The sequence below is a fragment of the Sphingopyxis sp. genome (genome assembly GCF_016463645.1).
Lineage (GTDB): Bacteria > Pseudomonadota > Alphaproteobacteria > Sphingomonadales > Sphingomonadaceae > Sphingopyxis.
The window spans coordinates 6,516-64,186 of the sequence record NZ_JAEMQX010000009.1; the positions used below are offsets into that span (position 1 = coordinate 6,516).

Consider the following 57,671-nt stretch of genomic DNA (forward strand, 5'->3'; position numbering starts at 1 on the left):
GCCAGAAATTCTGCGCCATGCCGCAGAGCATGGTCATGATGCTCCAGACCGTGATCGACCAGACGATGATCTTTTGCCGGTTACCGCGATCGGCGAGCCAGGCGATCGGGAGGCCGACCGTGACGTAGAAGACCGCAAAGGCCAGTCCTGTGAGCAGGCCGAGCATGGTATCGGACACACCGAACTCGGCCTTGATCGGCTCAAGCAGGACGCCGATGACGTTGCGGTCGGCATAGTTGGAGGTGCCGGTCAGGAAGAGGACGAAGAGAAAGGTCCGGCGCTGGCCGGGTCCATAAAGCTGCCAGGAAGCCTTGGCTTCGGGCACGTCCGCACCCATTGGCGATGCAACGCTTGTCATGCTCATCATCACCTCTCCGCGACGACTCCGGGTTGGCCCACACATTCTTGACGCGACCGGCCGGGTTCAACGAGTATCGGCAAGGATCGACACATTCAATACATAAATGCATTTTTATTTGGGCCGCATTTTAGTCAGGATTTTGATATGCTTGCCGCACCGCAGGCAGGCCGGATGTTGCGAGCGCCGCGAGGGAGCGCATCGGAAAGCCTTGCCATATCGCGCCGAGAGTGAAACATACAGATACGCATTCAATGCGAGCTGCGCGAAACGGCCCGGCCGGCGCAATCGTCATATGGGAGGAACAGATCATGACGCTTTCGCCTGTCGAGAATTTCGGTGCCGCACTGCGTGTGATCGACGATGCCTGGACCCTGTCTTCGGCCAACAGCTTTCTCGGCGAAAACAAGGTGCCGCCCGCGCGGCTGCCCGACATCGGGATGGCCGCCGTCGCCGAGCGCGCGGCGACGGGACGCGCTCTGCTCGACCGCATCGCCGCGATCGATGTCGAGAGCCTGCCGCACGACCTGCCCCTGACGCTTGAAATCGCGCGGCGTACCGCCGAGCGCTGGTCGCGCGAGGAGGGCTGGTACTGGCTCGCCTTCGATCCGCTGGGCGCCGGTTTCTACGCGATGTTCGCGCCCACCGCCTATTGCGCCGGCTTTTTCCTGAATTCGTTCCGCGCGCCGCTCCAGGCCTATCCGTTCCTGACGCCGGGCGACGGCGATCGCTACACGGCACTGGTGCGCGATTATGGCCGGATCGTCCGGCAGATGCTCGAGCGGACCGAGGGCCAGGCCGAGCGCGGGATCCATATGCCCCGCGTGCAACTCGAACAGGCGGTGCCACTGATCGAGAATTTCCGCGCGGCCGCCGCGGCGACGTTGACGCCCGACCGGGACCGACTCGGCGCGGTCGACGCCGACCGGCTCCTCGCGCAGGTCGAACGGGCGATCGCCGAGGATGTGATCCCCGCGTTCGATGCGTTCGCCGCTTTTCTGAAGCGGGATGATTATGCCGCGAAAGCCCCCGAGAGCGTCGGTCTCTCGCAATATCCGGGCGGCGCGGAGCTGTATGCCGCGCTCGTCCCGCTACATACCACGCTCGACCTGTCGCCTGACGAGGTTCATGCCACCGGCCTCGCGCGCATGGCCGACATTCAGGCGCAGATGCGCGCGCTTCTCGACGAGGTCGGGTTTGAAGGAAGCCCGGCCGAATATCTCCGGCGGCTGAAGGACGATCCGAAGTGGCGCGCATCGGGGGCCGAAGCGGTGGGCGCGGTGTTCGAACGCTATATCGACCGCATCGCGCCGCACATCGACGCGACATTCAACTTCAAGCCAAAAGCCGACCATGGCGTCGCCGCGCTGCCAGAGGCACTCACCGCGTCGATGACTTTCGGCTATTACAGCCCGCCGACCCCCACCGACGCGCTCGGCCGTTATAATTTCAATGCACCGAATCTGTCGCAGGGGCCGCTCAATCATATCGGCGCGCTCAACTATCACGAACTCGTCCCTGGTCATCACTTCCACCTCGCGACACAGGACGAGAACGAGACGCTGCACCCGCTGCGCCGCAAGTCCTTCATCAATGCGTTCAACGAGGGTTGGGCCGAATATGCCGCGACGCTCGCGGGCGAAATGGGCATGTATCCCGAACCCGAGGAACGCTTCGGGCGGCTGATGATGGACGCCTTCCTGACGAGCCGCCTCGTGGTCGACACGGGTATGAACGCATTCGGCTGGCCACTCGAAAAGGCGCGCGACTATATGCGCGAAAACGCCTTCATGCCCGAAACCGAAATCCGGTCGGAAACCTTACGCTACTCATGCGATATTCCAGGGCAGGCGCTCGCCTACAAGCTGGGCGATACCGTCATTCATAATGCGCGCGAAAAGATGCGCGCCGCACTGGGCAACCGTTTCGACATTCGCGATTTTCATGACGCCGTCCTGAAACCTGGGGCGCTGCCGCTTCCGATGGTCGAACGACAGGTAGACGAACAGACGCAGCGCATCGCAGCAAGCTGAGCGCTACGAGCAACTGCATTTTCGTGCATCGCTGATTCGCGTCCCCGAAACCGAATCAACTGCAATAAACTTGTAAAAAACGCGGTTGCAATCGCTCCAACAATAGTGAACAGTACTGCATGAAATAGCGACTCAAGTCGCAGGGGAACGAATCCATCGTCAGGGAGATTCACGATGCAGCGGAAATGGGTTATTTTCACCTCTTGCGCGGCGATCGCGCTCGCGATGCCTCAACTGGCGGCGGCGCAGGACAGCGCGCCGGGTTCCAACATGGTCGACGGCAACGAAATCATCGTGACCGCGAGCAAGCGTGCCGAGAAGCTGCAGGATGTGCCGGCCGCGATCACCGCGGTGACGTCCGAGAAGATCGACACGCTCGGCATTCGCGATTTCCGCGACTATGCAACGCTCGTTCCGGGGCTCAGCCAGCGCGACAACGGTGCGCCCGGCGTCGGCTCGATCATCTTGCGCGGCCTCAATTCGGGCCCGCAGCAGGTCACCAACACCACCGCAGTCTACATCGACGAAACGCCATTCTCCGCGAGCGGCTTCGTGTCCGCCGGCGGCCTGCTGACACCCTCGCCCGAACTCGCCGAAGTCGAGCGAATCGAGGTTCTGAAAGGGCCGCAAGGGACACTCTACGGCGCGAGCAGCCTTGGCGGCCTGATCCGCATCGTGACCAGGAAACCTGATGCGACGCGCTTCTCCGGCCTCGCGTCGGCCGAGGTATCGACGACCGCGCATGGCGAGATGGGATTCATGGTCCGCGGTTCGATCAATGCGCCGATCATCAGGGATCAGCTGGCGATCACCGCGACCGGCTATTACCGCCGCGCCGGTGGCTTCGCCGACAATGTCCGTACCGGATCGGAAGACGTCAACCGCGCGAACCTCTATGGCGGCCGCGTCGCACTGCGCTATACGCCGACGACCGATTTCACCTTCGATATCAGCGGTATCTACCAGAATATCGACAGCGGCGGTTATGCCGTCGAGACGCTCGTCCCCGGGACATTCCAGCCGGCGTTCGGCCACTATAAATATTCGAACTTCGACGACTTCGGGTCGGAGATCAAATATCGCATCGCAAACGCCAATGCCGAATATCGCGTCGGCATCGGCACCTTCACCGCCTCGGGCAGCTACGCGCGCTACAAGACGCGTATCGAGACCGATGCGACCGCGACCTATATCCCTGTCGCGCGCGCCGTGCTCGGCCCGCTGTCGCAGGACCTGTTCGGCGCTCCGATCGACACGATTTTGCCCGCCAACGCCAACGCGCGCTTCTATGCCTCGCCGAACATGGAGAAATGGACCGGCGAAGTACGCTTCGCTTCGGATCGTCTGGGGCCGGTCGAATTCATGGTCGGCGGCTTCTACACCGACGAAGACAATGTCTATTATACCACCGTCTTTGCACATGATGCCGAGGGCGCGCTTCGCGCCGCGCCGTTCGATCAGCTCGTCAAGGCGACGACGACCTCGCGCTACAAGGAACTCGCGGGTTTCGGCAACCTGACCTTCTATTTCACCGATACGCTCGATATTCAGGGCGGCCTGCGTTACGCGCACAACAAGCAGGTGGCGGGGACCGGCGGCCCCGGCGGGATCACCTACTACCTGCCGCGCGTTCCGCGCACGTTCGACTTCAGCGACAATTCGATGAGCTATCTCGCGACGCTCCGCTGGCGCCCGACCCGCAACTTCAGCGCCTTCGTCCGCGCGGCGAGCGGCTATCGCCCCGGCGGCCCGCAGACCAATCCCGCCCCGCCGCCGGGCGCGCAGACCTTCGTGCGCCCCGACACGGTGTGGAACTATGAGGCCGGTATCAAGGGCTCGGCGCTCGACGGCGCACTGTCGTTCGACATTTCGGCCTTCCGCATCGACTGGAAGGATATCCAGATCAATTCGCTGTTCAACGGTATCGTCCTGCAGGGCAACGGCGCGAGCGCGAGGGTCGACGGGATCGAAATGCAACTGACGGCGCGCCCGTCGGACCTGCTGACGATCAGCGGAACGATGGGGCACACCAACGCGAGACTCAGGTCGATCGACCCGGGCGCTTCGTCGGCGACGGGCGCGCGCGCGGGCGACAAGCTTCCGTTGACGCCGGCGTGGACGACCTCGCTGATCGTCGACCATCGTCTGCTTCTCGGCAGCACGGTGGAAGGGAATGTCGGCGCGACGCTGCGTTTCCAGTCGGACATGCCGGCGACCTTCCCGGCGCTCGACCCGTCGTCGCAGAACAAGCTGCCCGAAGTGACGACGCTCGATCTGCGCGCGAGCGTGACCTTCGACGAGCGCTTCACCGTGCAGCTGCGCGCCGACAATCTGTTCGACAAGATCGGCTATACCAACGTCGGTACCGACGGCGGCTTCGTCATCCGCCCGCGCACGGTGACGCTCGGCGCTTCGACGAAATTCTGATCGCCCCGCGGGCGGCGGCTTTCCGGAGCCGCCGCCCGCTTATCCATTTCCTGCGCGAGGCATCGTCATGACCATCACAATCCTGGAAAACGCCCGCGTCTTCGACGGGGTCGGCGCCGATTGCCCGACCGGCATGTCGATCGCGGTCGAGAAGGGGGTTATCCGCGAAGTATCGGACAACGCGATCGCAGCCTCCGACGCGCGCCGCATCGATCTCGGCGGGCGGACGCTGATGCCCGGCCTGATCGACCTTCATATCCACGCCTATGCCTCCGACGTGAATTTTCAGCGCGTCGATGCGATGGGATCCGCCTATCGCACCGCGCATGCGGTGCGCATGCTCGGCCATGCGCTCGATTGCGGCTTCACCACCGTACGCGATATCGGCGGCGGCGACTGGCCGCTCGCGCGCGCGCTGGAGGACGGCCTGGTGCGCGGCCCTCGCTTCTTCTATGCCGGCCGCGTCGTCTCGATGACCGGCGGGCACGGCGACATGCGTCCGATGAGTTTGGAGGGGCATGGCCACGACCATGGCTTTTGCCAGTGTGGCCAAGCGAACAGCATTACCATCGTCGCCGACGGGGTCGACGCCTGTATCGCCGCCGTCCGCGAGGAATTCCGCCGCGGCGCGCACACGATCAAGATCATGGGATCGGGCGGCGTGTCATCGCCCACCGACCCGATCTGGATGAACCAGTATCGCGAGGACGAGGTTCGCGCGATCGTCAATGAATGCGTCGAACGGCGCAGCTATGCCTCGGCGCATTGCCATCCCGACAGCGCGATCCGGCGCTGCGTCGAATTCGGCGTGCGCTGCATCGAGCATGGCACGCTGATCAGCGACGAGACAGCGGCCTTCGTCGCCGAGCAGGGCGCTTTCGTCGTGCCGACGATGGCGATCATCTTCGCGCTGCGCGAACTCGGCCCCTCGCTCGGCTTCCCACCCGAGAGCCAGGAAAAGCTCGACATCGTGTTCGACGAGGCGCTCTCGGGCATGGACCGGATGCGCAGCGCCGGGGTCAGGATCGGCTTCGGAACCGACCTGCTCGGCGAAACCTATACGCGCGAGTGTACCGAGTTCGATATCCGCAGCGAGGTCTTCACCCCGCTCGAGATCCTGCGCCAGGCGACGTCGATCGGCGCCGAGGTGCTGCAGATGCAGGGCAAGCTCGGCTGCGTCGCAGCCGATGCCTTTGCCGACCTGATCGTCGTCGACGGCGATCCGCTGGCGGACATCGGCCTGCTGGCGCAGGACGGTCGCGCGTTACCGCTGATCATGCGCGGCGGCGAAATCGTCAGGAACAGCCTCTAGGACTTTCGGCTTCAGGCCGTTCCCGCCCGGACCAGATCACCCGGCAGCGAACGGATCGCCGCCCAGAAGTGCAGCGCCGCCCAAATGCCGGCGAGCCCCGAAATCGCCAGCGCAATGCTGAGCGACTGCGACGGATCGGCGATCCGCAGTGCGATCAGGTCGGACGCGAGACCGATCAACTGCGGTGCGATCGCGAGATTGGCGATGTTCGCGGTGAACAGTAGCACCGCGACGGTCACGCCGCGCATGTCGGGGCGGACGAGATTCTGGAGCAGCGCCAGCGTCGGCCCGACATAGACGTTGGCGAAGGGGATGAAGAGCCAGAGCAGCAGCAACGCCGTTTCGGAATCGCTGACAAGGTGCGCGAGCACGCCCGGAATCGTGATCAGCAACGTCACCCAGGCGAGGAAATGGCATTGCCATTTCGGCGCCATGCGCGCGAGCTTGAAGGTGATCAGCGTCGCCGCGACCAGCGCCGCCCCGCCGCCGAGCCCGCTCATCATCCCGACCTCGAACCCCGCATCGCCGACGCTGAAGCCGTGCGAGCGCGCGAGAAAGGCCGGGGTCCACCAGATGAGCCCCATGCCCGAGAAGGTCGCGATGGTCGCGCCGGCGACGACGTGGATAAGCGCGCGCTGGGACCGGATGAAGGTCAGCGCCTCGCGCAGGCTCGGCGTCCCTTCCTTCAGCGCCGCAACGTCGTTCGCGCCGCGGCGCGGCTCGCGCACCGTGAGCATCAGGAGGAGCAGCGGGATGCTCGCGAAGGCGAAGACGACCAGGCCATGGCGCCAGCCGAATTTCTCCGCAAGCATCCCGCCGCCAATCCCGCCGATCGCCGAGCCGAGCGCGATGCCGAGCGTGAAGATCGACATGGCGACGATGCGCTGTGACGGCCTGAAATAATCGGCGAGGATCGAGTGCGACGGCGGCGTGCCGCCCGCCTCCCCCACCCCGACGCCGACACGTGCGAGGAGCAATTGCCAGAAATTCTGCGCCATGCCGCAAAGGGCGGTGAACAGCGACCAGATCGTCAGCGCCCACATGATCATGTTGCGGCGGTTGACGCGATCCGCCAGCGCCCCGAGCGGCAATCCCGCGGCGGTATAGAAGATCGCGAGCGCCACGCCGGTCAGGAAGCCGACCGACGCATCGCTCAGCTGGAATTCGGCCTTGATCGGCTCGATCAGCGTCGACAGGACGAAGCGGTCGGCGATGTTCATTGCATAGACGAGCGTGACGACCGCAAGCGCCCAATAGGCGCGCCGGTCGCGTTTTGTCGCCGGGTCGGCCGACGGCCCTGCCTCGTCAAAATTCCGCATATCGAATCGCCTCCCCGATCGCCCGCCGATTCACGCGCGGGCTCGATCGGCATTTTAATACACTATCGTATGTTTGCAATATCGGGACTTGAACCTTCCCTTCCCTCCCACCATCCCTTGAAAGAAGAATGATGTTTCGGTCAAATCATCGGTTGCAACGCGCGAAATTTTATAAGACAGCTATGTATTAATGATGAGACCCGTCCAAACGGGAGCAACGGATGATCGGCGCCGGTTGCGCAGCCACGAGAGGAAGAGGGAGCCCCATGAACATTGATCGACGCACCGCAGTAACCGCATTAGCGGCAACGACCGCCATGACCGCCGCCTCTACTTTGGGGGGCTTCGCATCGAGGGCTATGGCCGCAACGAAAGGACGCATCGACTTGTCACCGAAGAACTGGCCCGCCGGCGAATGTGCCCGCTTCATGACGGCGCAGGGCGTCGACCGCACCACTGCGGGGTCGGCGAAAGGCAGGAAGGGCGCGGTCACCGTCGCCTATGGCGCGTTCGCCGCACGCGCGGGGCTCGAAGCGCTCAAGCAGGGCGGCAATGCCATCGACGCGGCGATGACGACCGCGCTGGCGCAGGTCGCGCTGACCATGGGCGCGCCGATCAGCTATTTCGGGATCATGTCGCTCGTCTATTATGACGCGAAGACGGGCAAGACCCACACGATGAACGCCGAGTGGAACACGGTGGCGGGCGAGACCGAGCCGCTCACCATCCCGGGCGCGATCGATTTTTCGAGCACCGAAGCGCTCCAGGGCAAGGGAGAACCGAGCGGGCGCACCGCGCTCGTCGGGGGCTTCATGAAGGGGGTCGAGGCGGCGCACAAGCGCTTCGGGAAACTGCCCTTCGCCAGCCTGTTCGACCCGGCAATCCATATCGCTGAAGAAGGCATGCCGGTGAGCGAGATGCTCGACGGCATCTTCAAGTTCCGCGACCGCGACATCCGCCGCCTGCCCGAGACGAAGGCGACGCTCGTGAAGCCCGACGGCAGCGCGTACAAGACGGGCGACATCTTCAAGCAGCCCAAGCTCGCCGCGACGCTCCGCGCAGTCGCGGCGGAGGGTGCCGGTTACATGTATGGCGGCGCATGGGGCGAGAAACTGGTCGCGGCGGTGCGGGCCGATGGCGGCAAGATGACGATCGACGACCTCAAGAATTACGAGGTCATCTGGGCCGACCCGCTCGTCGCCGAACTCCGCCGCGGTTATTCGCTGCAGACCAATCCCGCCCCGAATTTCGGCGGCTTCTCGATCATAGAAGCGCAGAACCTCGCCGACGCGGCGGGACTGTGCGGCGGCGAGCATTGGACGAAATCGGCCGAGCAACTGAAGAAGGCGCTCGAGATCACGCAGCTCTTCGGCATTTCGATGTTCCCGAAGGAAGCGCAGGCGGCGATCTATCCGGGCATCGATTTCAGCGAAGCCTCGCGCGTTTCGAAGGGCCATGCCGCAGCGCTGTGGGAGCAGATCGAAGGGGGCAAGACCTTCACCAAATGGAAGCGCACAACGCCGATGCATTCGGACGACGTCGTCGCAGTCGATGCCGAAGGAAACATGGCCGCGATCACCCATTCGATCAATTGCGTGAACTGGGGCAAGACGGGCATCTTCGTCGACGGCATATCGATCGGCGATCCGGCCTCTTTCCAGCAGGCCGCGATTGCACAGGTGAAACCGGGTGCGCGCCTCCCCGCCCCCACCGAGACGGGCATATTGTTCAAGGACGGCGTTCCTGTGCTCGCCTTCGCATCGATGGGCGCGGGGCTCCACCAACGCACTTTCCAGGGGCTGCTCAACGTCACCTGCTTCAACATGGACGTCGAGGAGGCGATCAACACCCCCGACTTCTTCATGCCCTCGACCGATCCCAAGAGCGGCGAGACCACGCTGGTGGTCCCCGAGGGGCGTTTCGACCACAAGCTTCTCGACGACACCGGCTACGCCTGGTGCGAAATGCCGCTGTCCGAGGCGCGGCTCGGCGGCGAAGGCAAATGGGTCGCGATCAGCCGCAGTCCGAAGACGGGCGAACTTCACGCCGCATCGCACAACCGCAACAACAGCGACGCCGTGGCTTTCTGATCCCGGAAATGGGATGACGTCCGCGCCCCTTCCGCCCGCTGAAACCATGCATATATGCATGGCGACTTTGTAGTTCCGCAAAAATGTGACATGAGCGGAGCGAGGGGCGGCAAATTGCGATCGCCCGCCAGCAGTAGGAAAGTCGATGCAATGGTAGGACGGACGCCCAAGAACACGGTCCAGGACTGGATCGAGGCGGCCCAGCGCACGTTGGTCGATGAAGGGATTGCGGGGCTGAAGGTCGATCGCCTCGCCAACCGGCTGGGCGTGACGCGCGGCGGTTTCTATCATAATTTCAAGGACCGCGACGAGTTCTTCGACCAGATCATCGCGCATTGGGAAGCGACCTGCCGCTTCCTGCCCGAAGAGGCTCCTCCGCCCAAGCCCGGCGATGCCGTCGAATGGCTCGACCGCATGATCGCGCGGCTGATCGAATCCGACGGCTACGACTATCATTTCGACCTGGCCGTGCGCGAATGGGCGCGCGCCGACAAGCGCGCCGAGTGGGCCGTCGAGCGCGCCGACCGCGAGCGGCTGGAAGTCCTGCAACGCTTCTTCGAAGCGATCGGATATGACGACGAGCATGCCGCGATCCGGGCACGCGTCTTTTACTATCACCAGATCGGCTATTACGCGATCGGCGTCCGTCAGAGCATTCCCGAGCGCCGCAAGAATGCGCAGCTCTACATCGACATTCTCTGCGGCGAGGAAGCCCTGTCTGCGGCGCGAGCGGCGGCGAAGGCCCGCAAGCCCAAGGCGGCCTGACGCCGATCGCCGCTACAGGCTGGCCGCCGCCGCCATATCGGCGCGCGCGGTTCGTGCCGCCATCAGGAAAGCGACGCCCCCCGCGACAAAGCTCGTCGTGCTGATCAGCAGGGCATAGCGCAGACCCAGGTTGCCATAGGCCGCGCTGAAATGGTCGCTCATCGCACCAACGAGCAGCGGCCCGATGCTCTGGCCGACAAGGTTGACACAGAGCATGAAGAAGGCGGCGCCGATCGCGCGCAATTTCGATCCCGAAAGCGCCTGGACGATCGCATAGGTCGGGCTGATCCACAACGAGCCGATCAACGCCGAGGGCCACACCATCGCCAGCGCGGTGTCGTAATTTTCGGTGGTAAGCTGGACGATGTTCAGCGGGATCGACGCGAACAGGCTGATCGCCAGAAACCAGTATGGCGCACGCGCATCCTTGCGGCCCAACCAGTCGGCCAGAAAACCACCCGCGAAAACCGCGATGATCGCCGCGGGGCCGATGATCGCCGAATAGTCCAGCCCGACCGTCGCGGCGTCGCGGCCGAAATATCGCATCAGATAGGCGGGGGTCCACGCCGACGAACCGAAGGCGCCGATGCTGAAGACCGAGACGCCGGCGCAGATCCAGACATAGGCGGGGCGGCGCAGCAGCACGCCGAGCGCCGCGCGCGCCGGCAGGACGGGATTCGCTGCCGAAATCGACGCCCGGCGCGACTCGCGCACCGTGAGCGCGAAGATCAGCGCGAGGATCACGCCCGGAATTGCCGCCGCGAAGAAGGCCCAGCGCCAACCATGATGCTGGGCGATATAACCGCCTCCCACGAAGGCGGCCGAGGTGCCGATCGCGCCTGCGACCCCGATCGCCGCGAGCGCGGTTGCGCGCCATTTGTCGCTGAACGTTTCGGCGACGATCGCATGCGTCGTCGGCGCCCCACCGGACTCGCCGATACCGACGCCGAAGCGCGCGAAGAGCATCGTCCAGAAGCCCGTCGCCATCCCGCACATTCCGGTCATCACTGACCAGATCGCCGCGGCACCACCGAGCACGCGCACGCGAAAGCCGCGGTCGGCGTAGGAAGCAACCGGGATCGACGCGATCGAATAAACGAGCGCGAAGGCCAACCCCGACAACAGCCCGACCTGCGCATCGCTGAGCGCAAGATCACGCTTCAGATCCTCGACGAGGATGCCGATCAGAAAGCGGTCATAGTAGTTGAGCGCCGAAATCAGGCAGAGGATGAAGAGGATATAGCCCGCGCGCGCCTTGGAAACGCCGGCTTGGGCCGGAATGCCCAGTTCGGCCGACGCCTCGCTCAACGTCGCGCTCATGCCGCGATCCTGGCATCCGCCTTTCGTTCTTCCAGCCAGTCGTCGATCGTCTGTTCGAGGACCGGCAGGCTCACCGCACCCGCCGACGCGAGCGCATCGTTGAACGCGCGAATGTCGAAACGGGGCCCCAGAGCCGCTTCGGCGCGCGCGCGCAGTTCGCGGAATTTGAGGTTGCCGAGCTGATAGCCCAGCGCCTGCCCCGGCAATCCGACATAACGATCGACCTCGGCCTCGATCGTCTCGATCGGCATCGCCATATTCTCGCGAAAATAATCGATCGCCTGCGACCGCGTCCAGCGTTTGACGTGCAGCCCGGTATCGACGACGAGGCGTATGGCGCGCCACATTTCCATCTCGAGCCGCCCGTAGCGCTTCTCGGGCGTGTCATAGAGACCCATGTCCTCGCCCAGCCCCTCGCTGTAGAGCGCCCAGCCTTCGAGGCACGCCGAATAGTGCAGCGCGCCGTGGCGGCGGAACGCCGGCAGGTCCGTGAGTTCCTGGATCAGCGCGAGGTGCATCAAATGCCCCGGCCACGCTTCGTGCAGCGCGATCGGCAGGTGCATGTAGCGCGGCAGCTTCGACGGGATCGAGGTGATCCAGTGCACCCCCGCCGCGCTGTTGTCGGCGGGATTGGGCTGCGCATAGGCGGGCGGCATCGCCGCAGCGATCGCCTCGGGAATGCTCTTCACACCATAGGTCGCGCGCGGGATGCGGCCGAAAAATTCGGGGATGCGCGCGTCGATGCGTTTCGAGAGGATCTCGATTTCCTGCCGCAGCGCCTCGCCGCTTTCGAGAAGCTGGCTGTTGTCGCCCTGTAGCTGCCGCTTGAACCCCGCGAGGTCGCCCGCAAAGCCGCCGTCGGCCGCCACAGCCTCCATCTCGCCGGTTATCCGCTCGACTTCAGCGAGGCCGATCGCGTGAATCTGCTCGGGCGGCAGGTCGATCGTCGTATATTGACGGATCAGGAAGCGATAATGACCCTCGCCGCCGACATCGCCGACGCAATCGAGCGCGTCGCGCGCGACCGGAAGCAGAACCTTCTCGAGAAAGAGCGCATAATTCATCAGCGCCGGCACGACGGTGTTCGCGACCATGGTCCGTCCCTCCTCGACGATGTCGACGAATGCCGCGCCGCGCGTCGCGAGCACCTTGAGCGGGCCGAAGAAGCCATTGGCTTCCACGTCGACCGACGCCTGTCCCTTGACCACGCCGATCGCGCGTTCGACGACGAGCTTCGGATAGCGGATCCCGCGCTCGCGGCCTTCGGTCAGCGATTGCTGCACGCCTTCGAGTGCCGCCGGTACCTTGGCAAGGCGGTCGATATAGCGGCGCGCCTCTTCGAGCGTGGCGATGCTCGTCATCGATGCCCAGCTCGCAAGCCCGAATTCGGGGCCGAGCGGATAGATGCTGGGACGCAAATGCCCCTGCTGCGCGACGAGATCGACGATCTGCGCAAGTTCGCCGCGGAGAAGCGACAAGGTCGCGCGCTCGGTCTGCGACAAGGCGCCCGCCTCGATCTCGGCAAGCTCGCCGAGCGCGCCCGATGCCCAGGCGGCGCGGCGCTCATGATCGTCGGGCGCATCGCGCAGCAGCAGGTCGCTGCGCGGCTGCGCTCCCGACAGGATCGCTTCGGTCGGAAACTCGTCGCACCGGAAATCCCAATAGCGTTGGGCAAGCGCGTCGAGAGCAAGGCTGGGAGACGTCATGCTGTTCACTCCTTGATGCCGTCGGCGACGGCGCAGCGGCGCGGATCGGCAACCGCAGTGAGGGTGTCCGAGGCTTCGTCGCGCGCGATCACGGAGAAGCTCCCCATGTGGAAATCATAGCCCGACAGCCCGCCGACCCGGACGCCGAGCTTGTGCAGGTCCTGAACAACGCCGGGCGCCAGACGATCCTCGATCGCGACGAGCTGCCCGTCGGTCATCGGCAGCATGCGCGGCGCGTCGACCGCGGCATAGGGATCGAGCTTGAAGTCGAGCAGATAGGCGAGCACCTGCGGCAATGTGCAATGGATATTGCCCGGTGAACCGGCCGAAAAAACCGGCTTGCCGTCCTTCAGCACCAGCGTGTTGCCGATGATGCAGCGCGCCTTCGCGCCCTTGATCAGCACGGTGTCCATCGGGCTCTGCAGCGCGCCGAAGGTCGAATGGCTGCCGACCATCGGGATGCCGCCGACGACCTGCCCCGGAATGCCCGAGCCCTGCAGCGTGTCCATGAACTGGCACCAATTGCCGTCGGCATCGACCACCGCAATCTCGCAGCTGCCGCTCGGCTGCTTTTCCTCATGATGGACGAGCCGCGGCTTGCCCGAGGGGCCCGCGATCGCCGCCATCATGTCGCCTGCGCCGCCGGGGCCGTCGCCCGACAGACGGATATGATCGGTCATGTCGACCTTGGGCCGCGAACCCCGGATCAGCTTCGCGAGATGCTTGTGATAATCGTCGTCGAGCACCTCGACGCGCGGTACGTCATAGACATGGTCGTCGCGCGCATATTCCCAGTGGCGCTGGCCCTGACGCAGCGCATGGCCCATCGCCCAGATATGCTCGGCCGATCCCGGCGCCATGTCGCGGATGCCGAGATGTTTGAGCACGCCGAGCGCGACGCTCGAGAAAAAGCCCTGCGCCTGCGGCGGCCCGAGAAACAGGATTTCATATTCATTGTAGGGGAAGCGCAGCGGCTCGACCCAGCGCGGCGGCGTCTCGGTCATATGATCGAGCGTCACCTTCCAGCCGAGATCATTGCCCTTGGCGACAAATTTCTCGGCCCAAGGCCCGGTGATCATATGGTCGGGACCATTGTCGCGGACGCCGCGCAGCGTCTCGGCCATTCCCGGCGGCGTGAAGACATCGCCGACATTCGGGAAATAGCCGCTTGGCTGATAGAAATCGCGGCCCTCGGGGAAATAGGTGATGAACTTCTCGCCATAGATGTTCACGCCATATTCGAAGGTCGAAACCTCGTGCCCGGTCTCGGCCCAGCGCACCGCATCGGCGCAAAGGTCGGCCCAGTCCTTCGTCGCGAACCTGGCGTGGATTTCCTTCAGCCCGGGCATGAAGCCCGGAATGATCGCCGATGGCGGCGAGGTCGAATAGCTGCCGAGGCCGGGCGGCACCGGCCTGAACGGCGGCAGGCCCGAGGGATGGCCGCCGAGGCTGTCGAGCTGATGAATCTTGCCCGTCTTCGCTTCATAATAGAGCATGGTGACGAGACCGGCGTGGTTGGTCATGAACGGCTCGACCGCCGCCTGCACCATCGCGCCCGCAATCACCGCGTCGGCCGCGTTGCCGCCGCTGTTCAGCACCTTCATGATCGTCTCGGTGACGATCGCGCTGTCGGTCGTCACGGCCGCCTTCAATCCCGTCACCGGCACCTTCGGTCCCGGGTTCACGATATAACTTGAAAGGTCGGCCATAAGTCTCTCCTTTGATTATGATTCCGGTTCCGTGTCAGAGCACGACGGTCTTGTTCCCATTCTGGAAGATGCGGTGTTCGGCGTACCAGCGGACCGCGCGCGACAGCACCGACGCCTCGATCTCGCAGCCGATCGCGACCATTTCGTCCGCGGTAGTGCGGTGACTCACGCGGCGAACATCCTGTTCGATGATCGGGCCTTCATCGAGGTCGGCGGTGACGAAATGCGCCGTCGCCCCGATAATCTTGACCCCGCGTCCGTGCGCCTGGTGATAGGGCTTCGCGCCCTTGAAGCTCGGCAGGAAGCTGTGGTGAATATTGATGCACCGCCCCGCCAGCGCTTCCGAGAAACTGTCCGACAGTATCTGCATATAGCGCGCAAGCACGGTGAGCTCGGCGCCGCTTTCCCCGATGATCGACAGGAAGCGCGCCTCCTGCGCCTCCTTCCCTTCGCTCATCGGCAGGTGGTGATAGGCAAGCCCGTGCCACTCGGCGGTCTTGCGCATCGTCTCATGGTTCGACACCACGCCGACGATGTCGATCGGCAGCTGGCCGATTTCCTTCTTGTGGATGATGTCGATCAGGCAATGGCCGAATTTCGATACCGCGAGCAGCACCGGCGTGCGGCGCGCTAGATCGTGCAATTCCCATTCGAGCGCCAGTTCGCTGGCGACCGGTTCGACGACCTTTGCAAGTTCGTCGCGTCCGATGGGGCTCGTCAGCGCCATGCGCAGGAAAAAGCCGCCGGTATCGTCATCACCATAGACCTCGGCCTCGCGAATGTCGCACCCGCGCGCCGCCAATGTCGGCGCAACCGCCGCCATGATCCCCGGCCTGTCGGGCGCGCGGAATTTCAGAACGAGGTCGGACGTCGTCATACATTGTCTCCCGATATGGTCGCGCCGAGCATCCGCGCGGCATAGCCCGCCATCGACTGATCGAAGATCAGCCGGAAACAGGGCTGGCCGGCGCGGTCGGGCCGGCGGCTGATGAAAAATCCGGTGTCCGAAAAGGTCGAGCGCCGGGCGGCGCCGACGGGCATGGCCTCGTCGCCGAAATCGAGCGGGCAATGCGTTGCGAGCGCCGAAGCGGCCTTCGGACCGCTCAGTTCGAAGGTCGCACGGGCGTGCGTGATATCGACCATCAGCCCAAGATTGCCAGCGGCTTCGGCGCAATGTGTCCGGACGCGTTCGACATCGGCTTCGTTGCCCGTCACGAGCCATTCGCCGGGCGCGAGCCACGCGATGGCAACCGGGCCCGGCTCGACCTCGCCGAGGACCGGCGGCGGCGCGATGCCGAGGGCCGTCTCGAACCAGACATCGGGGTCCGCCGCCAGGATCTGCAGCTTGGCAATGCCGAGATGCGGTTCGGCCGCAAGCCGCACACCGGCTCCCTCGATCAGCAGGTCGTTCGCGGCGGCCAGCGCCAGCGTGATTGCGCCTGTATCAGCCATCGAGCTTTTCTCCCGCAGGATCATAGAAGCGCGGATCGACGATGCGTGCCGGGCGCCCCTTGCCCAGATCCCAGACCTGCACTGTCTCGCCGATCCGCGCGGTACCGCGTTCGATCAGCGCCATCGCGAGCGGGCGGCCGAGCGTCGGCGACTGGACCGACGAGGTGACCCAACCCTGCGTCGCGCCGATACCTTTTGTCTCCGACGCCAATATGTGCGCGCCGCATTCGAAGGCGCCGCCGGTATCGAGCGTTTCGAGGCCGACGAGCTGGCGGCGATCGACGCGCCGCCCTTCGGGCGTCATCGTCGAGCGGCGACCGATAAAATCGTCGGGCTTCTTCGCAACCGCGCCGCCGAAACCGACATCCTGGGGCATCGTCGTGCCGTCGGTGTCCGACCCCACGTGCAGGAACCCCTTTTCGATGCGCAGCGCCATCAGCGCCTCGACCCCGAAGGGCACAATGTCGTGCGGCGCGCCCGCCTGAATCATCGCGTCCCACAGCGCGCGGCCGTAATTCCACGGCACCGAGATTTCGTAAGATAGTTCACCCGAGAAGCTGACGCGCTGGATACGCGCGGGAACGCCGCCGACCAGCCCTTCGCGATAGGCCATGTGCGGGAAAGCGTCGCGCGACAGGTCGATCTCGGTGCCGATCGCTTCGAGCACCGCGCGCGCCTTCGGCCCCGCGACATTCATCACCGCCCAGCCGGTCGTCACATTCTCGACGAGCACCTTGAGGTCGGTCCATTCGCACTGGAGCCATTCCTGCAGAGTGTCGGCGATCGCCGCGGCATGGCCGCTCGTCGTACCGACGAGATAATGATCCTCGGCGATCTTGGCGAACACGCCATCGTCATAGATGATGCCATGTTCGCTGAGCATCAGCCCGTAGCGGCAACGTCCGACCTTCAGATTGCGGACACCGTTCACATAGACGCGCTGGAGGAACTCGGCGGCGTCGGGGCCCTTGACCTCGATCTTGCCGAGCGGCGAGGCGTCGAACAGCCCGACCTGCCCGCGCACTGCGAGCACTTCGCGCGCGACCGCTACATGCTCGTCCTCGCCGGCGCGCGGGAAACAGGCGGGCCGCAGCCACGAGCCGTAATTCTCCATCTTCGCGCCCGCCGCGAGCGCCGATGCATGCGCCGCCGACTGCGCGATCGGCATCAGATTTTCGCCGACCGCGCGCCCCGCGAAACCGCCGATCGTCACCGGATCGAAGGGCGGACGGAATTTGGTCGTGCCGATCGCCTGCGGCGCCTTGCCGAGCAGGTTCGACAGCATATGGATGCCGGTGACATTCGACGTCTTGCCCTGATCCGACGCCATGCCGAGGGTGGTATAGCGCTTGAGGTGTTCGACCGAGCGGAAATTCTCGCGCGCGGCGATCTGCACGTCGCCCGCGGTCACGTCGTTCTGGAAATCGACCCACGCCGTGCCCGCGCGCGCATCGCCGTCGGCGAAATGCAGCGTCGGGCCGACCGAGGCCGGAAGCGGCGCCGCGACCGCATCGTCCTGTCCCGCCGCGCGGCCGCTCGCGATGGCAGCGTCGAGATCGAAGATGCCCGCCGCCGCGCCGACATTGACCGCCGCCTGCACCGACTTGCTCGGCAGGAAGGCTTCGAGCGACGAATTGAACGCCAACGATCCGCCCGACTGCGAATGGAGATGCACCGCGGGGTTCCAGCCGTTCGACATCAGGACGATGTCGCAGGCGATCGACTCACTGGCCTTGCCATCGGCGACAGCGGCGACGACGACTCCGCCAACGCGGCGTCGGCCCTTCGCCTTGACCGGCGCGCTGTCCATGATCGTCCGGATCCCGCGTGCCGCCGCGCCCGCGATCGCGTCGCCTCCCCTTGCCCGGCTGTCAACGATCGCGGCGATCCCGACCCCGGCATCATGGAGCGCGAAGGCGGCCTGATAGGCGCTGTCATTGTTCGTCGCGACGACGATGCGGCGTCCCGGCGCGACGCCATAGCGCAGCGCATAGGTCTGCGCTGCGGAGGCCAGCATCACGCCCGGCAGGTCGTTGCGGGCGAAAGCCATCGGCCGCTCGAACGCGCCGGTCGCGAGGATGGCGCGCTTCGCGCGGACCTTCCACAGGCGCTGACGCGGACCGCTGCGCTGATGCGGCGGCAAATGATCGGTCATACGCTCGCACAAGCCGACAAGCTGGTGATCGTAGAAACCGAACGCCATCGTCCGGTTCATCACCGTCACATTGGGCATGCCCGACAGCGCGGCGAGCATCCGGTCGCGCCAAGCGATTGCGGTCAGCCCCTCGATCTCGGACGGCTCCGCAAGCAAACCGCCGCCGAGTTCGGCGTCGGCCTCGACCAACAGCACCTTCTCACCACCCTTTGCCGCTACGATAGCAGCAGCAAGCCCCGCGGCACCCGACCCGACAACCATGATGTCGGTATGCGCGAAACGGTGATCGTAGCTGTCGGGGTCCACACCTTCAGGCGCGTTGCCAAGGCCCGCCGCCTTGCGGATCGCGGGCTCGAACCAGTGCCAGTTCGGCCACATGAAGGTCTTGTAATAGAAGGCGGCGGGAATGAAGCGCTTGAACATGCTGTTCGCCGCGAGCAGGTCGAACTCGGCGCTCGGCTTCGCGTTGACCGGGTTCGCGACCAGCCCTTCGTAAAGCTCGATCTGCGTCGCCTTGACGTTGGGAACCGCGACCGCGCCCGTTTCGAGCTGGACGATCGCGTTCGGCTCTTCGAGCCCCGCCGCGAGCAGCCCGCGCGGGCGGTGATATTTGAAGCTGCGGCCGACGATCGAGACGCCGTTCGCCATCAGCGCCGAGGCAAGCGTATCGCCCGGATGGCCGTGCAGCGTCCGCCCCGCCCATGTGAAGGATATCCGCGCGCCGCGATCGACGCGGCCGGCCGCCTTCAGGCGCCAGCCGCTCATATGACGCCTCCTGCAACCGCGCCGGGCGCCGCCTCGCTCACCGCGCTCTCGCCCGCTTCGGGACAGGCCTCGCCCATCTTGTAGGTGACACGGAACCGATGCGTCACTGTATCGCGCGCGGCGTTGAACCAGCGGCGGCATCCCGCCGCGTGGAACCAGCGTTCGCGATGCTCGCCCTTGGGATTTTCGCGATTGTAGAGATAGTCGGCCCATTCGGCGTCCGACACTTCGGTGTGCGGTCCCGGCCGCTGGATATGGCTCTCGCCGCCGCAGCGGAATTCGATTTCCGCGCGCGGGCCGCAAAAGGGGCAATCGATCAGCAACATTCCTTGAATTTCCCCCTAGTGCGCGATGCCCGAGGCCGAGGCCTCGTCGATCAGCGCGCCGGTCGTGAAGCGCTCGATGCCGAAGGCGTCGGCAAGCGGGTGCGACCGTCCCGTCGCCATGACGTGCGCGAGACACCAACCACCCGCCGGGATCGCCTTGAACCCGCCCGTCCCCCAGCCGCAGTTGATGTAGAGCCCGCCCACCGCGGTCGGGCCGATGATCGGAGTCGAGTCATGGACGACATCGACGATCCCCGCCCATTGACGCAGGAAGCGCATACGCGAAAATTGCGGGAAAAGTTCGAGCACTCCCGCCGCGGCACGCTCCATCCACGGCAGATTGCCCCGCTGTGCATAGGAGAGATAGAGATCGAGCCCCGCACCGAGGACGAGCTCGCCCTTGTCCGACTGGCTGAGATAGGTGCCCGTCGCGGGCGAAAGAATCACGGTGTCGAGACACGGTTTCACCGGCTCCGACACGAAGGCCTGGAGCGCGTAGGAACTGACCGGGAGCCGCAGCCCCGCCTTCGCCGCGAGCACCGAGCTGTGCCCCGCGACCGCCATGCCCACGCGATCGGAGCGCATCGTGCCGTGGCTCGTTTCGACCCCGCGCACCTGCCCGCCCTCGATCAGGAAGTCCTGCACTTCACAATTCTGGATGATGTCGACGCCGAGCGCCGACGCCGCGCGGGCATAGCCCCACGCGACCGCATCGTGCCGCGCCGACCCGCCGCGCGGCTGGTTGACGCCGCCGAGGATCGGAAAGCGCGGGTCGGGATTGAGCCCCGGAATATGCGCGTAAACGCTCGGCCCGTCGTGGAACTCGGCATCGATACCGTTGAGCAGCATCGCGTTCGCCGAGCGCCGCGCCATTTCGAGCCCGTGCCGGTCGTGCGCAAGCGTCCACATCCCGCGCTGCGAGAACATGATGTTGTAATTGAGCTCGTCGCTCAGCTTCTCGTAGAGCTGGACCGAAAATTCGTAGAAGGCTGCCGATTCCGGGAAAAAATAATTCGAGCGGATAATCGTCGTGTTGCGGCCGGTATTTCCGCCGCCGATCCAGCCGCGCTCGATCAGCGCGACATTGGTGAGGCCGTGATTCTTCGCAAGATAATAGGCTGTCGCAAGCCCATGCCCGCCGCCGCCGATGACGATCGCGTCATAACGCGTCTTCGGCGCCGGATCGCGCCACGCCGGCTCCCAGCCACGCTGACCGTTCAATCCTTCGCGCAAAAGCGACAGCGCCGAATAGCGTCTCGTCAAGACTCACCTTCCTCTCGCCTTTTAGATGCACATATGTATGCAAATGCGCAATAGGGATTTTGAACGAGCACCTCAAACGGACTCATTATCGAAAACGCAGCAAAGTCCGCGAGACACGCAATATATTACAATCAGTTATTCGCGTCTTCGCGCACAGGCCGCGCAATCGACACCGAAGGCGTGACGGCGTACAGCTGTGCACCACACGACCGATTCTGGCGGCCCCGCCGCCGGGGGCTGTTTCCCGTCGCGCCATCCCCGTCGCGACATTCAGGGCGCTCCGGCGGACCGGCCCCTCACTTCCCTCGCGCTCCAAACCCGAATAATTGTCCGCTACGGACGGCCGACGAGCGGTCCTCCTCGCGGCGCGCCTTACCGCGCCTTATCCACCCCTTCCATTTTCTAACGTCCGCACACACTTTTATTTTATTCATATATGCATATATTATTCGCGGCCGGCCCCTTTTTCGCCGTCGCCGGTACAGCAAGGGAGGAAATCATGGTCGCGCGCATCATCGACGGAAAACAGCGGGCGGCTGTCTTGCGCCGCGATATCGCGATCGGCGTCGGGCATCTCCGCGACGAGACCGGAATCACGCCAAAGCTGGCCACAATTCTGGTCGGCAACGACCCGGCCAGCGCGATCTACGTCCGCCGCAAGGCAGAGCAGGCCGCGGCGGTCGGGATGCAAACCGAGAGCCACCGGCTTTGCGAAACGATTGCGCAGGCCGAATTGCTGTCCCTGATCGACGCGCTCAATCGCGACGGGGCGGTGCACGGGATATTGGTCCAGCTACCGCTCCCGCAGCATATCGACAAGGCGGCCGTTCTGCGCGCAATCGACCCCGCCAAGGATGTCGATGGCTTCCATCCGATCAACGTCGGCCTGCTCGCAAGCGATGACCACGCGGCGCTGGACCGCATCATTCCCTGCACTCCAATGGGATGTATGATGTTGCTGGTTGACGAGCTCGGATCGCTTGAAGGCCTGAACGCCGTCGTTGTCGGCTGCTCAAACATCGTAGGCCGGCCGATGGCACAATTACTCCTGCAAGCCCGCTGCACCGTGTCGATCGCGCATATCCATACGCGCAACCTTCCCGATCTCGTGGCCGCAGCGGATATATTGGTGAGCGCCGCCGGCGCGCCGGGGTTGATCAAGGGAGCCTGGGTCAAGGCCGGCGCGATCGTCATCGACGTCGGTATCAATCATGTACCGAACGACGACGGCCACGGGTCACGGATCGTCGGGGACGTCTGCTTCGACGAAGCGAAGGAGCGCGCGTCGGCCATCACGCCTGTGCCGGGAGGCGTCGGGCCGATGACGATCGCATGCCTGCTCGAAAATACGCTGCGCGCGGCGAGCGCCCTTCAGGCGCGCGACCTCCCGAATTCCGAAACGAGAAAAAAAGGAACGCCGCAATTTGCGTGATAGCCCGCAAAGCGCCGGCAAAATAAATGCATATATGAATGCCTTAGCGATATCGGGCGCAAAGCCGCCCCATCCGGCCGATAAGCTTCACCGCGAAAATTACACTCATTGCTCCAAAGGCGCACGACGCTCGTCAATTCGCTCCGACCGCCGATCGGCATCAACCGCGGAAAATCGCGCCTATTAAAAATGATTTTATTTAAGTTGTCATATAACTGATTAATGTGTACACCCGATGACGGACAGCGCTTCAGGTGCTGACGCGGGAGATGGGCGCATGAGGCAGAGCGACGTTAACGCTATGCATGATGATCGGCTGACGCTGGGCAAGCGGCGACCATCGCTGGTTGACGCCACTTGCGAACATATCCGCGCCAGCATCTTGTCGGGCACGCACAAGCCCGGCGCACAGCTCCCGACCGAAGCCGAATTCGTCGATTTGCTCGGCGTGAGCCGGACCGTGGTTCGTGAGGCGATCGCCCGACTCGCGGCAGCGGGATTGGTCGAGGCCCGACAGGGAAAGGGCCTGTTCGTCAGCGAAACCGCGCGCTACCAGGCTTTTCAGATCACGCGCGACGAGATAGAAAATCTCGGCGACGTCATCCAGCTGCTCGAGCTCAGGCTCTGCGTTGAAACCGAGATGGCCGCACTGGCCGCCGAACGCCGCACCGAAGCCGATCTGATGAGCATGCGTCAGCAGCTCGAAGTTCTCGGCGCGGCGGCGATCGGCCTCGAGGATTCGGTGAAGGCCGACGTCGAATTCCACAACGTCATCGCCCGGGCGAGCAAGAACAGCTATTACGCCAAACTCATAGACTTTCTGGGTGTCCGCCTCGTCCCTCCACGCTCGCTCTATCTGCGGCAGGGCCAGAGCTATATCGGCGCAAGCTACAAGGACGTGATCGGCGCTGAGCATGAGGCGATCCTCGACGCCATCGTCCGCGGCGACCCCGACGCCGCACGCGCCGCCGCGAGAACACATATGAGCGGCAGCCTCAAACGGCACCGCGAACTCCACGACTACATATCGGTCAACAGTCCGACGGGCTGAAATCACACCATCAGTACAGACCTGAAGGGGAACCCAGGCACCGAATTGAGTCCGGCAGAATAATAAGATCAATCCGTCAACTTGTACGATATCTTATAGGGAGAGATCCATTGAAGGTCAGTCTTCGTGCCTCTGTGGCGCTAATCGCACTCACAACCGGTATACCCGCAGCGCTTGCGCAAACCGCGCCGGCCACCGATCCCGCTGCCGGCCAGGCTGCCACCGATCCGGCCGCAAGCGACGGACAGGATGCATCCGGCGACATCGTGGTCACCGGTATCCGGCAAAGCCTTGCCCGCGCTGCGGAGATCAAGCGCGAGTCGACCGCCGTGGTCGATTCGATCGTCGCCGAGGATATCGGCAAGCTGCCCGACCTTACGACGGCGTCCGCGCTCCAGCGCGTCCCCGGCGTGCAGGTCGTCGTCGGCGGCAACAACGAGATCGTCGGCGCGCGCATCCGCGGCCTCGACGACATCATCACCACGCTCAACGGGCGCGAGATTTTCACCGGCGTCGGCCGCGGCTTCTCGTTTCAGGACCTGCCAGCCGAAGCGCTTGCGGGCGTCGATGTCTACAAGTCCAATTCGGCCGAGCGGCTCGAGGGCGGCGTGGCGGGCGGCGTCAACATGCGCCTGCGCCGCGCGCTCGACTTCAAGGAACTGACGATCGCCGGCAGCGCGCGCGCGACCTATCTGCAGGAGGCGGGTTCGAAGAACACGATCAATCCGGCGCTGAGCATGCTCGTCGCCAACCGCTGGGACGCGGGCGAAGGCGAGATCGCGGCGATGGTCGGCATTTCCTATCAGCGCAACAAATATGCCCGGCCGATCGCCTGGAACGACTGGACACGCGCCACGAGCGCGGGGCCCGCAGGCTCGCCCCAGAACCTGCACTCGCCCACCGGTTTCGCCGCCGCCATCGAGTTCGGCAAATATGAACGCCCGCAGGCGAATTTCTCGCTCGAATGGGCGCCCGATACCGACACCAAAATTTATGTCGAGGGCCTGTTTGCGGGCTATCGCGGCGATGTCTTCCAGGCGCGCCCGACCTTCCGCGCCTTTACCGGCACGTCGTTCGAGGCGACCGCCGGCGACACCTGCGAGGATTTCGCTGTCGGCCCCGACGGCTATTATTCGGGCAATGTGCAGAGCCCGACCAACCCGACGGGGACCGGCACGATCCGGGAGTTGTGCAACGCCACTGGCTATACCGCGCGCAACCTCGAATATTATACCGCGACCGTCGCCAACAAGGCACGCACCGACATCTATGTGATCGCCACCGGCTTCAACAAGGAGATCGGCGCGCTCAGCTGGAACACCGACATCTCCTATGAATCCTCGATCAACCGGAACAACAGCTTTCGCGTCGATATCGGCAAGCGCATCGCCGAACTGGTTCAGGTCAGGGACGACAATCACGAGGTCAGCGCGACGATGCCGGGCAACCCCATGAACGACCCCGCCGGCCTCGCTTTCGCCAATGGCATGACCGAAGACATCAACCGCAGCCGCGGCACCTTGTGGTCGGTGATGAGCGACGCCAAATATGATTTCGACGGCGGGTTCCTCGACTATGTCCAGGCAGGCGTTCGCGTTGCGCGGCGCAAGGCCGGGTTCGAGCAGTATCTGGGCGGTCCGCCGGCCCCCGGCGGTTCGTTCGCGACGCCGCTGGCCACCGCCGGCCTTCCCGACGATATCCTTTCGCAGGCCCCCGGCGTCCCGCAGATGAACGATGGCGCATCCTTCCTGCAGATCGACCCCCGCTATCTGACGCAGGAATCGATCAAGCGGCAGCTGAGGACGCTGTATCGCATCTCGCCCGACACGCCGGCCTTCGACCCGACGCGCGACTATGACGCGCAGGAAAAAAGCTATGCCGGCTTTCTCCAGGCAGGCTACGAATTCTCGCTGGGCGACACGATTTCGGTCGACGGAATGGTCGGTGCCCGCCTGACCCGCACCGACCGCAACATCGCCGGTTCGGGCCGCGTGACCGATCCCGCGACGGGCACCTCGCGCATCGAACTTGTCCGGCGCTCGACCAGCGACACCGATCTTCTGCCCAACGCCAGCGCGCGCATCCGGTTCGGCGGCGGTCTCCAGTCGCGCTTCAACTATTCGAAGACGCTTTCGCGGCCGAGCTTCGGCCAGCTCAATCCGGGCCTCAGCTATGTCGTGTCCTACGTCAACACGATCCAGAACTCGGGATCGGGCGGCAATCCCGACCTCCGGCCGCAAAAGGCAGACAGCTTCGATGCGTCGCTCGAATATTATTTCGGCCGCAGCAACTATGTGTCGGTGGTCGGCTTCTATCGCGACATCACCGATCGCATCATCAACGGGACCGAGGTGCGGACGATCGACGGCCTGCAATATGTGATCTCGACCCCCCGCAATCTGGGGTCCGCCAAGATCAAGGGCGTCGAAGTCGGCGGCCAGCTGTTCCTCGATTTCCTCCCCGAAGGTCTCGACGGCGCGGGCGTGATCGGAAACTTCACGGTCATCGACAGCGAGGTGACGACACCCGGCGACCGGCTTCAGGGGCTGCCGCTGCTCGGCGTGTCCAAATATAATTACAACATCGGCCTGATCTACGAGAAATACGGCATTTCGGCGCGGATGATCTACACCTACCGCTCCCGCTATTTCGACGGCGACATCACCAACGGCCTCTCGCTCCGGCCGGTTTCGATTCCTGTGGGTCTCAACGGCATCCGCGCCGCCGGTCGGCTCGACTTCGGCCTCAATTACGATGTGACGCCGAACATCACGGTCAGCCTCGCCGGCACGAACATTACCGGCCAGAAAACGCGCAACTTCGAATCGCGCGAGGATTTCGTCCGCGAGGTACGGAACGACGACACGACCTACTCGCTCGGGGTCCGCTTCAACTTCTGAGCCCCGACGATGATGACAGAACAAGACAGGAGGATGATTTGAACAGGAAACGGATGCTCGCGGCGCTGGGGCTGGCGACGATTTTGACGGCCGGCAGCTTCGCACTGCCCGGGGTGGCGCATGCGCAGGCCGCGGCGACCGTTCTCAACCAGCCGGCGAAGGCTCTTCCCGGCGATGTGCGCGCCACCCGCACGCAGGGCTCGGTGACCATCGACTGGCCGTCGGCGCAAAATGAGCGCGCGCAGCTCGTCCTGTCGCTCGACCCGGGCAAACCGCTGATCCGGACGGTGGCCATTGCCGGCAAGGCGGTCCTCGGCGGGGTCGATCCCGCCGGCGTGGTCACCGTCGGCACGCGCGACCTCAAGCAGGGCTGGACAGTCTTCTTCGACAATCCGCGGACGCGGCCGTTCGAGAGCTTCCCGCTTACGCTTGCCCGTAACAACATCACCGTGCGTGCGGAGGGCGGGAACACAAAGGTGATCGTCGGCGGCGCGGCGGCCGGACCGTTCTCGGGCACCTATGAATTCACCATCTATCCGGGCTCGCGACTGGTCCGCGCGGCGATGGTGATGTCGACCGCGCGCGAGGCCACCGCCTATACTTTCGACGCCGGGCTCGGGGTCGCGTCCTCGGCAGCCTTGCCGTGGCGCTCGATCGCCTTCACCGACACCAGCGATGCGATGGTGCGCAGGGAAGGCGATGCGTCACGGAGGCCCGCGGTGTCCCCCAAGGTGCGCGCGCGGATGATCGTCGCGGAAGGTCCGTCGGGCGGTTCGCTCGGCATCGTCCCGCCGCCGCATCAATTCTATTACCCGCTCGACTATGCCAACAACGACAATTCGGCGTGGTACGGCAACGATTATCGCAACCTTGCCGGCCGCACGAGCTTCGGCGTCCGCCAGACGCTCGAGGGCGACCGGCGCTATGTGCCGTGGGTCAACGCCCCCCCGGGCACGATGCAGGACATGGGCGTGTTCCTCCTGCCCGACAGCGGCGACGCGGCGAGCGTCACCAAGGCCGCGCTCGCCTATACCCGCGGCGACCGCTTCAAGGCGCTCGACGGGCATCGCACCTTCACCAGCCACTATCATGTCGAGCACACCGAAGCCTTTCTGAACACGCAGCGCTTCCAGCAATCGACCGGCGTGCCCGACGGGCTTGAGGTCCCGGCGTTCGTCAGGCGCTTCAAGGACATGAACGTCGAAATCGTCCATCTGGCCGAGCTCCACCTCGGACGCGAGGCGCTGGATCGCGCCGGTGACCGGCTGACCCTGCTCAAGACGATGCACGCGGAAACCGCGCGGCTGTCGGACGACAAGCTGCTGCTGCTGCCGGGCGAGGAGCCCAATGTCCATCTCGGCGGACACTGGATCAGCTTTTTCCCCAAGCCCGTCTATTGGACGCTCGATCGCAAGGAGGGACAGCCCTTCGTCGAGAACGATCCCAAGCTGGGCAAAATCTATCATGTCGGATCGCAGGAGGACGTCCTGAAGCTGATGCAGGACGAGAAGGGCCTGATGTGGACCGCGCACCCGCGGATCAAGGGGTCCTATGGTTTCCCCGACAAGCACAAGGACACGCCGTTCTTCAAGAGCGACCGCTTCCTCGGCGGAGCGTGGAAGAACATGCCGTCGGACTATTCGCTGCCGCGCCTCGGCACGCGCGTGCTCGACACGCTCGACGATATGAACAACTGGGCGGCGACGCCGTCCGAGCGCAAGTTCGCCCCCGGAGAGGTCGACGTGTTCCAGCTCTCCGACGAGAGCGAACTCTACGCCCACATGAACATCAACTATCTCCGCCTCGACGGACCGTTGCCGCGCTATACGGATGGCTGGCAGAGCGTGCTCGACGCGCTGCGCGGCGGCCGCTTCTTCACCACCACCGGCGAGGTGCTGATCCCCGAATTTTCGATCGACGGGGCGAAGAGTGGTGAAGAAGCCGCGTTCGGACGGAATGCGGTGGTGCGCGCAAAGGTCGAATGGACCTTCCCGCTCGCCTATGCCGAGATCGTCAGCGGCGACGGCAGCAAGGTCTATCGCGATCGCATCGACCTGACCGGAGCAGCCCCCTTCGGCACCCGGACGATCGAGAAGCGTGTCAACCTCAGCGGCCGCAAATGGGCGCGTATCGAGGTGTGGGACGTCGCGACGAACGGCGCCTATACTCCGCCCGTATTTCCGAAAACGAAGTAACCTCCCCTGCCCATGCGGTCGTCGGCGCTGCGCGCTCCGGCGGCCGCATGGGGCCTTTTTACCATGCCGTCGGACGGGCCATTCGACCGGCTCAGCGCCGCGGCGGCGCCAGATAGACCGAATGATCGAGTTCCCCTTCCCACCGCGCGACCGTCGTCGCGACGGTCAGGTTCGCGCTGGCGCTTGGAACGGTGCGGGTCATGTCGAGCAGGCGATCGAACGGCAGGACGAAGCCGACGATCAGCGCCGTCTGCTCGGGCGCGACGCCGACAGCGGATAGCACGGCCGCGAGCATGAAGAGCGACGCCGACGGTACCGGCGCGGTGCCGAAAGCGGCGAGCGCGCCGGTCAGCAGGACGATCGCGAGAACGCCTGCGTCGATCGGCACGCCGAATGCCTGGAGGCTGAAGATGCCGAGTAGCCCGACATACATCGCGGTGCCGTCCTTGCCGATACTCGCGCCGAGCGGCAGCACGGTCGAATAGACGCTGGACGATATGCCGAGATTCTTGCCCGCGACGGTCATCGCAACGGGCAGCGTCGCCGAGGAGGAAGCGGTCGAGAAGGCGATCACCAGCGCGTCGATAATGCCGCGAAAGAAGGGAAACACCGGCAGCCGTGCGAGAAGCCGCAGGATCAGGCTGTGCACGAGGACGATCTGTATGAGCGATCCCACGACCACCGCAAGCGCAAGCCATCCGATATTGACGAAGACCGCGGCGCCATTGGCGGCGACGGCATTGGCGATCAGCGCGAAGACTCCGATCGGCGTCGCTTCCATCACCAGCCCGACGATCTTGAGCAGCACCGCCGACAGCGATTGCAGCAAGCCCGCAAAGGGCTTGCCCGGCTCGCCCGCGAGCACGGTGCCGACGCCGACGAGGATCGCGACGAAGATCAGCGCGAGCATGTCACCCTTCGCCAGCGCGTCGACGATGTTGAGCGGGATGATCCCCACGAGCTGATCGTAAAGCGGTACCGCGTCGCCGAGCGCCTTGGGCACCGCGTCGCCTACGGGGACGCCCACCCCGGGGCGGATGAGCATCGCGACCGCCATTCCGACCGAAACCGCTATGGCAGTCGTCAGCGCGAACAGCCCGACGGTCCGTCCGCCGAGCGGCCCCAGCCGCTTCGGATCGGCGAGCGACGTGATGCCGGCGGCGATGGTGACGAGCACGATCGGCGCGACGAGCATGCGGATCGCGCGGACGAACAGGTCGCCGAGAACCGCAATCTTCGGCGCGGCTTCGGGCCATATCAGCGCCAGCGCCAGCCCCGCGACCAGCCCGCCGAGCACGCGTTTCCATAGCGGTATCGCGAACCATTTACGCATGATCGCGAAAGCCTTCGCGAATGAACACGACCAACGAGGAAACCGCTCCGCCTGTTATCCCCGGCCAGCCTGTGCGCCCGCCTGCTGCATCCTGCATATCGATTGCGCCCTTCCCCATAACCACTTGCTATATATCGTCGATCACCTGCGCGACGACCTTCAGGAAATCGGTCGCGAGCGCGGTCGGCGGCCGGTTGTGCAGATACATGGCATAGAGGTCGAAGGTCACGGGCGGGGTCAGCGGACGGATCGCGAGCCCCGGCGCGAGCGCCGCCTGCGCGGTGAAGCTGTCGACAACCGTGAGTCCGACGCCCGCGCGGACGAGCGCGGTCGCGATATAGAAAGTCCGCGCAGACATCGCATGGTCGAACTCCAGCCCGAGCCGGCGCTGCTCCTCAATGAACATCTGGCCGATCGGGCCGCTCGCGGCGACGCTGATGAAATGATGCTCGCGCAGATTCGCGAGCGCGAGCCGCGGGGGAGCATCGGGTATCTCGGCCTCACGGTACAGGACGACCAGTTCACCCTCGCCCAGCCAGCGGCTGCCGATCGGCGCGTTCTGCGGCACCTCGACCGCGATCGCGACGTCGGTCTCGCGCTCGTGCAGCTTGCGGACGAGATCGTCGTGATGGACGGTCTGCAAATCGAAATTCACATTGGGGTGATCGCGCAGGAAGCGTGCCACCGCCTCCGGCAAGACCCCCAGCGCCAGCGAGGGCAGCGCGGAAATGCGCAGCATCATACCCGAACCGCGCCGGAGGTTGCGCGCGCCTTCGCGCAGCGCATGGACGCGATCCTGGATTTCGCGCACCTCCTCGAACAGCGCATGCGCGTCTTCGGTCGCGACGAGGCGACCGTTGGCGCGTTCGAACAGCGGAAAGCCCAGAATCGATTCCGCATGACGCAGCGTTTTCGACACCGACGGCTGCGAAATATTGAGCGCGCGCGCCGCCGCGCTGACCGATCCGTTGGTATAGACGGCGTAGAAAATCTCGATGTGGCGCAGGTTCATGATGGCCATCGTGACCGGCGTCCCGCCGCGCGGCAAGTCAATTTGCTGGCCACGCTCCTGCCCTGCCTATCTGCAGCCCGTTCCGACGGCTTTCCGCGGCAGCGGGCGTCCGCCCGCCAATCCGGTCACTTCGCCGTTTTCGATGGCGAGCGATCCGTTGACGACGACGAAGCGCATTCCTGTCGAAAAGAGCGCCGGGCGGGCATAGTCGGCGCGCGGCGCGAATTTCGCGGGATCGAACGCGATCACGTCGGCGAAGGCGCCGGCCTTGAGCTCGCCGCGTCCTTCCAGCCCGAACATGCGCGCCGTCGTCGTCGTACTTTGCTTGATGAAGGTCGCGAGGTCGAGGACGCCCTTGTCCTTGACATAGGTCGCATATTTGCGCGCGTAGGACGCGTAATAACGCGGATGCCCCTGCGAAGCGTCCGAACTGGTGACGACCCACGGGCGTGTCATGAAGGCGGCGATGTCCGCCTCGTCCTGATTGAAGGAGGCAACACCCGCCTCGCGCTGTTTCAGGACCATGATCGCCGCGTCGACCGGATCGATGCCGCGGTCCTTTGCGACCTGTTCGAGCGTCTTGCCCTCGAACGCAGCGGGGCCAGAGGTGATCAGCAGCGATGCGGGGCCGCCGCGACGGCGAAGGTTATCCACAATTTCGGGCCGCATGCGCGCCATCGCCGCGCTGTCGTCGAAGCGGCCCACCATCGCCGCGCGGCCGCCGTCCTGCGCCCAGCGCGGAAGCAGCGCCGCCGAGAGCCCGGTACCCGACGCCGACCAGGGATATTGGTCGGCATGGACGATCTGGCCCGCCTTCTGCGCCGCCTCGATCAGTGCGATGATCGCGGGCGCCTGTCCGTGGACGTCGACGCCAAGCGCCTTGATATGCGCTATGTGGACCGGCATGCGGGCGTCGCGTCCGACAGCCAGCGCTTCCTCGACGGCGCCCTTCAGCCCGATGGTGTAGCTCGACTCGTCGCGAATATGGCTGTCATAGATTCCGCCCCGCACCGCCGCAACTTTCGCCAACGCGACAACCTCCTCGCGCTTCGCGAAGCTCTGCGGCGCATAGAAAAGTCCCGTCGAGAGGCCGAGCGCGCCGTCGCACATCGCCTTGTCGAGCAGCGCGGTCATCCGTCCGAGTTCGGCGGGCGTCGGCGCGCGATCGGCGCCGCCGATCACCTTCGCCCGCACTGCGCCAAGGCCGACATAGGCGGCAAAATTGATACCATAATCGCGCGACGACTGGCCGAGTCCCTCATCATCGCCGCCCGCGCCGGCATCGACGACGCCGAAGCTGCGCGCAATATCGGGGCTGCCGCCGCCATCGACACCGATGAAGGCCGTCGTAACGCCCTGCGTCAGGAACGGCAGGACAAGCCGCGTCGCGGGATTCTTCGACGCAAGCGCATCGTTCACATGCGCATGCGGATCGATGAAGCCGGGGGCGACGATCAGTCCCGTCGCATCGATCGTCTTCGTCGCGGCGCCGGGCGCCTTCGGTCCGACATAGACGATCCGGTCGCCGCGGATCGCGACATCGCCGCGAAAGGGGGCCGCATCTCCGGTGTAGACCGTCCCGCCGCGGATCAGGAGGTCGGCGACGCCCCGCGGTTCCACCACCCCCTGCGCCGATGCGAGCGTCGCCGCAGCCAGAAGCGCAATCGTTGCCGTCGTGAACTTGATATACCGGATCATTGCGACACCCCGTTTTTGCCGTTTATCAAAGACGCTATGTCGTCCCCCAAAAGCCTGCGGCCGGCGGCGTCAAGATGCCGCGTGTGCCCTCGACCCCGCCCTCGCGATCGACAGCGAGCCAGAGCGGCCCGTCGAGATCGACGAAGGCCGACCGCGCCGCAACGATCAGGGCCGGCGCGATCGACAGCGAGGAGGAGATCATGCAGCCGGTCATCACGCCGAGCCCTGCGGCTTCGGCGGCCTCCGCGAGCGCGAGCGCGCCGGTCAGGCCGCCGGTCTTGTCGAGCTTGATGTTGATGACCTGATATTTGCTCGCGAGCGCGGCGACGTCGCCCGCGACATGCGCCGATTCATCGGCGGCGATGGGAATGAGCGGCTCAAGGCCTTCGAGCGCATCATCCTCGCCTGCAGGCAGTGGCTGTTCGAGCAGGTCGATACGCAGCTCGGCGAGCAGCGGCTGCAGCCGTTCAACCTCGGCGATCGTCCAGCTCTCGTTGGGGTCGACGATGATCCGCGGGTTAGGCGCCGCATCGCGCACGACGCGAATCTGCGCCTCGGGATCGGTGCGGTCGACCTTGATCTTGATCAGCGGAACATCGGCGAGGGCGCGCGCCGCTCCCGCCATTGCCGACAGCGCGTCGAGGCCGACCGTCATGGCGGTGGGAGTGGGCGCGATATCGGGCCGGCCGAGGCGGTCGGCGACGCCGCGTCCCGACAATTTGCTTTCGAGATCCCACAAGGCGCAATCGACGGCGTTGCGCGCCGCGCCGGCGGGCATGAGCGCGAGCAATTCCTCGCGTGTCGCCCCGTCGGCGATCGCGCCGCGCGCGTTTGCGATATCATCGAGCGCGCCCGCGATACTCTCGCCGTAACGGAGATAGGGCACTCCCTCGCCGCGTCCGGTGGCGCCATCGGCCACGATCTCGACGGTGACCACCTCGGCCACCGTCTTGACACCGCGCGATATGCGGAAAGGCCGGGCTAGCGGGAAAGCGTCGCTTCGTGCGACGATGGTTCGAAGCATTCATTGATCCTGTCGATGATGGGGTCCACGCCGTGCGCAAAGGGATCGGTGCAGGGCAAACCGAGCGCGTCGGCGGTTTCGGCGCACAGACGAAGCGCCTCTTCGGGCGCGAGCTTCGACGTGTTGAGCGCGACGCCGACCGCCTGCACATCCGGACTGGTCAGCCGCGCGACCTGCAGATTGGCCGCCAGCGTCTCCCTGAGCCCCGGCATGCTGTAGTGCGGCAGACCGCGCATGTGCGGACGGACGGGATCGTGGCAGAGCAGCAGCGCATCGGGCTGCGCGCCGTGGAGCAGCCCGGTCGAAACGCCCGCGAAGGACGGATGGAAGAGCGAACCCTGCCCTTCGATCAGATCCCAGCCCCCGTCGCCGCGCGCGGGCGAAATCTGCTCGATCGCGCCCGAAATGAAATCGGCGATCACCGCATCGAGCGGAACGCCGCCGCCGGCGATCAATATGCCTGTCTGTCCCGTAGCGCGAAAATCGGCCTTCATACCGCGTGCACGCATCCCCTTCTCGAGGCACAGCGTCGCGTACATCTTGCCGACCGAACAATCGGTGCCGACGGTCAAAAGGCGCCGGCCCGCGCGCGGCTTGCCATTGCCGATCGGAATGTCGGGGCGCGGATCGCGGACGTCGTGCAGTCGGCGGCCGTGGCGCGCCGCCGCCTCGACCAGCGCGGGCTCGTCGCGCAGGCGGTTGTGCAGGCCGGACGCGATATCGAGTCCGGCCCCGATCGCCGCCAGCGCGTCGCGCACCAGGTCATCGCCCATTTTTCCGCCCGCATTGGCGATACCGAGAACGAGCGTCCTTGCGCCAGCCGCCACCGCCTCGGCAAAGCCCATGCGCGGCAGGCCGAGCGTCAGTTCGCAATCGTCGTGGCGAAACTCGCCGACGCATTCGCCGGGCCTGAACACCGCAAGACCGCGCGACGTCTTGATGCCGACTTCGTCGTTCACACGGCCAAGATAGAGAAGATAGGGGCTGGCGATCATGTAGTGCCTCTCGGATGGGGACGATGTCATCATGGGAGAGTTTGCCCGCCGACGCGTCTTCAAAGACGGAACGGGTCCATAACTGGCGGTTATACGGGATCGACATACTCTTTCGCCGAACTTGACGGACGGTCCCGGCTTGCCGAAGGTCGCGCGCTTGAAGTCGATATGAACAGGATCGGGGCAACGGGTCGATGAGAGGGTTGGTTCGCCGCGGGCGCGCGGCGCCCGAGGGGCGACTGCCGGTGCGGGGCGGAATGCCGATCGGATCAGAGGCCGGCGCGTGACCGCGTCGGCGATCGAAGCGAACGGGATGGCCGCGGCGCCCGGTGCCGATGCGCCGGCCGACACGCACGGCATGCCCGCCAGGCCATCGGCGCGCCGCCTGCTCGCCCTCTATCTGCTGCTCGGTTTCTCGGCGGGCCTGCCTTTCTACATGTTCAACGCGGTGCTGACCCTGCGCCTGTCGCGGCACGGCGTCGACATCGTCATCATCGGCTTCTTCGCGTGGATCGCCCTGCTGCCGACCTTCAAATTCGCGTGGGCGCCGTTGATCGAGCGCTACGACATACCCGGTTTCGCACGCTTCTGGGGGCGGCGCCGCGGGTGGATCATGCTCTCGCAGCTCGGCATCTTTCTCTCGATGGCCGCGATGGCCTTCACCTCGAACGACAAGAGCCTGCCGCTCACCGCGCTGTTCGCGATCCTGCTCGCCTTCTGGACGACGACACTGGAAGTCGCCGCCGACGGATGGCGCATCGAACTCGCGCCGTCGCAGGCCGGGCAGGCCCCGATCGTCGCCGCCAACCTCTGGGGCTATCGCAGCGCGATGGTCGCGGCGGGAAGCGGCGCAATCCTTGTCGCCGCCTGGGCCGACTGGACGGTCGCCTATATGGCGATCGCCGTCGCCGCCTTCCTGCCTTTCCCGATCCTCGCGGCGATGCGACCCGAACGTGAAGGCGCCGAAGGTCGCGCCCGGGCATTGGCCACCGGGACGCTTGCCAGCTTGCTCATCGTGCTCGCGGCGACGATCGTCACCGCCGGACTCGGTTGGGCGCTGCTTTCCACTGCCCAAAGCGCGGGAATTTCGGCAAGGACCAATGTCACACCGGTCGTTCTGGCCCTCGCGCTGTTACCCTTCGTGGTGCTGGCATTGGCGCTGCCTCGCATCCGCCGCCTGCCCGCCGATGCGCTCGGCAGCATGTCGAGCTTCGCCGCGCCCTATGTCGAGCTCTTCTGGCGCTACGGCACGCCCGTGCTGGCGATACTCGCCTTCGTCTCGCTATACCGGATGGGTGACGTGCTCACGCTGACGCTGTCGCACCCGTTGTGGAACGACAGGGGCTACAGCCTGCACCAGATCGGCGTCGCCGACGGCGTCGTTGCCTTGTCGGCGAGCATGGCGGGAGTCGCCTTGGGCGGCTTTCTGTCGACCCGCCTGTCGCTCGGCTGGACGCTCGGCATCGGCGCGGTGACCGCGGCGCTCGGCAACTGGATCTATGTCTGGCTGTGGCACAGCGAGCCATCGGCGTTCATCCTCTATACCTCCGTCGCGGTCGACCAGTTCGGCAACGGGTTCGCGGGAGCGGTCTTCGTCGTCTATCTCTCGATGCTGGTCAGCCCGTCCTGTCCGGGCGCGCAATATGCGTTGCTCTCGGGTTTCGCCTTTCTGCTGCCGCGCCTTCTCGCCGGCGCCTCGGGATCGATGCAGACTGAGATCGGCTATGACGGCTTCTTCCTGCTGTCGGGCGCGCTGAGTTTCGCTGCGATCTTCCTGCTGCCCGTGATCGTGCGCGTGAAAGCCCGCTCGGCATGACGATCCGGCAGGTCTGCGAACAAGGCTTCGCACCGGCGCTGGAAGCGGTCGAAGGCGGCCGCATTCCCGGCGCCGCGCTCGGCGTCGTCAGCGCCGATGGCGAGAGCGCGGTGCGTTTCGCCGGAATGGCCGCACTCGTCCCCGAGCGGGAGGAACTGACCCGCGCTCACTGGTTCGATCTCGCTTCGCTCAGCAAGGTCATCGCAACGACGGTGATGGTCCTGAAACTCGCCGAGCAGGGCCGCCTCGAGCTCGACCGCCCGCTGACCGACGCGATCCCCGATCTTCGCCAATATGACGTCGCGAACGCCGCCGAGCGCAAGCTGACCTTCCGCGACTGCCTGATGCACCGCAGCTTCCTGCCCGCGGTCGAGCCCGTCTATACCTATGGCAGCGATCCCGCGCGCCTGCGCGCCTTCGTCCTGCAACGCGAATGGCGCCACGGCCCACCCGTCTATTCGGACATCAATTTCATCCTGCTCGGGATCGCGGTCGAACGTATCACCGGCGCGCCGCTGCCGGACTGGCCGCTCGGCGAAGGCCTCGGCTTCGGCCCGCCGCCCGGCCCCGCGGTCGCAACCGAACTTTGCAGCTGGCGCGGACGCGTGATGAAGGGCGAGGTGCACGACGAAAACGCCTTCGCGCTCGGCGGCGCGCCCGGTCATGCGGGGATGTTCGGAACCGTCGATGGCGTGCTCGGCTTTGCGCGCGCGATGCTGGCCGGCGAAATCCTGTCACCCGCGATGATGACCGAGGTCCGCACCGCGGGCGACCGCCACCGGACCTGCGGATGGGAACGCGCCTTTGCCGGATGGCACGGCGGCGACGCCTGTTCGGCCGACACGATCGGCCACACGGGCTTCACCGGCACCGGCCTCTGGATCGATTTCGCGCGCGGTCTCGCCTGGACTTTGCTCACCAACCGGGTCCATCCGACCCGCCACGCCGACAGCGGCATCACGACCCTGCGCCCTGCGGTGGGCGAGCGGGTCATTTCAGCCTGGGACGAACGGACATAATATGACGATATCGATTGCACGCTTCGCCCTGGCATCGACCCTCGCGCTGTCGCTTTCGCTGACCGCAGCCCGCGCGCAGACGAGCCCGACGCCCGTCCCGGTGCAGACGACGGTCGAGCAAAAGCTCGCCGAAGGACCGGCGGGCTCGCGCTTCGGGATGCTTGTCACGACGCTCGATGGCGAGGTGCTGGTGTCGATCGCGCCCGACCAGCGCTTCATCCCGGCATCGAATACCAAGATGTTCACGACCGCCATCGCCTATGCCGAGCTGCCTTTGCTCCAGCGGACCGCAAAGGGTACCGGCGTACGGCTCGAACAGACGGGCGCCGCGACGGACGTCGTCCTGCACGGCCGCGGCGACGCGCTGCTGTCGAGCGCCGAAGACTGCAAGGCCGACTGCCTGCAGACGCTCGCCGATGCGGTCGCCGCGAAGACGCGCCATGTCCGCAACATTGTCGGCGACGACAGCTGGTTCCCCGACGAGCGGTGGAGCCCGGGGATGAGCTGGAACAATATCCAGTCGCGCTACGGCACCGGCGTCTCGGCGCTGACCCTCGACGACAATGAGCTGGTGATCAGGCTCACGCCCGGCGCGGTGGGCGCCGCGCCGACGATCGAGGCACCCGGCTATTTCGCGATCGAAAACCGCGTCGCCACCGTCGCCGGGAAAGCAGATGAAATCGAGGCGTTCCGCATGCCGAACAGCGGCGTCCTGCGGCTGACGGGAACGGTCGGCGCCGATGTCGCGCCGATGACGCTGCGCTATGGCATCGACGATCCGGCGCATTATGCCGCGTGGCGCCTCGGCGAACTGCTCCGCGCGCGCGGCGTGCATGTCGACGGCAATGTCGAGGTGCGTCACCGCCCGCTGACCACCGCCGACGATCCCGAAAACCGCAAGGGTGCAGCTGCCACGCTGCCCGTCGAACCCCCGATGCTCGCCGAACTGCCCGCGCCGTCGCTCGCCGAAAATATGGTGCGGATCAACAAGGAGAGCCAGAATCTCCACACCGAACTGATGCTGCGCCGCGTCGCGCGCCACGCGGGCAGCGGTTCGATCGCCGATGGACAGGCGGTGATGCACAGCGTGATGACCGCGGCGGGACTGCCCGCGACCGGCTATCACTTCGCCGACGGGTCGGGCATGTCGAGCTACAACCGCATCAGCCCGCGCGCCGCGGTCAGCCTGCTCGGCTGGATCGCGCGCCAGCCGTGGAGTATGGACTGGCGCGCGACGCTGCCGATCGCCGGACGCGACGGCACGTTGCAGAACCGCTTCAAGGGCACGATCCTCGAAGGCAGGCTGTTCGCCAAGACCGGGTCGCTCAACGCGTCGCGCGCGCTGTCGGGCTACCTCACGACGCGCAGCGGCAAGACCTTGATCTTCTCGGCGCTGGCGAACGACATGCCCGAGGACACCGATGCCCAGGCGACCGCCGCGGTCGACCGCGCGCTCGTCGCGATCGCCGAAGCGCTTTAGCCGGGCGCGAGGATCAGGCGCGCCGCCGCGTGGCGATCGACCGCCGCCTTGCTGAACCATAGCGGCTGCATCTCGCCCGCGATCCATTTGGGATAGAAGTCGCGATAGCGCGGCGAACGCGGATCGGCCGACTGGCCGGGCAACAGCAGGAAACGGCTGTTGTCCCACGCGCCGACGTCGGCGACGAACAGATAGCTGGCGCCATGCGAGACGTCGAAACCGCGCTTGGCATTGAAGCCGCGCGCCATCGGCGTGTTCCAGTCGCCGCCCGAGCGGCCGCCCTCGATCTTCGGAAAGGCCGCGGCGATCGCCGGGTTCGACGACGCCAGCGGATGCGCAATCGTCACACGGTGGAGGTCTCCCCACTTCCAGCCCGCGGGATCGGCACCGCCCAGTTCGACCGCGCGCTTCCAGCCCGCCGCCAGCGCCTTGTCGATCATCGCGTCGCGCGCCGCCAGCGGATCTTCGCCAAGGCGCTTGTCGGGTGCGGTAAGGATACGCAGCATTTCGGAAAGGTTGACCGACGCGATCAGATCCTTCGCCGCCGCCGGAACGATCCGGTCGTAAAAGGCGGTCGAAAGCGCCGCCATCACCATTTCGTAGAGCAGGGTCGCCGCGCTGTCGGCCCTGATCCCGCAATCCCAGCGGCGGAGCAGCGCCGCGGCGCTCGCGGCCTCGGGCGACGGAACGGCAGGCAGCAGCTTGACGATCGCGCGCGCCGGGAGCGACTGGACGTCGTGCTGGAGCGCGATGCTGTCCTCGATCCGGTGCTTCGGCTGGGCGCGCAGCACCTCGGCGCAGCGATCATAGCGGAAGGGATCGCTCCAGCTGAAGCTGATGATCCGCTCGCGATACGGATAGCCCGCCGGCAGATTCATCTGGTTCGCCGACGCGAACCAGCCCTCGGGCGGGTTATAGACATGCGGCATATCCTCGACCGGCAACAGGCCCGTCCAGTCGAAATCGCCGTCGCCGGGCGCGGGCAGCAGCCCGTCATGCTTCGGGCGGCGCGGGGTGAAGCCGATCGTCTGCCAGCCGGTGTTGCCGTCGATATCGGCATAATGGAAATTGGTAGGGGAGACATGCAGCCTGAACGCCTGCCGCAGCGAGGTCCAGTCCTTCGACAGGTTGATCGCGATCATCGCGAAGCGCATGTTCGCGCCTGGCAGCATGCTGACCGTGGCGAAGGCGACCGCGCGTTCGCGCGCCGCGTCCTCGGATACGATCGGGCGGCCATTCGCATAGCGCAGCGTCACTCGCTCGGGCGGAGCGCCCTTGACCGCAATCTCCTCCTCGAAGGTCTCGAACGCTTTCCATTCGCCCTTGTGCCAATAGCGGCCGGAATCGTCCTTCTTCGTTCGCAGGATGAACAGGTCGGTCTGGTCAATATGAAAATTGGTACGGCCGAAGGCGAAGCGATCGGTGTGCCCCTGCATGATGCCGGGCAGCCCCGGCGCGCCCGCCCCGATGACATCGAGCCCCGGCGCGGTCAGATGGACCATATGGCGCGGACTCGCTCCACCGATGCCGAGATGCGGGTCGTTGGCGAGGATCGGCCGTCCGGTCGCGGTGCGCGATGGCGCGACGGTCCAGGCGTTGCTGCCGAGCGCGAAGCGGTCGGCGTTGCGCTGCGCGGGGTCGAGCACCGCTTCCTGAACGGGCGCGAAGCTCGCAGTCCGGTTCGCCGGGTCGAGGATGCCAAGGTCGGCCTCGCTCACCGCCGCGACGTCGAGCCCCTCGGGAATGGTAAAGGACCAGGCGGGGCGCAGCGGGATCATCAGCTGATCGGCATCGAGCAGGCCTCGCGCCTGGAGCTGCGCCCGGCGCACCTCGTCGTCGGCGTCGCCCATGCTTATGCCGCGGTCGCGAACAAAATCGCGCACGTCCCAGCGCAGCGGACTGATGCCGAGTATCCCGTATTCGAGCGGCAACTGCGCCGGGTCGGCCGCGAGTTCGTCGATCCGCGCGTTGACGCCGGCGACATAGCCGCGCGCACATTCGAGCACGTCGGGCGGCAGCGCCGCGAGCTCGGACTCGAGGTCACCGTGATAGAGGAAGAGCCGCGCCGCCTTGTCGGCAGTGACGAAGCGTGGGCCGAACGACTCGGCCATGCGTCCCATGTCGCGGCGATGCTCCATGTCGATCTGGAACAGGCGGTCGCGCGCGACCAGGTAGCCCTGCCCGAAAAAAGCATCGTGGAGCGAAGCGGCCCGGACGTGCGGGACGCCAAGTTCGTCCTCCACGATCTCGATCGGCGCGCGTGCCCCGGACAGGCCGATCTTGCGCGACGAGCCTTTGATGCGGGGTTTTGCGATGAGGCTCCCGGGCATCGCGACAAGCGCGACCGAAGCCAGCAGGAACGCTCGGCGCTGGATCAACGGGTTTCCTTTCGAAAATGATTGATGATAGAATAGCCTATCGCACGACAGTGCCGCGGGGCCATAACAAGCACGCCGCGCCCTATAACTGCAAGCTATCGGGAGTCCGGCGAATTCGGGCCGTCCATTCCGCCGGGCTATATATCCATATATTCAGGTTATTAGCCTAGCTGTTGACCTGCCGACGCCACCCTGTAACTTCGCTGTCACGAAGCCGGTCGGCCGCGCGCCCCGAACGTCGCGATGGCCGGACCGGCTCGGCGCATATCGATAAAATAACAGGGCGGAGCGAAGCATCCGCCGGATGGTCAGGTGGGACGATAGGGCAAGCCAGTCCGGCAACCGGCCGGGACACGCCTCGGGCGGCGTGCGGCTTGGGCCCTGGGTGAAAAAGGGGACTGCTAACATGCGTGATGTTCGACAAAATCGTCTGCCGCTGGGTCGTTTCGGCGTTGCAATGACCGCGTTGGCACTGGTGCAGGCTGCACCGGCGCTGGCGCAGGCGCAGGAGCAAGCCGCTCCTGCCGACACCGAAGCGGCGCCGGCCGACCAGATCATCGTCACCGGCTCGCGCGTCGCGCGCGACGGCTTCCAGGCGCCGACCCCGCTGGTCGTGCTGACGCAGCAGGATATCCAGAACACCTCACCGTCGAACAATATCGCCGATTTCGTAAACCAGCTTCCGCAACTCGCGGGCTCGACGCGGCCGGCCAACTCGCGCCTAAACATTTCGAACGGTTCGGCGGGTATCAACGCGCTCAATATGCGCAACCTCGGCGAAAGCCGCGTGCTCGTTCTCGTCGACGGCCGCCGTTCGGTCGGTTCCACAATCTATGGCTGGGTCGACATCAACACCATCCCGCAGGCGTTGGTCGATCGCGTCGAAGTGGTGACCGGGGGTGCCTCGTCGGCCTATGGTTCGGACGCCGTCACCGGCGTCGTCAACTTCGTCCTCAACAAAAGGCTGGAGGGCCTGCGCATCACCGGCGACATCGGTCTCACCGACAAGGGGGACGGGTTCAACTATTCGGGCAGTGTCGCGGGCGGCATGTCCTTCGCCGACGGCCGCGGCCATGCGGTGTTCAACGCCGAGATCGCGCATCAGGACGGTATCTACGAAGTCGATCCGAACGACCGGCCGTGGAACCACCGGGGCTATCTGGCCTTTCAGAATCCCGACTATGTGGCCGGCAACGGCCTCCCCCAGTTCATCACGGTACGGAGAAACGCCGGCCAGACGAACCAGGCGCCGGGCGGCTTCATCACAGGTTCGGCGGGCAATAACAATGCGCTGCGCGGCCTCTATTTCGGCCAGAACGGTCAGGTCATTCCCTTCAACTATGGGTCGTTCAACTCGCCTGCGCTGAACAGCGGCTCTGCGGTGACTCGCACCGTTGGCGGCGACTGGCGGCTCAACGATTCGGGTCGCCGTATCGGCCTCAATCCCAAGGATGACCGCTGGGGCGCCTATGGTCGCCTGAGCTATGAAATCGCCGATGGCGTCGAAATCTTCGCTGAAGGGTCGTACAACAAGCAGGAAGTCTTCTTCAACGCTGGCCCCAACTTGGGCTCGGCAACGCTCAGCACGATCGGCTGTACGACCGTTCCCGTCCCGACGACCTGCAACGCCTTCGCGCTGCAGACGCTGGGCGCCGCACGGCTCGCGGGCGTCGACAGCGTTAGCATCACGACCACCGCGGCCGACCTGCCATTCCGTGGGATCAACAACAAGCGCGAGGTCCAGCGCTATGTCATTGGTGCCGAGGGTGAGTTCGACGCATTCGGCAAGTCCGCGCGCTGGGACGTCTACGGCCAATACAGCCGCTCGGACCTCCGCGAGCAGCTTCGCAACATCATGCACGTCGCCCGGATGCGAGATGCGACGAACGCCGCCTTTGCACCGGCCGGAAACGCCGGCGGCTATGCTACCGGCTCGATCCAGTGCTTGATCAACGTCGATGCCAGCGCCACCAACAATGATCCGAACTGCGTGCCGCTCAATCGGCTGGGCATCGGCGTCGCTGATCCGGCGGCGATCGATTATGTGCTCGGCGACCCCTATCGCAAGCAGGTAATGCAGCAATATGTCGCGGGCGCCAACCTGTCGATGACGCCATTCGCGACCTGGGCGGGCGACGTCAGCGTCGCGATCGGCGGCGAATATCGCGAAGAGAAGATCCGTGGCAGCGTTCCGGAAGAGTTTCAGCCGCTCGCGACGGTCGATGCCAACGGACGACCGGGCTTTTTGAACCAATGGTCGGTCGGCAACTATCTGCCGTTCAAGGGCAGCTATAATGTGAAGGAAGCCTATCTCGAGACCGTGGTCCCGCTGGGCTTTGGCCTCGAGTTCAACGGCGCGGTGCGCGCGACCGACTATTCGACATCGGGCTATGTCACCACATGGAAGCTCGGCGCGACTTGGGCACCGATCGAGGATATCCGTTTCCGCGTGACACGGTCACGCGACATTCGGGCGCCCAACCTCAACGAACTGTTCCAAGCGGGCACCGCCAACAGCGATTCGGTGCGCAACCCCCAGTTCGTTCAGGGCGACCCGACCAGCGGCCCGCAATTTTTCCCCTATTCGGGCCTGACGACGGGCAACCCCGACCTGAAACCCGAAAAGGCAGATTCGTGGAATATCGGCGCGGTGGTCACGCCGCGTTTCCTCCCCGGCTTCAGCGCGTCGGTCGATTATTTCCGTATCGACCTAGAGGATGCGATCGATACGCTTACGGCGCAGGAAATCGTCAATCGCTGCGACGAAGGACGGCAGGAATATTGTGCCGCGATCACCGAGGATCCGTCGCGCGAACAACCGGGGCCGCCGCGCGTCCCCTATCTGCTGATCCGCAGCCAGCCATTCAACTTCGTCAGCAAACTGGTGCGCGGCATCGACTTCGACGCCGCCTATCGCCTGCCGGTCGGCGGAGAAAGCAGTATCACGCTGCGGGGTAATGCGACGCGCTATATCGAGAATCTGTCGGACACCGGCATTACCGGTGTCACGCCGGTCAATACCGTCGGTGCGAATGGCGGCCAGTTCAGTACGCCAAAATGGATTTTCCGCGGTAGCCTCAATTACGAGACACCGACCTTCTCAGGCACCGTTGTCGGCCGCGGCGTCAGTTCGGGCAAATATCTGGCTAACGCCATCGAATGCACGAGCAACTGCCCGACCTCGACCAGCCAAGCCCCAACCTATGACAACAACCATGTCAAAGGGACCTTCTATGTCGACCTCAACCTGACGCAGAAGGTCCAGATGAAAAGCGGTTCGCAGGCGGAGCTTTTCTTCAACGTCACCAATTTGTTCGATGCCGATCCGCTGCTGCTGCCCGAAACGGGTCTCGCCGCGAACAGCACCTTTTCGGACCTGCTCGGCCGCCAGTTCCGTGTTGGGATCCGGTTCCGGACCAAGTAAACTGATCAGAAGAGCCACGCTCCCGCTTGAAAATCGCATCGACGTGCACGGTCCGGCACCGTGCGCGTTGACGCTGTAATACAGCAACCCAAATTGCTCTCTCCTTGCCCCCTATTCCATGCCATCAAGGCAATGAATCGTCGGAAAGGGCTGGATTTGTTGGACGGCAAACCGACCGCTCCGCTGCAATCTAGGAGCTTACATCCAGACAGGCAGGCCGTCATCCTGAGGAGTTGATCCGTTGAGCATCGCGAGTATCGCCCTGCCCCGCGTCTTCCGCATCGGCGGCGGGGCTTCGAAGCAATTGCCCGAGGTGCTTGGCGCGCTGGGACTGTCGCGGCCGCTGGTCGTGACCGATGGCTGGCTGGTGAGCAGCGGCCGTGTTCAGGAACTGACAGAGAGGCTAGCTAAGGCGGGAATTGCCGCGCGCGTATTCGCCGACACGGTGCCCGATCCGACCATCGCGTCGATCGATGCGGGCGTGGCGTTCCTGCACAAGGGCGAGCATGACTGCATCGTCGGTTTCGGCGGTGGCAGCCCGCTCGACAGTGCGAAGGCGATTGCCTTGCTGGGGATGCACGGCGGCGCGATGGCGGATTACAAGGCACCGCATGTACAGGACGCGCCGGGCTTGCCGGTGATCGCCGTCCCGACCACCGCGGGCACGGGGTCGGAGGCGACGCGCTTCACGATCATCACCGACGAGACGACCGACGAGAAGATGCTCTGCCCTGGACTCGCCTATCTGCCCGTCGCGGCGCTTGTCGATTATGAGCTGACCTTTACCAAGCCGGCGGGGCTCACCGCCGATACGGGGATCGATTCGCTGACGCATGCGATTGAGGCCTATGTATCGAAGCGCGCGAATCCGTTCAGCGACGGGATGGCATTGCTCGCGATGCGCGCGATCGCCCCGAACTTGCGCCGCGTGTGCAGCGACCCGATGGACGCCGCAGCGCGCGAGGCGATGATGCTAGGCGCGACGCAGGCGGGGATTGCCTTTTCGAACAGCTCGGTCGCGCTGGTTCACGGGATGAGCCGCCCGATCGGCGCGCATTTCCATGTCCCGCACGGGCTGTCGAACGCGATGCTGCTGCCCACAGTGACCGCTTGGTCTGCGCCTGCGGCGCTGGATCGCTACGCGGACTGCGCAAGAGCGATGGGGGTGGCGGACGAAGCCGAAGGCGATCAATCGGCAGTAGCGCGGCTGCTCGACGAACTGGCAGGCTTGAACCGCGAGCTCGAGGTTCCGGGCCCAGCGGCGTGGGGAATCGACACGGCGCGCTGGGAGGCGCTCGTACCGACGATGTGCGCGCAGGCGGCGGCATCGGGCTCCCCCGCGAACAATCCGCGCGTGCCAGAGGCGGAGGAGATGGCGATGCTCTACGCACAGGTCTGGGCTGGCTAAAACCTTTTGTTCATCGACAGCTAAGCCGAACGCTGCTTGAGTGCTATCGCCCCGCCTCCCTCTCTCCTGCGTCTCGATGTGGAGGCGGGGTATCCCACTCCGACGCCACCGCGGACCTGATCTTCCCGATGAATGCCGGCTCGCAGGGAGAGTGCGGGAGCGACATCGACTAGGCTTATTTTCGGACAGTGACCTTGAGGTAGGTCGCCGGGATTTCGGTGCGATCGGCACCGCTGCGGTTTTCGCGCTCGAACAATTGTTCGAGTTCGGTCTGAAGCTCGGCGCGGCGGCCGCTCTTCTCGGCCGCTTCGAACGCGTTCATCGTGGGACCGTAGTAGTCGCGGAAAATCGTGAGGAATTCGCGCGGCGTGCCCGCATAGCGGAAGGTGTACGTCGCGCGTTCGCAGGCAATCCGATCCTGCGCGATGCCCGCAGCGCCGAAACGCTCGCGCGCCGCATCCTCCTGTCCCCAGGTCACCGGGCTGACGAAGCCTTCGGGCGGCGGCGAGGTGTAGGCGGCGCAGATTTTGAGCAGATGCGCGATGAGGGTCGGATCGCCCGGGATCCAGTTGCCCATCACGATGCGCCCGCCCGCGCGCGTCACGCGGACCATTTCGGCGGCGGTGTCGAGCGGCCGCGGCGCGAACATCGCGCCGAAGATGCTGACGACGAGGTCGAAGCTGTCGTCGGCGAGCGCATCCAGATGCGAGGCGTCGCCTTCCTCGAAGCGAAGGTTTGCGAGACCGGCTTCGCGGGCCCGGACGTTACCCGCCGCCACAAGATTGGCCGCGATGTCGATGCCGAGCACATTGGCGCCGCGATAGGCCGACGGCACTGCAGTCGTGCCATCGCCGCAGCCGAGATCCAGGACGTCGAGTCCGGCACGGACGCCGAGGCTGTCGATCAGTTCATCGCCACTTTCGCGCATGCAGGCCGCGAGACGGGTAAAATCCCCCTTCTCCCAAAGAGCCTTGTTCGGGTTGGCGGGGATTGGTAGATTTTCGTTCTGCGGCGCGGCGGGGGCCGCGACCGGCTGGGTGGTTTCGAGCGTCACAACAGTCTCCTTGATACGGACCGGGAGGTGGTTCGACGGGAGGCTGAATAGGCATTCCGCGCGTCCATGCTTGAAGACGGCATGGAGAATTTATGGAGAAATGCTGATTTGTCCTTCGGCGCATCCCTAACCTATCGCTTCGAAAGCTTCGAGCTCGACCCAAGCAAGTTCGAATTGCGCGAACGGGGCCAAGCGAAGCGTCTGGAACCGCAGGTGCTGTCGCTGTTGATTCTCCTCGCGAGCAATGCCGATCGGCTGGTCAGCAAGGACGAGATTATCGAGGAGATCTGGGGCGGACGGATCGTGTCCGAAGCGGCTGTTGCGTCGCGGGTCAAAGCCGCGCGGCAGGCACTGGGAGATGACGGCAAGGAACAGCGCTTCATCCGCACGATCCACGGCCGAGGTTTCCGTTTCGGCGCGCCGGTCGCGTTCGCGCAGGGACAGGATTCGGCGCGGAACTCCGCCGAGCCCGTAACTGCAGAGATGGTCACTCCAATCGCTTCTGAAGACCGGCCATCGATTGCGGTGCTGCCCTTTCACCTTGTCGGCGGCCCCGGACCGCTGTCGGTTATCGCCGATGCGCTTGCCGATGAGTTGATCGGCGATTTGTCGCGCCTGCGCTGGCTGCTAGTGATCGCGCGCACCTCGTCGTTCCGCTTTCGCGGGCAGGATATTGGGTGCGAACAGGTCGGCGCGGCGCTGGGCGTGCGGTATTGCGTTACCGGAACGCTGGAGGAAGTGCGCGGCAACGCCATCCTGTCGGTCACGCTAGCACGAACGTGCGACCGCACCGTGGTATGGGCCGAGCGCTTCACCGCGAGACGCGACGAATTGCACGATCTTCGGTGCGAGATACTTGAGGCGGTGGTCGCTAATCTGGAAACACGCATCATCCGTAATGAGGTGGAGCGTGCGCGCCGGATGCCCGAGGGCGGGCTCGACGCTTGGTCTTCCTATCATCTCGGGCTCGATCATATGTTCCGCTTCAACCGGTCGGACAATGCGCGGGCGGCGTCGCTGTTCGCGCGGGCCCTCGAGCGCGATCCCGAATTTTCACGCGCACTGTCGGGCCTGTCCTTCACGCGTTTTCAGGATTGTTTCCTGCAATATTCGCCCGATCCCGACGCAATGGCCGAACAGGCGCGCTCATTCGCCGAGCGTGCGGTGCAGTGCGATCCGCTCGATCCCTTCGCACACCTCAACCTCGGCCGCTCGCTGTGGTTCGCCGACGCGGTGCCGGAGAGCATGGAGCGTCTGTCGGCGGCGATTACGCTCAGCCCCAATTACGCGCAGGCGATCTATTCGAAAGCCTGGGCCGAGATGACGCAATGCGACATTGGGCACAGCGACGAAAATGCCGAACTCGCGTTGCGCCTCAGCCCGCTCGACCCGCTGCGCTATGCGATGCTCGGGGTGCGATCGGTCAGCGCGCTGATGCGCGGCGATCACGAGAGCGCGGTCGAATGGGGCGAGCGTGCCGCGCGGTCGCCGGGCGCGCACAAACATATCGCGGTGATTGCGGCAATCGCTGCCGAAGCGGCGGGCCAACACGAACGCGCGGCGCAGTGGATCGGACGCGCACGGCAACTCGACCCGCAGGTATCGCGGGCAACCTTCATGCGATCCTTTCCCTTCGCCGCGACGGGCGGACGCGAAATTATCGAGCGGGCACTGCTCGGCACGGGGCTCTGACGCCGGCGAAAGCGCCGCTGCGCATCAGTTCGTCCAGTAGATATAGTCTTGCCCTTCCTTCCAAGGTGCGTCGAGCGGCACGTCGATGCGTACCGGCCCTTCGACGAGGCCCGGCCAGATCGGTTTCGCCATATCCTTGTTCTGCATCTCGATCATTGCGCGCAGTGCAGCGACGCGCTGCGGATCGCGCGCGGCAAGGTCGTGGCGTTCGGTCGGGTCGGCCGCGAGATTATAGAGACGCGCCTTTTCGGGGCGCTTCGTCACCTGCAATTTCCAGTCGCCCGCGCGCACCGCGCGATAATCGCCCGAGCGCCAGAACATGGCAGGGCGCTTGGCGGGGCCGGCGAGGACATTTTCGCTGTCGACCGTCCGGTCGCCGGGCAATTTCGCGCCCGCCGCGGCGGCGATCGTCGAGAAGATATCGAGATGCCCCGTGACATCGGCGCGCTGCGTTTCCGCCGCGATCCCGCCGGGCCAGCGCATGAACAAGGGCGTACGAATCCCACCCTCGAAGAAAGTCGCCTTCCAGCCGCGGAACGGCGCATTGAGATCGGGCATGCCGTTATACCAAGCGCCGCCATTGTCGCTGGTGAAGATGACAAGTGTATTGTCGTCGATTCCCGCCTCTTTCAGCTTCGCCATCACGTCGCCGATCCGGCGGTCGAGTTGCGCTATCATCGCGCCATAGACGCGCGTCTTGTGATCCTTGATCTGCGGCAACCGATCGTAGTCGACCTTCGTCGCCTGCAACGGCGTGTGCGGGGCGTTGAATGCAAGATACATGAAAAAGGGCCGGTTCCGGTTCGCCTCGATCGCCTTGATCGCCTCATCCGCAAAATAGTCGGTCATATGGCCCTTGGGATGGAAACGCTTGCTGCCGTTGAAGGTGACAGCGTGGCGAAGGTTCGCCCAGATGAAGCGGTCGATCGGGTCCCACGAAAGCTTGGCGTTGACGCTGTCGGGATCATCTTCGGGCAGGAACATCGCCGCGCCCGCGAGAATCGCCAGGCTTTCGTCGAAGCCCTGCGCGTGCGGCTGAAGCTTGGGCGCCTCGCCAAGATGCCATTTTCCGATATGGAGCGTGTGATAGCCAACCGCCTTCACCGCCTCGGCAATCGTCACCTCGCTCGCGGGGACGCCCATGTCGGGATAGGCCGGAATGTCGGAAGTAATCAGCTCCTTGTGGAAGATCGCGCGGTGTGGCCCGACGCCCTCGCCATGCGCCAGATTCTCGGCAAATTCGACCGGCACCGCTGTATATTCGAAGCCGAAGCGCGTCGGATAGCGGCCGGTCATCATCGCTGCGCGCGACGGTGAGCAGGTCGCGTTCGCGGCATAGGCGGTGGTGAAATTGACGCCCTCGTGCGCGAGGGCGTCAATATTCGGCGTCTTGACGATCCCGCCCGCAACTCCGCCCCCGTTGAGGCTGATGTCGTTGTAGCCGAGGTCGTCGGCGACGATCAGGATGATGTTCGGCGGACGCTTGCCCTCGGGCGCTTTCGCCGGTCCCTGCTGCCAGGCGACCGCACGGTTCGGCTGCACCGGGTCGCGCCAATCCTGGAGAATGCCGGGAATGCGGTATTTATTCGCCTCGAACGCCCAATAACCGCCTGCGCCTGCGAGTAACAATGCCGGGAGGGCGAGCCACCTTATCTTCACGATCATCTCCCACATCGTACCGTCGGCTTGTCCGGAAACAATTGACACTATATGTGTCATTATATTGACCGCGACGCAAGATCGTTTGACCCCGGCGCCAAGTCGGGCCAGCAGGGATGCCATGACGACAGGGTTGAAGAAGAGCGACGCGCAGCGGGCCGAACCCGACCGGATCGACGGCCGGCGCGCGCGCGGGCGTTCGAGCCACAGGCGCATCGTCGAGGCGATGATGGAACTGATCGTCGCGGGCGACCTGTCGCCGAGCGCGGCGCGCGTCGCCGAAGAGGCGGGCATCGGCCTGCGCACCGTGTTCCGCCACTTCGACGATATGGATGCGCTCTATGCCGAGATCACCGCGAAGATCACCGAGGAGGTGATGCCGGTGGTGATGGCGCCCTATCCCGACCAGCCGTGGCGCGACAACATCCGCGAGCTCGTCGGACGACGCGTGCGCGTGTTCGAGAGGACGCTGCCGTTTCGCCTTGCCGCCAATATCAAGCGCTACAACTCCCCGTTCCTGATGGGGCAGTACAGCCGGGTCGTGATGCTCGAACGCGAACTGATCGTCCGCCTGCTTCCGGCCGCGGTCCGGAACAACCGTATCGGTGTCGAGGCGCTGTGCGCGGCGCTGTCGTTCCATAGCTGGCGCACGCTTCGCCACGATCAGAGCCTGTCGGCCGAAGACGCGGGCACGGTGATGCGCCAGATGGTCGAGGCGCAGATCGCGGCGATCGCCGACGCGGACTGACGCCTATCCGGCCCGCGCGCGGCGGCGGCGGCGGCGGCGCAGTCCCCAGACGAGCGCGGACAGCAGCAGGACGATCCCTCCGGCCCACAGACCAAGGCGGATCAGCCGCGGCTTGCCCTGCCGTTCGAAGGCATAGCGGTTGATCTGTTCGTCGGCGGTGTAGCCCGCGGGCATGTCGAGGACGCCATTGGCTTTCGCATAAGCGCGATAGTCGGCCATCATCGCGGCGAAGCGGTCGGGCTCGGCGGCGGCAAGGTCGCGCGTCTCGCCCGGATCGGCCTTCAGGTCGAACAGCCGCCATTTCCCGTCGCCGGTGGGTGCGAGATTGCGCACCAGCTTGTAATCGCCGCGAAACAGCGCGGCATTGCCCGACAGTTCATAGCCGAGCGGCGCGTCGCCATGGACGCTGCCGCCCCGCCCCCCGAGCATCGGCACGAGACTGCGCCCGGTGACGGGTTCGACCGCCCTGCCCTGCCAGGACCCGCCATGCCCCGGCACGCCCGCCAGTTCGGTCAGCGTCGGCAAGATATCCGTGACATGCGCGAGGCCGTCGTTGATCGCCCCCGCGCGAATAGCGGCATGGCCGGGCCAGGCGATGATCAGCGGAACGCGCAGTCCGCCTTCGGACGCGGTGAACTTGTAGCCCGCGAGCGGCGATGCCGCGGCGCTCGCCCAGCCCGGCCCGATCGCGGCGAAGCTGCCACGCCGGCCGATATTCGCCGTCGAGAGGTCGTATTGCATATCGAGGAACAGCCGATTGCGCAGGCTGCTGAACGGATTGGTCGGCTCGGCGCCATTGTCCGACAGAAAGACGAAGATCGTGTTGTCGTAGTCGCCGGTGGCCTTGAGATGCGCGACGAGGCGGCCGATCTCGCGGTCCATCGCGGTCGCCATGCCGCCATAGGCCTGCATCACGCGCACCGCCGCAGCACGCTCTTCGGCGTCGAGTTTCTTCCAGTCGGGAGTGGTCGGCATGGTGACGACCGGCGCGCCCGCCGGCACGATGCCCAGAGCCGCGGCACGCTTCGCCCGCGCTTCGCGCAGCGCGGTCCAGCCGTCCCGATACATCGCCGAATAGCGCGCGATGTCGCTGTCGGGCGCCTGCACCGGGATATGGTTGGCGAGGAAGTTGATCGAGGCGAGGAAGGGTTTGCCGCTCTTCCGGTCGGCCTCGATATAGTCGATCATCCGCTGCACGACGAAGCGCGACGAATAATAATCCTTCGGCAAGGTCGCGGGCTTGCCATTCTCGGTCCAGTTCGCCTTGTCGTACATGCCCTCGATCGGGCGCTGTTCGAAATTGTCGGCGCCCGCATCGGCGAGGCTGAAGGCCCGATCGTAGCCGCGCGCATGCGGCAACCGCCGGGCATCGCTGCCGAGATGCCATTTGCCGGTGAGGTAGGTGCGGTATCCCGCAGCTTTCAAAAGCTCGGCGATCGTCACGACGCGAAAGTTCATCACCGTGTCGTAACCGGGCTTGCCGCGATGTTCGTCGGGGATCGTCTCGGGCATGTTGCCGAGCCCGTTGCGGTGGTTCATCACCCCCGTCTGCAGCATCGCGCGCGACGGCGAACAGGACGCCGCAACATGGAAGTTGGAGAAGCGCATCCCCGCCTTTGCGAGGGCATCGATGTTCGGCGTGGCGATTTCGGAACCGAAGGCGCCGACATCGGAAAAACCCCAGTCGTCGGCGAGCAGGATGACGATATTGGGATGTTTCGGCGCCGATGCCGCTGGCTGCCCCTGCACAGGGCCGATGCCGATGAGCGCGGCGATAGCGATGATGGCAGCACGCCGGGACCCGCCTAAGCGACCCGGCATTTAGTGATCCTCCTGCGTACTGCCATCACTCCCACCCCCTCGGGATGTGACACTTACTATGTCAATATATCGGCAAGTCAATGGGGCGATAATGACCGGGCAACCCTATCGTTCGCGATACCGGGGCGCGCGTTTCTCAAGGAAGGCGGCGAGCGCTTCGCGATGATCCCCGGTCGCCGACAGGATCACCTGCTGCCGGTCCTCGATCGCCATCGCGGCTTCGAGGCTGGGTGCGTCGATATTGAGATTGAGCGCCTGTTTCGAGAGACGCAGGCCATAAGGCGAGGTCGCGAGCATCTCGTCCGCCAGCGCGAGGCCGCGTGTCAGCAGCGCTTCCTCGTCGACGATCTCGCTGACGAGCCCGGCACGCAAGGCGCGCTCGGCATCGATGAAGCGGCCGGTCAGGATCATTTCGGACGCGAGGCTTGCGCCGACGAGCCGCGGCAGGAAATAGCTCGACGCCATGTCGCAGCCGCCGAGGCCGATGCGGATATAGGCGGCGTTGCAGCGAAACGACGGCGCCGCATAACGGACGTCGGAGGCGAGCAGCAGCGACAGCCCGCCACCGCACGCCGCACCATGGCCCAGCGCGACGATCGGCTGCGGGCAGGCGCGCATCTTGCGATAGATATTGCCGATTCCGGTCTGCGTGCGGAGCGTGCGGAGCACAGGCGTTTCGTCGCTCGACCGGTCTTCCCGGATGTCGAGCCCGGCGCAGAAGCCGCGCCCGGCGCCGCGCAGGATGACGACGCGGATCTCGGGACGTTCGGCGAGCCCGCCGAAATAGGCATTGAGTTCGTCGACGAGCCCCTCGTTCAGCGCGTTCAGGCGCTCCGGCCGGTTGAGCGTCGCGATCTCGACCGCGCCGCGCGCCTCGACGAGCAACTCGCTCACAATGTCTGCCCGTCGTCGACGGTGATGACGCTGCCCGTGATCCCGAGCGCGGCGTCGGAACAGAGCATCAGCAGCGGGGCGTGCAGGTCGCTCGGCGGGCGCATGCGCTGGCGCGGGAAGCTCTTCACCATGGCGGCGCCGACGTCGCTGTCGAACAGTTCGGCGGTCATTTCGGATTCGAAATAGCCGGGCTGGATCACATTGACGCTGATTCCGCGCCGCGCCCATTCGCGCGCGAGCGCCTTGCCGAGGTGGCGCACCGCCGCCTTGGTCGCGCCATAAACCGACGTCGCGGGAAACACCTTCTCGGCGGTGATCGAGCCGATCAGCACGATGCGACCGTGCTGCTTCTCGCGGCTGCCCGCCTTGTCGAGGCGCCTCGCGCCCTCGGTCGCGGTCAGGAAGACGCCGCGGACATTGGCGGCGAGCAGGAAATCGACCTCCTCGACCGACAGCCCCATCGCCATTTTTTCCGTCGCGACCCCGGCGTTGGCGACGATGGTATCGACGGTGCCGAAGGCGGCCTCGGCAGCGTCATAGGCCGCCCTGGTCGATGCCTCGTCGGTAACGTCCATGCTGACGGCAATCGCCTGCCCGCCCGTCGCCTCGATCGCGGCGACCTGTTCGGCGAGCTTGTCGGCGCGGCGCGCGGCGAGCACGACCTTCGCGCCCGAGGCCGCCAGCGCTTTCGCAAAGCCCGCGCCCAGCCCCGAGGAGGCGCCGGTCACCAGCGCCACGCGTCCCGTGAGATCGAACTTCGGTTGCTCCGCCATCATGCTCCCTTTCCTTCGTTACCTATGCATTGGGCTCGATTGACGTTCACGTCAACCGGACGCGCGGGTTGGCTGAAAAACCGCGACAAACATATTGACGAAGCGATTTTGTTCCCCTATTGTTCTCTTCGTGCACAACGAACCTCATCCCCCGTCGCGGCTGCCGAGCGCGGCGGGCGGGGGATAAAGGTCACCGCGTGTCGGTGGGCTTCACAATATATTGATCGCGGTCCTCGACGGGGACATTGCCCTGGATCAGGTGACGGCTGGCGTAGACGCCGTCGCAGATTTCGATGTCGAAGCGCTCCTGATCGCGCCGCCGCGTCTCGTCCAGAATATCGCCGATGGCGTCCGCATCGACGTCGAGCCGTCGCAGCGCCTCTTCCGCCATCACCAGTGCCGATTCGAAGGTTTCGCGGACCTGATAATCGACATTGGCGTGAACGAGCTCGATCGCATGCTCGCGGTCGAACGCGCGCGCCAGCAGGGGCGTGTGCGGGAACTCGGCCTTCACCAGCTCGACAATCCTGAGCGTGGTCTCGCGATCGTCGGTCGCGACGATGATCATTCGCGCGCTGTGCGCGCCCGCGGCATGCAGGATGTCGAGCCGCGTGCCGTCGCCGTAATAGATCTTGAATCCGAAGGCCATCGATTCGCGGATCGCGATCGTATCGGTGTCGATCAGCGAGATGGAGCAGCCATTGGCGAAGAGCGGCTGGCTGACGATCTGGCCGAAACGGCCGAAGCCGATCATCAATATGCTGGCGCTGAGGTCGTCGGCGACATCGAGATCGTCCGTCTTGTCCTCGGCGCGCGGCATGAAGCGATCGTGCAGGATGATCATGACCGGGGTCAGCACCATCGACACGATAATGATCGCGGTCAGCGTCGCATTGCTTTCGGCATCGATGATGCCGACGCTCGCCGCCGCGGCGTAGAGCACGAACGCGAATTCACCGCCCTGCGCCATCAGCACCGCGCGCTCGACCGCCTCGGCATGGCCGCTTCTGAACAGGCGCGCGACCGAGTAGATCACGATCATCTTGAGCGTCATGTATGCGGTGACCGAGATCGCGATCAGCCCGGCGTTGGCGGCAACGATATTGAGGTCGAGCGCCATGCCGACGCCGAGGAAGAAGAGGCCGAGCAAGATGCCGCGAAAGGGTTCGACGTCCGCTTCGAGCTGATGGCGGAAGGAGGATTCGGAGAGCAGAACCCCGGCGAGGAAGGCGCCCATCGCCATCGAGAGGCCGGCGGTCTGCATCGCGAGCGCGGCGCCGAGAACGACGAGCAGCGCGGCGGCGGTCATCACCTCGCGCGCCTTCGCCCGCCCGAGCAGCCGGAACATCGGGTCGAGCAGATAGCGGCCCGCAAGGATCAGGCCGACGATCGCGCCGAGACCGATCGCGACGGCGATCAGACGGTCGGTCATCGACACCGCCTCGCCGCCCGGGGCGAGGAAGGCGGTGAGCGCGAGCAAGGGCACGATCGCCAGATCCTCGAGCAGCAGGATCGCGATGATCCGGCGCCCCTTGGGCTGGCCCATCTCGCGCCGCTCGTCGAGCATCTGCATGACGATCGCGGTCGAGGTGAGGACGAAGCCGGTGCCGGCGACGAAGCTTGCCGCCACCGGATAGCCGAGCGCGAGCCCGACACAGATGAGCAGCGCGATCGCGCCGCCGACCTGCGCCGCGCCGAGCCCGAAAATCTCGCCGCGCATCGCCCACAGGCGCGACGGCTGCATCTCCAGCCCGATGATGAAGAGGAACATGACGACGCCGAGTTCGGCGACGTGCAGGATCGTCTGCGCGTCCGAAAAGAGCGCCAGCCCGAATGGACCGATCGCAAGGCCGGCTGCGAGATAGCCGAGCACCGACCCGAGCCCGAGGCGCTTGAACAGCGGCACCGCGACGACCGCGGCCGCGAGCAGGATCACGATCGGCAACAGGTCGAACCCGTGCGCCGCCGCCTCGGCGGCATGTGCTGTTTCGGCGGCCATGGTTCGTCCCCTACCCGGTCGTTGAGCGACCAAGGTGCCCGGGAAAGGTATCGGGAATCAAGCTCTGGTGAGAAAATCCCCGATCAGCGCGCGCCACGCTCCGTCGATTGCGAATGGGGGCGCGCGGCGGGGGCTTTTCCCCATGCCGCGTCGGGCTTCGCCTGCATCGTGAAGCGCAGCGTACCGCCGCCGCGGATCTCGGCGTCCGAAATCCAGCTGCGCGTCAGCGGCTTGCCGTTGAGTTCCACCTTGCCGACATAGGGGTTGGCTTCCGAAAGGCCCGCAGTCTCGATGGTGAAGCGCTTGCCCCCGGGCAGGTTCAGCACCGCGCGATCGACGAAGGGGCGCCCGATGACATATTGGTTCGACCCCGGCGCGACCGGATAGAAACCGAGCCCGGTGAAGACGAGCCAAGCCGACATCTGGCCGAGATCGTCGTTGCCCGAAAGCCCGTCGGGGGTCGGCTTGTACTGGCTGTCGACGATCTGCTTCAGTCGCTCCTGCGTCCGCCACGGCGCGCCGGCATAGGCGTAGAGATAGGCGACATGGTGGCTCGGCTCGTTGCCGTGGATATACTGGCCGATCAGCCCGGCGATATCCTCGGCATGGCTATAGTCGAGCTTCGAATTGTCGTAATCGAACATCGCGTCGAGCTTCGCGATCGTCTTCGCATCGCCGCCGAGGATGCGGAAGAGCGCGGCCTGATCCTGCGGGACGAACCACGAATATTGCCAGGCATTGCCCTCGGTATAGTCCGAGCCATAGTTGATCGCGGTGGGGTCGAACGGGGTGCGGAAGCTGCCGTCGGCCTTGCGCGCGCGGAGCCAGCCGGTCCTGGCATCGAAGCTGTTCCGCCAGTAACCGGC

Annotated in this window: 39 protein-coding genes (1 of these 39 only partly in view); 16 read left to right on the forward strand and 23 right to left on the reverse strand. The window is 65.2% G+C overall.

Features of this window, described 5'->3' with window-relative positions:
- Positions 1 to 367 (reverse strand): MFS transporter (locus JHC57_RS04080; RefSeq protein WP_294028769.1); only part of this gene is annotated, 367 nt, incomplete at its 3' end.
- 302 nt (positions 368 to 669) lie between these two features.
- Here JHC57_RS04080 and JHC57_RS04085 point away from each other — a divergent pair.
- The 3 genes from JHC57_RS04085 (at position 670) to JHC57_RS04095 (ending at position 6,130) form a co-directional block, all read left to right on the forward strand.
- Positions 670 to 2,391 (forward strand): DUF885 family protein, encoded by a 1,722-nt coding sequence (locus tag JHC57_RS04085; RefSeq protein ID WP_294028770.1) that lies wholly within the window; start codon positions 670 to 672, stop codon positions 2,389 to 2,391.
- Positions 2,392 to 2,565: 174 nt separating this feature from the next.
- Positions 2,566 to 4,818 (forward strand): TonB-dependent receptor, encoded by a 2,253-nt coding sequence (locus JHC57_RS04090; RefSeq protein WP_294028771.1) that lies wholly within the window; start codon positions 2,566 to 2,568, stop codon positions 4,816 to 4,818.
- A 67-nt stretch (positions 4,819 to 4,885) separates the two neighbouring features.
- Positions 4,886 to 6,130, forward strand: a complete 1,245-nt coding sequence (locus tag JHC57_RS04095; RefSeq protein WP_294028772.1) for an amidohydrolase family protein — start codon at positions 4,886 to 4,888, stop codon at positions 6,128 to 6,130.
- An 11-nt stretch (positions 6,131 to 6,141) separates the two neighbouring features.
- Here the strand turns inward: JHC57_RS04095 and JHC57_RS04100 are convergent, their stop codons facing one another.
- Positions 6,142 to 7,449 carry an MFS transporter gene (locus JHC57_RS04100; RefSeq protein WP_294028773.1) on the reverse strand — a complete coding sequence of 436 codons (1,308 nt, stop codon included), beginning with the start codon at positions 7,447 to 7,449 and terminating at the stop codon, positions 6,142 to 6,144.
- A gap of 359 nt (positions 7,450 to 7,808) precedes the next feature.
- Here JHC57_RS04100 and JHC57_RS04105 point away from each other — a divergent pair, with 359 nt between their 5' ends.
- Positions 7,809 to 9,539: a gamma-glutamyltransferase gene (locus JHC57_RS04105; protein ID WP_294028774.1), complete on the forward strand. Its 1,731-nt coding sequence runs from the start codon at positions 7,809 to 7,811 to the stop codon at positions 9,537 to 9,539.
- Between the two features lie 150 nt (positions 9,540 to 9,689).
- A complete protein-coding gene (locus JHC57_RS04110; protein WP_294028775.1) occupies positions 9,690 to 10,304 on the forward strand; it encodes a TetR/AcrR family transcriptional regulator in 615 nt (204 codons plus the stop codon).
- Between the two features lie 12 nt (positions 10,305 to 10,316).
- Here the strand turns inward: JHC57_RS04110 and JHC57_RS04115 are convergent, their stop codons facing one another.
- The 8 genes from JHC57_RS04115 to JHC57_RS04150 are packed head-to-tail and all read right to left on the reverse strand — an operon-like array spanning position 10,317 to position 21,000.
- On the reverse strand, positions 10,317 to 11,624 hold the full coding sequence (locus JHC57_RS04115) for an MFS transporter (RefSeq protein ID WP_294028776.1): 1,308 nt from the start codon (positions 11,622 to 11,624) through the stop codon (positions 10,317 to 10,319).
- A complete protein-coding gene (locus tag JHC57_RS04120) occupies positions 11,621 to 13,330 on the reverse strand; it encodes a DUF885 family protein (RefSeq protein ID WP_294028777.1) in 1,710 nt (569 codons plus the stop codon). Before JHC57_RS04120 ends, JHC57_RS04115 begins: the two co-directional genes overlap by 4 nt.
- Positions 13,331 to 13,335: 5 nt before the next feature.
- Positions 13,336 to 15,039 (reverse strand): gamma-glutamyltransferase, encoded by a 1,704-nt coding sequence (locus tag JHC57_RS04125; RefSeq protein WP_294028778.1) that lies wholly within the window; start codon positions 15,037 to 15,039, stop codon positions 13,336 to 13,338.
- A gap of 34 nt (positions 15,040 to 15,073) precedes the next feature.
- Positions 15,074 to 15,916 carry a formyltetrahydrofolate deformylase gene (purU, locus tag JHC57_RS04130; protein WP_294028779.1) on the reverse strand — a complete coding sequence of 281 codons (843 nt, stop codon included), beginning with the start codon at positions 15,914 to 15,916 and terminating at the stop codon, positions 15,074 to 15,076.
- Positions 15,913 to 16,491, reverse strand: a complete 579-nt coding sequence (locus JHC57_RS04135; protein WP_294028780.1) for a sarcosine oxidase subunit gamma — start codon at positions 16,489 to 16,491, stop codon at positions 15,913 to 15,915. The genes purU and JHC57_RS04135 overlap by 4 nt, the downstream gene beginning before the upstream one ends.
- Complete coding sequence (locus tag JHC57_RS04140) at positions 16,484 to 19,411, reverse strand: sarcosine oxidase subunit alpha family protein (protein WP_294028781.1); 2,928 nt, start codon at positions 19,409 to 19,411, stop codon at positions 16,484 to 16,486. Before JHC57_RS04140 ends, JHC57_RS04135 begins: the two co-directional genes overlap by 8 nt.
- A complete protein-coding gene (locus tag JHC57_RS04145) occupies positions 19,408 to 19,737 on the reverse strand; it encodes a sarcosine oxidase subunit delta (RefSeq protein ID WP_294028782.1) in 330 nt (109 codons plus the stop codon). Before JHC57_RS04145 ends, JHC57_RS04140 begins: the two co-directional genes overlap by 4 nt.
- A 15-nt stretch (positions 19,738 to 19,752) precedes the next feature.
- Entirely contained in the window at positions 19,753 to 21,000 is a 1,248-nt protein-coding gene (locus JHC57_RS04150; RefSeq protein WP_294028783.1) for a sarcosine oxidase subunit beta family protein, read from the reverse strand.
- 496 nt (positions 21,001 to 21,496) lie between these two features.
- On the opposite strand from JHC57_RS04150, the gene folD reads away from it, so the two are divergent.
- From folD to JHC57_RS04170, 4 genes are all read left to right on the forward strand, one after another.
- Positions 21,497 to 22,432 carry a bifunctional 5,10-methylenetetrahydrofolate dehydrogenase/5,10-methenyltetrahydrofolate cyclohydrolase gene (gene folD / locus JHC57_RS04155; RefSeq protein WP_294028807.1) on the forward strand — a complete coding sequence of 312 codons (936 nt, stop codon included), beginning with the start codon at positions 21,497 to 21,499 and terminating at the stop codon, positions 22,430 to 22,432.
- Between the two features lie 277 nt (positions 22,433 to 22,709).
- Entirely contained in the window at positions 22,710 to 23,483 is a 774-nt protein-coding gene (locus JHC57_RS04160) for a FadR/GntR family transcriptional regulator (protein ID WP_294028784.1), read from the forward strand.
- Between the two features lie 110 nt (positions 23,484 to 23,593).
- Positions 23,594 to 26,383, forward strand: a complete 2,790-nt coding sequence (locus tag JHC57_RS04165) for a TonB-dependent receptor (protein ID WP_294028785.1) — start codon at positions 23,594 to 23,596, stop codon at positions 26,381 to 26,383.
- Positions 26,384 to 26,421: 38 nt separating this feature from the next.
- On the forward strand, positions 26,422 to 28,578 hold the full coding sequence (locus tag JHC57_RS04170; protein WP_294028786.1) for a hypothetical protein: 2,157 nt from the start codon (positions 26,422 to 26,424) through the stop codon (positions 28,576 to 28,578).
- Positions 28,579 to 28,669: 91 nt separating this feature from the next.
- Here the strand turns inward: JHC57_RS04170 and JHC57_RS04175 are convergent, their stop codons facing one another.
- The 5 genes from JHC57_RS04175 to dgcN all read right to left on the reverse strand — a co-directional run bounded on the left by JHC57_RS04175 (position 28,670) and on the right by dgcN (position 34,640).
- Positions 28,670 to 29,911, reverse strand: a complete 1,242-nt coding sequence (locus JHC57_RS04175) for a dicarboxylate/amino acid:cation symporter (RefSeq protein ID WP_294028787.1) — start codon at positions 29,909 to 29,911, stop codon at positions 28,670 to 28,672.
- Between the two features lie 127 nt (positions 29,912 to 30,038).
- The gene (locus JHC57_RS04180) at positions 30,039 to 30,923 is read right to left on the reverse strand and encodes a LysR family transcriptional regulator (protein WP_294028788.1); all 885 of its coding nucleotides are present in this window, start codon (positions 30,921 to 30,923) and stop codon (positions 30,039 to 30,041) included.
- Between the two features lie 66 nt (positions 30,924 to 30,989).
- A complete protein-coding gene (locus JHC57_RS04185; protein WP_294028789.1) occupies positions 30,990 to 32,621 on the reverse strand; it encodes an amidohydrolase family protein in 1,632 nt (543 codons plus the stop codon).
- A gap of 34 nt (positions 32,622 to 32,655) precedes the next feature.
- On the reverse strand, positions 32,656 to 33,645 hold the full coding sequence (gene dgcA / locus JHC57_RS04190) for an N-acetyl-D-Glu racemase DgcA (RefSeq protein WP_294028790.1): 990 nt from the start codon (positions 33,643 to 33,645) through the stop codon (positions 32,656 to 32,658).
- Positions 33,603 to 34,640: an N-acetyltransferase DgcN gene (gene dgcN, locus JHC57_RS04195; RefSeq protein WP_294028791.1), complete on the reverse strand. Its 1,038-nt coding sequence runs from the start codon at positions 34,638 to 34,640 to the stop codon at positions 33,603 to 33,605. The genes dgcA and dgcN overlap by 43 nt, the downstream gene beginning before the upstream one ends.
- Before the next feature lie 283 nt (positions 34,641 to 34,923).
- Between dgcN and JHC57_RS04200 the strand changes: the two genes are divergently transcribed.
- Genes JHC57_RS04200 through dacB form a run of 3 tightly spaced genes read left to right on the forward strand, consistent with a single transcriptional unit; the run spans position 34,924 to position 38,955 of the window.
- The gene (locus JHC57_RS04200; RefSeq protein WP_294028792.1) at positions 34,924 to 36,456 is read left to right on the forward strand and encodes a permease; all 1,533 of its coding nucleotides are present in this window, start codon (positions 34,924 to 34,926) and stop codon (positions 36,454 to 36,456) included.
- The gene (locus JHC57_RS04205) at positions 36,453 to 37,475 is read left to right on the forward strand and encodes a serine hydrolase (protein WP_294028793.1); all 1,023 of its coding nucleotides are present in this window, start codon (positions 36,453 to 36,455) and stop codon (positions 37,473 to 37,475) included. The genes JHC57_RS04200 and JHC57_RS04205 overlap by 4 nt, the downstream gene beginning before the upstream one ends.
- Position 37,476: 1 nt before the next feature.
- A complete protein-coding gene (gene dacB / locus JHC57_RS04210) occupies positions 37,477 to 38,955 on the forward strand; it encodes a D-alanyl-D-alanine carboxypeptidase/D-alanyl-D-alanine-endopeptidase (RefSeq protein ID WP_294028794.1) in 1,479 nt (492 codons plus the stop codon).
- Here the strand turns inward: dacB and JHC57_RS04215 are convergent.
- On the reverse strand, positions 38,952 to 41,333 hold the full coding sequence (locus tag JHC57_RS04215) for a penicillin acylase family protein (RefSeq protein ID WP_294028795.1): 2,382 nt from the start codon (positions 41,331 to 41,333) through the stop codon (positions 38,952 to 38,954). The genes dacB and JHC57_RS04215 overlap by 4 nt on opposite strands.
- A gap of 457 nt (positions 41,334 to 41,790) precedes the next feature.
- Between JHC57_RS04215 and JHC57_RS04220 the strand changes: the two genes are divergently transcribed.
- Both JHC57_RS04220 and JHC57_RS04225 read left to right on the forward strand, forming a co-directional pair.
- Positions 41,791 to 44,757: a TonB-dependent siderophore receptor gene (locus JHC57_RS04220; RefSeq protein ID WP_294028796.1), complete on the forward strand. Its 2,967-nt coding sequence runs from the start codon at positions 41,791 to 41,793 to the stop codon at positions 44,755 to 44,757.
- A gap of 241 nt (positions 44,758 to 44,998) precedes the next feature.
- The gene (locus JHC57_RS04225; RefSeq protein WP_294028797.1) at positions 44,999 to 46,165 is read left to right on the forward strand and encodes an iron-containing alcohol dehydrogenase; all 1,167 of its coding nucleotides are present in this window, start codon (positions 44,999 to 45,001) and stop codon (positions 46,163 to 46,165) included.
- A 175-nt stretch (positions 46,166 to 46,340) separates the two neighbouring features.
- Here the strand turns inward: JHC57_RS04225 and JHC57_RS04230 are convergent, their stop codons facing one another.
- Entirely contained in the window at positions 46,341 to 47,219 is an 879-nt protein-coding gene (locus JHC57_RS04230; protein WP_294028798.1) for a class I SAM-dependent methyltransferase, read from the reverse strand.
- 108 nt (positions 47,220 to 47,327) lie between these two features.
- On the opposite strand from JHC57_RS04230, the gene JHC57_RS04235 reads away from it, so the two are divergent.
- Complete coding sequence (locus JHC57_RS04235) at positions 47,328 to 48,911, forward strand: winged helix-turn-helix domain-containing protein (RefSeq protein ID WP_294028799.1); 1,584 nt, start codon at positions 47,328 to 47,330, stop codon at positions 48,909 to 48,911.
- Positions 48,912 to 48,935: 24 nt separating this feature from the next.
- On the opposite strand, the gene JHC57_RS04240 is transcribed toward JHC57_RS04235, so the two are convergent.
- Positions 48,936 to 50,618 (reverse strand): sulfatase-like hydrolase/transferase, encoded by a 1,683-nt coding sequence (locus JHC57_RS04240; protein ID WP_294028800.1) that lies wholly within the window; start codon positions 50,616 to 50,618, stop codon positions 48,936 to 48,938.
- A gap of 73 nt (positions 50,619 to 50,691) precedes the next feature.
- Between JHC57_RS04240 and JHC57_RS04245 the strand changes: the two genes are divergently transcribed.
- Positions 50,692 to 51,318, forward strand: coding sequence for a TetR/AcrR family transcriptional regulator (locus JHC57_RS04245; protein WP_294028801.1), 627 nt, complete (start codon positions 50,692 to 50,694; stop codon positions 51,316 to 51,318).
- 3 nt (positions 51,319 to 51,321) lie between these two features.
- On the opposite strand, the gene JHC57_RS04250 is transcribed toward JHC57_RS04245, so the two are convergent.
- From JHC57_RS04250 to JHC57_RS04270, 5 genes are all read right to left on the reverse strand, one after another.
- Positions 51,322 to 53,139, reverse strand: a complete 1,818-nt coding sequence (locus tag JHC57_RS04250) for an arylsulfatase (RefSeq protein WP_294028802.1) — start codon at positions 53,137 to 53,139, stop codon at positions 51,322 to 51,324.
- 105 nt (positions 53,140 to 53,244) lie between these two features.
- A complete protein-coding gene (locus tag JHC57_RS04255; RefSeq protein WP_294028808.1) occupies positions 53,245 to 54,036 on the reverse strand; it encodes an enoyl-CoA hydratase/isomerase family protein in 792 nt (263 codons plus the stop codon).
- Positions 54,030 to 54,806 carry an SDR family NAD(P)-dependent oxidoreductase gene (locus JHC57_RS04260; protein WP_294028809.1) on the reverse strand — a complete coding sequence of 259 codons (777 nt, stop codon included), beginning with the start codon at positions 54,804 to 54,806 and terminating at the stop codon, positions 54,030 to 54,032. Before JHC57_RS04260 ends, JHC57_RS04255 begins: the two co-directional genes overlap by 7 nt.
- Before the next feature lie 190 nt (positions 54,807 to 54,996).
- Positions 54,997 to 56,805: a monovalent cation:proton antiporter-2 (CPA2) family protein gene (locus JHC57_RS04265; RefSeq protein WP_294028803.1), complete on the reverse strand. Its 1,809-nt coding sequence runs from the start codon at positions 56,803 to 56,805 to the stop codon at positions 54,997 to 54,999.
- An 83-nt stretch (positions 56,806 to 56,888) separates the two neighbouring features.
- Positions 56,889 to 57,671: the final stretch of a GH92 family glycosyl hydrolase gene (locus tag JHC57_RS04270; protein ID WP_294028804.1), read on the reverse strand. Its footprint extends 1,548 nt past the window's final position; only the last 783 of its 2,331 coding nucleotides appear in the window; its start codon lies off the right edge, out of view; it ends in the stop codon at positions 56,889 to 56,891.

What these genes read in the sequence shown, in the direction of transcription:
- JHC57_RS04085 (WP_294028770.1), top strand. Translation starts at nt 670, where the DNA reads ATGACGCTTTCGCCTGTCGAGAATTTCGGTGCCGCACTGCGTGTGATC.
- JHC57_RS04090 (WP_294028771.1), top strand. Translation starts at nt 2,566, where the DNA reads ATGCAGCGGAAATGGGTTATTTTCACCTCTTGCGCGGCGATCGCGCTC.
- JHC57_RS04095 (WP_294028772.1), top strand. Translation starts at nt 4,886, where the DNA reads ATGACCATCACAATCCTGGAAAACGCCCGCGTCTTCGACGGGGTCGGC.
- JHC57_RS04100 (WP_294028773.1), bottom strand. Translation starts at nt 7,449, where the DNA reads ATGCGGAATTTTGACGAGGCAGGGCCGTCGGCCGACCCGGCGACAAAA.
- JHC57_RS04105 (WP_294028774.1), top strand. Translation starts at nt 7,809, where the DNA reads ATGGCCGCAACGAAAGGACGCATCGACTTGTCACCGAAGAACTGGCCC.
- JHC57_RS04110 (WP_294028775.1), top strand. Translation starts at nt 9,690, where the DNA reads ATGGTAGGACGGACGCCCAAGAACACGGTCCAGGACTGGATCGAGGCG.
- JHC57_RS04115 (WP_294028776.1), bottom strand. Translation starts at nt 11,624, where the DNA reads ATGAGCGCGACGTTGAGCGAGGCGTCGGCCGAACTGGGCATTCCGGCC.
- JHC57_RS04120 (WP_294028777.1), bottom strand. Translation starts at nt 13,330, where the DNA reads ATGACGTCTCCCAGCCTTGCTCTCGACGCGCTTGCCCAACGCTATTGG.
- JHC57_RS04125 (WP_294028778.1), bottom strand. Translation starts at nt 15,039, where the DNA reads ATGGCCGACCTTTCAAGTTATATCGTGAACCCGGGACCGAAGGTGCCG.
- purU (WP_294028779.1), bottom strand. Translation starts at nt 15,916, where the DNA reads ATGACGACGTCCGACCTCGTTCTGAAATTCCGCGCGCCCGACAGGCCG.
- JHC57_RS04135 (WP_294028780.1), bottom strand. Translation starts at nt 16,491, where the DNA reads ATGGCTGATACAGGCGCAATCACGCTGGCGCTGGCCGCCGCGAACGAC.
- JHC57_RS04140 (WP_294028781.1), bottom strand. Translation starts at nt 19,411, where the DNA reads ATGAGCGGCTGGCGCCTGAAGGCGGCCGGCCGCGTCGATCGCGGCGCG.
- JHC57_RS04145 (WP_294028782.1), bottom strand. Translation starts at nt 19,737, where the DNA reads ATGTTGCTGATCGATTGCCCCTTTTGCGGCCCGCGCGCGGAAATCGAA.
- JHC57_RS04160 (WP_294028784.1), top strand. Translation starts at nt 22,710, where the DNA reads ATGAGGCAGAGCGACGTTAACGCTATGCATGATGATCGGCTGACGCTG.
- JHC57_RS04175 (WP_294028787.1), bottom strand. Translation starts at nt 29,911, where the DNA reads ATGCGTAAATGGTTCGCGATACCGCTATGGAAACGCGTGCTCGGCGGG.
- JHC57_RS04180 (WP_294028788.1), bottom strand. Translation starts at nt 30,923, where the DNA reads ATGAACCTGCGCCACATCGAGATTTTCTACGCCGTCTATACCAACGGA.
- JHC57_RS04185 (WP_294028789.1), bottom strand. Translation starts at nt 32,621, where the DNA reads ATGATCCGGTATATCAAGTTCACGACGGCAACGATTGCGCTTCTGGCT.
- dgcA (WP_294028790.1), bottom strand. Translation starts at nt 33,645, where the DNA reads ATGCTTCGAACCATCGTCGCACGAAGCGACGCTTTCCCGCTAGCCCGG.
- dgcN (WP_294028791.1), bottom strand. Translation starts at nt 34,640, where the DNA reads ATGATCGCCAGCCCCTATCTTCTCTATCTTGGCCGTGTGAACGACGAA.
- JHC57_RS04205 (WP_294028793.1), top strand. Translation starts at nt 36,453, where the DNA reads ATGACGATCCGGCAGGTCTGCGAACAAGGCTTCGCACCGGCGCTGGAA.
- dacB (WP_294028794.1), top strand. Translation starts at nt 37,477, where the DNA reads ATGACGATATCGATTGCACGCTTCGCCCTGGCATCGACCCTCGCGCTG.
- JHC57_RS04220 (WP_294028796.1), top strand. Translation starts at nt 41,791, where the DNA reads ATGACCGCGTTGGCACTGGTGCAGGCTGCACCGGCGCTGGCGCAGGCG.
- JHC57_RS04245 (WP_294028801.1), top strand. Translation starts at nt 50,692, where the DNA reads ATGACGACAGGGTTGAAGAAGAGCGACGCGCAGCGGGCCGAACCCGAC.
- JHC57_RS04250 (WP_294028802.1), bottom strand. Translation starts at nt 53,139, where the DNA reads ATGCCGGGTCGCTTAGGCGGGTCCCGGCGTGCTGCCATCATCGCTATC.
- JHC57_RS04260 (WP_294028809.1), bottom strand. Translation starts at nt 54,806, where the DNA reads ATGGCGGAGCAACCGAAGTTCGATCTCACGGGACGCGTGGCGCTGGTG.
- JHC57_RS04265 (WP_294028803.1), bottom strand. Translation starts at nt 56,805, where the DNA reads ATGGCCGCCGAAACAGCACATGCCGCCGAGGCGGCGGCGCACGGGTTC.